Annotated in this window: 45 protein-coding genes, 1 tRNA gene and 1 pseudogene (1 of these 47 running past the window's edge); 13 read left to right on the forward strand and 34 right to left on the reverse strand. The window is 73.0% G+C overall.

The features are described from left to right. The 3 genes from HG542_RS25900 to HG542_RS25910 form a co-directional block, all read right to left on the reverse strand. Window positions 1-702, reverse strand: a 702-nt coding sequence (locus HG542_RS25900; RefSeq protein WP_171085482.1) for a tetratricopeptide repeat protein, incomplete at its 3' end; no start/stop codon positions are given. 271 nt (window positions 703-973) lie between these two features. After that, window positions 974-1,047, reverse strand: a tRNA-Met gene (locus HG542_RS25905). Window positions 1,048-1,087: 40 nt separating this feature from the next. Then, entirely contained in the window at window positions 1,088-3,979 is a 2,892-nt protein-coding gene (locus HG542_RS25910; protein ID WP_171085561.1) for a UPF0182 family membrane protein, read from the reverse strand. A gap of 144 nt (window positions 3,980-4,123) precedes the next feature. Here HG542_RS25910 and HG542_RS25915 point away from each other — a divergent pair, with 144 nt between their 5' ends. Next, complete coding sequence (locus HG542_RS25915) at window positions 4,124-4,702, forward strand: PPA1309 family protein (RefSeq protein ID WP_227726769.1); 579 nt, start codon at window positions 4,124-4,126, stop codon at window positions 4,700-4,702. An 84-nt stretch (window positions 4,703-4,786) separates the two neighbouring features. Here HG542_RS25915 and HG542_RS25920 read toward each other — a convergent pair whose 3' ends face one another. The 4 genes from HG542_RS25920 to HG542_RS25935 form a co-directional block, all read right to left on the reverse strand. Next, window positions 4,787-5,878 carry a YlbL family protein gene (locus tag HG542_RS25920; RefSeq protein WP_171085484.1) on the reverse strand — a complete coding sequence of 364 codons (1,092 nt, stop codon included), beginning with the start codon at window positions 5,876-5,878 and terminating at the stop codon, window positions 4,787-4,789. A gap of 88 nt (window positions 5,879-5,966) precedes the next feature. Further along, window positions 5,967-6,140: a hypothetical protein gene (locus HG542_RS25925; protein WP_171085486.1), complete on the reverse strand. Its 174-nt coding sequence runs from the start codon at window positions 6,138-6,140 to the stop codon at window positions 5,967-5,969. 189 nt (window positions 6,141-6,329) lie between these two features. After that, on the reverse strand, window positions 6,330-6,791 hold the full coding sequence (locus HG542_RS25930) for a molybdenum cofactor biosynthesis protein MoaE (protein WP_171085488.1): 462 nt from the start codon (window positions 6,789-6,791) through the stop codon (window positions 6,330-6,332). 108 nt (window positions 6,792-6,899) lie between these two features. Next, window positions 6,900-8,027: an SDR family oxidoreductase gene (locus HG542_RS25935; RefSeq protein WP_171085490.1), complete on the reverse strand. Its 1,128-nt coding sequence runs from the start codon at window positions 8,025-8,027 to the stop codon at window positions 6,900-6,902. A gap of 204 nt (window positions 8,028-8,231) precedes the next feature. Between HG542_RS25935 and HG542_RS25940 the strand changes: the two genes are divergently transcribed. Both HG542_RS25940 and HG542_RS25945 read left to right on the forward strand, forming a co-directional pair. Next, window positions 8,232-9,677 carry a zinc-dependent metalloprotease gene (locus HG542_RS25940; RefSeq protein ID WP_171085491.1) on the forward strand — a complete coding sequence of 482 codons (1,446 nt, stop codon included), beginning with the start codon at window positions 8,232-8,234 and terminating at the stop codon, window positions 9,675-9,677. Then, window positions 9,674-10,195 carry an NUDIX hydrolase gene (locus tag HG542_RS25945; protein ID WP_171085493.1) on the forward strand — a complete coding sequence of 174 codons (522 nt, stop codon included), beginning with the start codon at window positions 9,674-9,676 and terminating at the stop codon, window positions 10,193-10,195. Before HG542_RS25940 ends, HG542_RS25945 begins: the two co-directional genes overlap by 4 nt. Before the next feature lie 70 nt (window positions 10,196-10,265). Here HG542_RS25945 and HG542_RS25950 read toward each other — a convergent pair. Beyond that, a pseudogene (locus HG542_RS25950) lies at window positions 10,266-11,066 on the reverse strand (TerD family protein); the annotation flags it as partial. A gap of 22 nt (window positions 11,067-11,088) precedes the next feature. Then, on the reverse strand, window positions 11,089-11,685 hold the full coding sequence (locus HG542_RS25955; RefSeq protein ID WP_171085494.1) for a M48 metallopeptidase family protein: 597 nt from the start codon (window positions 11,683-11,685) through the stop codon (window positions 11,089-11,091). Window positions 11,686-11,881: 196 nt separating this feature from the next. Here HG542_RS25955 and HG542_RS25960 point away from each other — a divergent pair, with 196 nt between their 5' ends. Continuing rightward, complete coding sequence (locus HG542_RS25960) at window positions 11,882-13,030, forward strand: ThiF family adenylyltransferase (RefSeq protein ID WP_227726760.1); 1,149 nt, start codon at window positions 11,882-11,884, stop codon at window positions 13,028-13,030. Window positions 13,031-13,080: 50 nt separating this feature from the next. Next, window positions 13,081-14,445 carry an ABC1 kinase family protein gene (locus HG542_RS25965; protein WP_171085496.1) on the forward strand — a complete coding sequence of 455 codons (1,365 nt, stop codon included), beginning with the start codon at window positions 13,081-13,083 and terminating at the stop codon, window positions 14,443-14,445. A gap of 80 nt (window positions 14,446-14,525) precedes the next feature. Here HG542_RS25965 and HG542_RS25970 read toward each other — a convergent pair whose 3' ends face one another. The 5 genes from HG542_RS25970 to HG542_RS25990 all read right to left on the reverse strand — a co-directional run bounded on the left by HG542_RS25970 (window position 14,526) and on the right by HG542_RS25990 (window position 18,266). Beyond that, a complete protein-coding gene (locus HG542_RS25970) occupies window positions 14,526-14,741 on the reverse strand; it encodes a hypothetical protein (protein ID WP_227726758.1) in 216 nt (71 codons plus the stop codon). A 78-nt stretch (window positions 14,742-14,819) separates the two neighbouring features. Further along, entirely contained in the window at window positions 14,820-15,146 is a 327-nt protein-coding gene (locus HG542_RS25975; RefSeq protein WP_171085498.1) for a putative WhiB-interacting protein, read from the reverse strand. Then, entirely contained in the window at window positions 15,143-15,502 is a 360-nt protein-coding gene (locus HG542_RS25980) for a WhiB family transcriptional regulator (RefSeq protein ID WP_171085500.1), read from the reverse strand. The genes HG542_RS25975 and HG542_RS25980 overlap by 4 nt, the downstream gene beginning before the upstream one ends. Window positions 15,503-15,635: 133 nt before the next feature. Then, a complete protein-coding gene (locus HG542_RS25985) occupies window positions 15,636-15,926 on the reverse strand; it encodes a hypothetical protein (protein WP_171085502.1) in 291 nt (96 codons plus the stop codon). 156 nt (window positions 15,927-16,082) lie between these two features. Next, the gene (locus tag HG542_RS25990) at window positions 16,083-18,266 is read right to left on the reverse strand and encodes an ATP-dependent DNA helicase UvrD2 (RefSeq protein WP_308111199.1); all 2,184 of its coding nucleotides are present in this window, start codon (window positions 18,264-18,266) and stop codon (window positions 16,083-16,085) included. Window positions 18,267-18,434: 168 nt separating this feature from the next. Between HG542_RS25990 and HG542_RS25995 the strand changes: the two genes are divergently transcribed. Continuing rightward, a complete protein-coding gene (locus tag HG542_RS25995) occupies window positions 18,435-18,674 on the forward strand; it encodes a mycoredoxin (protein ID WP_171085504.1) in 240 nt (79 codons plus the stop codon). Window positions 18,675-18,709: 35 nt separating this feature from the next. Here the strand turns inward: HG542_RS25995 and HG542_RS26000 are convergent, their stop codons facing one another. From HG542_RS26000 to HG542_RS26060, 13 genes are all read right to left on the reverse strand, one after another. Further along, window positions 18,710-19,918 carry a TldD/PmbA family protein gene (locus HG542_RS26000; RefSeq protein WP_171085506.1) on the reverse strand — a complete coding sequence of 403 codons (1,209 nt, stop codon included), beginning with the start codon at window positions 19,916-19,918 and terminating at the stop codon, window positions 18,710-18,712. Then, on the reverse strand, window positions 19,915-21,213 hold the full coding sequence (locus tag HG542_RS26005; RefSeq protein WP_171085508.1) for an MFS transporter: 1,299 nt from the start codon (window positions 21,211-21,213) through the stop codon (window positions 19,915-19,917). The genes HG542_RS26000 and HG542_RS26005 overlap by 4 nt, the downstream gene beginning before the upstream one ends. Beyond that, complete coding sequence (locus HG542_RS26010) at window positions 21,210-23,243, reverse strand: JmjC domain-containing protein (RefSeq protein ID WP_171085510.1); 2,034 nt, start codon at window positions 23,241-23,243, stop codon at window positions 21,210-21,212. The genes HG542_RS26005 and HG542_RS26010 overlap by 4 nt, the downstream gene beginning before the upstream one ends. Next, a complete protein-coding gene (locus HG542_RS26015; RefSeq protein ID WP_171085511.1) occupies window positions 23,236-24,516 on the reverse strand; it encodes a tetratricopeptide repeat protein in 1,281 nt (426 codons plus the stop codon). The genes HG542_RS26010 and HG542_RS26015 overlap by 8 nt, the downstream gene beginning before the upstream one ends. Beyond that, window positions 24,513-25,367: a hypothetical protein gene (locus HG542_RS26020; RefSeq protein ID WP_171085512.1), complete on the reverse strand. Its 855-nt coding sequence runs from the start codon at window positions 25,365-25,367 to the stop codon at window positions 24,513-24,515. Before HG542_RS26020 ends, HG542_RS26015 begins: the two co-directional genes overlap by 4 nt. Continuing rightward, window positions 25,364-26,332 carry a multinuclear nonheme iron-dependent oxidase gene (locus HG542_RS26025; RefSeq protein WP_171085513.1) on the reverse strand — a complete coding sequence of 323 codons (969 nt, stop codon included), beginning with the start codon at window positions 26,330-26,332 and terminating at the stop codon, window positions 25,364-25,366. Before HG542_RS26025 ends, HG542_RS26020 begins: the two co-directional genes overlap by 4 nt. A gap of 28 nt (window positions 26,333-26,360) precedes the next feature. After that, the gene (locus HG542_RS26030) at window positions 26,361-28,487 is read right to left on the reverse strand and encodes a B12-binding domain-containing radical SAM protein (protein ID WP_171085514.1); all 2,127 of its coding nucleotides are present in this window, start codon (window positions 28,485-28,487) and stop codon (window positions 26,361-26,363) included. A 157-nt stretch (window positions 28,488-28,644) separates the two neighbouring features. Then, window positions 28,645-28,782: a hypothetical protein gene (locus HG542_RS26035; protein ID WP_171085515.1), complete on the reverse strand. Its 138-nt coding sequence runs from the start codon at window positions 28,780-28,782 to the stop codon at window positions 28,645-28,647. Window positions 28,783-29,002: 220 nt separating this feature from the next. Beyond that, window positions 29,003-29,938: an NAD(+) diphosphatase gene (gene nudC / locus HG542_RS26040; protein WP_171085516.1), complete on the reverse strand. Its 936-nt coding sequence runs from the start codon at window positions 29,936-29,938 to the stop codon at window positions 29,003-29,005. A 69-nt stretch (window positions 29,939-30,007) separates the two neighbouring features. Next, a complete protein-coding gene (locus tag HG542_RS26045) occupies window positions 30,008-31,414 on the reverse strand; it encodes a dipeptidase (protein ID WP_171085518.1) in 1,407 nt (468 codons plus the stop codon). Between the two features lie 47 nt (window positions 31,415-31,461). Continuing rightward, window positions 31,462-34,851: an ATP-dependent helicase gene (locus tag HG542_RS26050; protein WP_171085519.1), complete on the reverse strand. Its 3,390-nt coding sequence runs from the start codon at window positions 34,849-34,851 to the stop codon at window positions 31,462-31,464. Between the two features lie 55 nt (window positions 34,852-34,906). After that, entirely contained in the window at window positions 34,907-38,197 is a 3,291-nt protein-coding gene (locus HG542_RS26055) for an ATP-dependent helicase (RefSeq protein ID WP_171085521.1), read from the reverse strand. Between the two features lie 189 nt (window positions 38,198-38,386). After that, on the reverse strand, window positions 38,387-38,737 hold the full coding sequence (locus HG542_RS26060; RefSeq protein WP_308438038.1) for an MGMT family protein: 351 nt from the start codon (window positions 38,735-38,737) through the stop codon (window positions 38,387-38,389). A 290-nt stretch (window positions 38,738-39,027) separates the two neighbouring features. Between HG542_RS26060 and HG542_RS26065 the strand changes: the two genes are divergently transcribed. The 7 genes from HG542_RS26065 to HG542_RS26095 all read left to right on the forward strand — a co-directional run bounded on the left by HG542_RS26065 (window position 39,028) and on the right by HG542_RS26095 (window position 49,565). Continuing rightward, window positions 39,028-41,604 (forward strand): flippase-like domain-containing protein, encoded by a 2,577-nt coding sequence (locus HG542_RS26065; RefSeq protein WP_373313115.1) that lies wholly within the window; start codon window positions 39,028-39,030, stop codon window positions 41,602-41,604. A 152-nt stretch (window positions 41,605-41,756) separates the two neighbouring features. Then, on the forward strand, window positions 41,757-42,152 hold the full coding sequence (locus HG542_RS26070; protein WP_171085526.1) for a TOBE domain-containing protein: 396 nt from the start codon (window positions 41,757-41,759) through the stop codon (window positions 42,150-42,152). Window positions 42,153-42,165: 13 nt separating this feature from the next. Next, window positions 42,166-42,915 carry a molybdate ABC transporter substrate-binding protein gene (modA, locus tag HG542_RS26075; RefSeq protein WP_171085527.1) on the forward strand — a complete coding sequence of 250 codons (750 nt, stop codon included), beginning with the start codon at window positions 42,166-42,168 and terminating at the stop codon, window positions 42,913-42,915. Further along, window positions 42,912-44,903, forward strand: a complete 1,992-nt coding sequence (locus HG542_RS26080; RefSeq protein ID WP_308699111.1) for an ABC transporter permease — start codon at window positions 42,912-42,914, stop codon at window positions 44,901-44,903. Before modA ends, HG542_RS26080 begins: the two co-directional genes overlap by 4 nt. A 132-nt stretch (window positions 44,904-45,035) precedes the next feature. After that, window positions 45,036-46,649: an alpha/beta hydrolase gene (locus HG542_RS26085; RefSeq protein WP_373313116.1), complete on the forward strand. Its 1,614-nt coding sequence runs from the start codon at window positions 45,036-45,038 to the stop codon at window positions 46,647-46,649. Window positions 46,650-46,853: 204 nt separating this feature from the next. Further along, window positions 46,854-47,936 (forward strand): hypothetical protein, encoded by a 1,083-nt coding sequence (locus HG542_RS26090; RefSeq protein ID WP_171085528.1) that lies wholly within the window; start codon window positions 46,854-46,856, stop codon window positions 47,934-47,936. Between the two features lie 90 nt (window positions 47,937-48,026). Continuing rightward, window positions 48,027-49,565, forward strand: coding sequence for an alpha/beta hydrolase (locus HG542_RS26095; protein ID WP_171085529.1), 1,539 nt, complete (start codon window positions 48,027-48,029; stop codon window positions 49,563-49,565). 53 nt (window positions 49,566-49,618) lie between these two features. Here HG542_RS26095 and moeZ read toward each other — a convergent pair whose 3' ends face one another. The 7 genes from moeZ to HG542_RS26130 all read right to left on the reverse strand — a co-directional run. After that, window positions 49,619-50,797 carry an adenylyltransferase/sulfurtransferase MoeZ gene (moeZ, locus tag HG542_RS26100; RefSeq protein ID WP_171085530.1) on the reverse strand — a complete coding sequence of 393 codons (1,179 nt, stop codon included), beginning with the start codon at window positions 50,795-50,797 and terminating at the stop codon, window positions 49,619-49,621. Window positions 50,798-50,881: 84 nt separating this feature from the next. Beyond that, complete coding sequence (locus HG542_RS26105; protein WP_171085533.1) at window positions 50,882-51,697, reverse strand: spherulation-specific family 4 protein; 816 nt, start codon at window positions 51,695-51,697, stop codon at window positions 50,882-50,884. Further along, entirely contained in the window at window positions 51,685-52,599 is a 915-nt protein-coding gene (locus HG542_RS26110) for an NAD-dependent epimerase/dehydratase family protein (protein ID WP_171085535.1), read from the reverse strand. Before HG542_RS26110 ends, HG542_RS26105 begins: the two co-directional genes overlap by 13 nt. Before the next feature lie 43 nt (window positions 52,600-52,642). Then, window positions 52,643-53,659, reverse strand: a complete 1,017-nt coding sequence (locus HG542_RS26115) for a hypothetical protein (RefSeq protein WP_171085537.1) — start codon at window positions 53,657-53,659, stop codon at window positions 52,643-52,645. Further along, entirely contained in the window at window positions 53,656-55,185 is a 1,530-nt protein-coding gene (locus HG542_RS26120) for a DUF3492 domain-containing protein (RefSeq protein WP_171085539.1), read from the reverse strand. The genes HG542_RS26115 and HG542_RS26120 overlap by 4 nt, the downstream gene beginning before the upstream one ends. A gap of 165 nt (window positions 55,186-55,350) precedes the next feature. Then, on the reverse strand, window positions 55,351-56,991 hold the full coding sequence (locus HG542_RS26125) for an ABC transporter ATP-binding protein (RefSeq protein WP_171085541.1): 1,641 nt from the start codon (window positions 56,989-56,991) through the stop codon (window positions 55,351-55,353). Then, window positions 56,988-57,671: the 3' portion of an ABC transporter permease gene (locus tag HG542_RS26130; protein ID WP_171085543.1), read on the reverse strand. Its footprint extends 315 nt past the window's final position; the window shows 684 of its 999 coding nt (coding positions 316-999); its start codon lies off the right edge, out of view — the gene reads right to left on this strand; the stop codon is at window positions 56,988-56,990. Before HG542_RS26130 ends, HG542_RS26125 begins: the two co-directional genes overlap by 4 nt.

A 57,671-nucleotide genomic window follows, 5' to 3' on the forward strand; every position in this document is an offset into this window, starting at 1 on the left:
GCCGCCGGCGAGCCCGCCGGGCCCGCCGGGGGCCTGTGCCGCCGCGCCCGGCGCCCGGCCGTCGAGTATCCGCGCCAGGCGGTACGCGGCCTCGCGGTGGCCGCGCTCGGCGGCGGAGCGGAACCAGCGCTCGGCGCCCACGTCGCTGCGGTGCTCCAGGAGGTCGGCCAGGGCGTACGCGCCCAGGGCGTGGCCGGACTCGGCGGACTGGCGCAGCCAGTACTCGGCGGCCGGCTCGTCGCCGCGCTCGCGGTGGTAGCGGCCGAGGGCGTGCGCGGCGGCGGCGGAGCCGGCGACGGCGGCGACGCGCCACCAGCCGGCGGCCTCGTCGGCGTAGCCGCGCTGGTGCAGCAGGACGCCCAGGTTGTTGGCGGCGGAGCGGTCGCCCTCGGCGGTGGCGGCGCGCAGATGGCGCTCGGCCCCGTCGAGGTCTCCGCGGCGCAGCAGCAGGGCGCCGAGCATGCTCAGGGACGCGGGGTCGCCGGACTCGGCGGCGCGGCGGCGGGCGGTCTCCAGCTCGAGGTCGCCGCCGTCGCCCGCGGACGACGGGGCGAAGGCCGAGGCGCGGGCGCCGCCTGCGGAGCCGTCCGGCCCCGGGCCGTACGCGGATGCGTCACGGTCGTCCTGGTCGCTCCCGTCTCCGGGAGCTGTCACAAGCCGACGGGTCTCCAACAGCCTCGCCCTGTCCCCCATAAGTCCCATCGTCGCACTCCCGCAACCTGCGTACACCTGGAATACCGCAGCCAGTGAGGTCACTTCAGCGTTTTGTCGACTTCCCGACTTCCCGACACGGCGGTGCTCCAAACTCTAATCAAAACCCCCGCACACAACCCGCACAGACCGCCTCGCGCCGGGCCTGGACTGCTGTCCGGTCCGACCCCCGCACGAGCGCACGGCAGTCCAACGGTCGTACAGACGGCCCGCGCATGCGACAAGGCCCGGAGTCCGAGAACTCCGGGCCTTGTCCTGTGAGTAGCGGGGACAGGATTTGAACCTGCGACCTCTGGGTTATGAGCCCAGCGAGCTACCGAGCTGCTCCACCCCGCGCCGTTGTGGCTCAACCGTACCACGGCGCGGGGCGGCCCTCTTACTGGCTGCCCGGCTTGCCCCCGTTGCCGGCCGCCGCGGCCTCGGCCTTGGCGGCGCGGTCGAGCGCGTCCTTCAGAGCCTGCTGGGCCTTGCCGTACGCCGCCCAGTCCTTGGCGTCGAGCGCCTTCTGGCCGGCGTCGAAGGCATCCTGAGCATCCTTCAGGGCCTGCTGCACGTCGGCGTTCTGGGAGGCGGGCGGCTTGGTGGTGCCCTCGGCCGGCGGCTTGGTGGTGCCCGGCTCCGGGCCCTTCACGCCGAACACCACGTCGAGCGCCTGCGTGAGGTTGTCCTCGAAGGCCGTCTTGTCGCCGTAGGTGACCAGAACCTTCTTCAGCAGCGGGTAGTTGGTGCCGGCACCGCGGACGTACACCGGCTCGACGTAGAGCAGACCGCCGTCGAGCGGGACCGTCAGCAGATTGCCGTACTCGATCTCGGAATCGCCCCGCTTCAGGATATTGATCTTATTGGCGATCTCCGGGTCGCCGTTGAACTTGCTCTGCACCTGCTGCGGACCGGACACCGTGGTCTCCGAGGGCAGCTTGAGGAGCCTGATCTTCCCGTAGTCCGGACTCGTGGCGTTCGCGTCCACCGCCATGAACGCACCGAGGTTCTCCCGGCTCTTGGGCGTGAACGTCGTGGTGAGCGAGAAGGTCTGCGCGTTCTGGTCCGGCATCTTCATGCTCAGGTAGTAGGGCGGAACCGCATTGCCCGACTTGTTGGTCGGGTCGTCCGGCACCTGCCAGCGCTCGCTGCCGGTGTAGAACGTGCCCGGGTTGGTGACGTGGTAGCGGGTGAGCAGCTCGCGCTGCACCTTGAACAGGTCCTGCGGGTAACGGAGATGGTCCATCAGTCCGGAGGAGATCTGGCTCTTCGGCTTCACCGTGCCCGGGAACGCCTTCATCCAGGTCTTGAGCACCGGGTCCTGGGTGTCCCACTGGTACAGCTTCACCGTGCCGTCGTAGGCGTCGACCGTGGCCTTGACGGAATTGCGGATGTAGTTGACCTGGTTCTGCTGGGCGACCACCGCGCGCTGCCCGTTGGTGAGCGAGTCCGCGGTCGTGTCGCCGAGCGTCGTACGGGACGCGTACGGATAGCCGTTGGTCGTCGTGTAGGCGTCGACGATCCACTGGATCCGGCCGTCGACCACGGCCGGATAGGCGTCGCCGTCGATGGTCAGCCAGGGGGCGACGGCCTCCACGCGCTCCTTGGGCGTGCGGTTGTACAGAATGCGCGAGCCGTCGCCGATGGCACCGGAGTAGAGGATCTGCGGCTCGCCGAACGCCACCGCATACGCGGCCCGGTTGACCGGGTTCGAGAGGCTCACACCGCTCTTGCCCTCGTAGCTGTAGCTCTTCTCGCCCTGGTCGCCGGAGTAGTCCAGCTCCTTCTGCGGGCCGCCGACGATCGAGTACTGCGTCGTCTTCTCGCCGTAGTAGACGCGCTGCTCGTACGTGCCGAGCTTGCCGTCCGTCGGCAGGTTCTTCTCGGTGAAGTCCGGGGCGCCGCCGTCGGCGGTGCTGGTGCCCTTGGCGGTGATGGCACCGTATCCGTGGGTGTACTTGAAGTGGTCGTTGATCCAGTTGCGCTCGGGAATCCCGTTGATGTTCAGCTCGCGCAGACCGATGACCGTGTCCTGCTCCTTGCCGTCGACCTTGTAGCGGTCGACGTCCAGGGTGGACGGGAACTGGTAGTACCCGCGCACCTGCTGGAGCTGCTGGAAGGTGGGCGAGACGATATTGGGGTCGAGCAGCCGCAGGCTGGCCGTGGAATCCGCGTCCGCGCGCAGCTTCTGCTTGTCCTTGCCGTTCAGATCGCTGCTGCCCGGATAGTCCTTCACCTGCGCGTCGTCGATGCCGTAGGCCTCACGCGTCGCGGTGATGTTCTTCTTGATGTACGGGGCTTCCTTGGCCTGTTCGTTCGGCTGCACCTGGAACTTCTGCACGATCGCCGGGTAGAGCCCGCCGATCAGCACGGCCGAGAGCACCATCAGGCCGAAGCCGATCACCGGCAGCTGCCAGGTGCGCCGCCAGAGCGTCGCGAAGAACAGCGCCGCACAGATCAGCGCGATGATGAACAGGATCGTCTTGGCGGGCAGATAGGCGTTGGCGTCCACATAGCGCAGGCCCGTCCACCCCTCGGTCGACTTCAGCCCGCTGGACTTCACCGCCAGCCCGTACCGGTCCAGCCAGTACGCGACGGCCTTGAGCATCACGAAGAAGCCGAGCAGCACGGACAGATGACCCGTGGCGGCCGCCGTGGCCCGCCCGCCGGGGCTGGTCAGCCGCAGCCCTCCGTAGAGGTAGTGCACCAGCGCGGCGGCGATCAGCGAGAGCACCGTGGCGGCGAAGCCGAAGCTCAGCAGGAAGCGGTACCAGGGCAGGTCGAAGGTGTAGAACGCGATGTCCTTGTGGAACTGCGGATCCTTCTGGCCGAACGGCACCGCGTTCACCCACTGCAGCCACGTACGCCACTGCCCGGCGGCGGACGCCCCGGCCATCAGGCCGATCAGCGCGGAAACCGCCAGCAGGGCCCACCGCTTGTACGGGGCGATGCTCATCCGGTACCGGTCGAGACTCTGCTGCTCCATCGACATCGCGCTCAGCGGCGGCCGAAGCCGGTGCGCCAGCCAGATGTTGGTCCCCACCGCGAGGGCCATCAGCACACCGAAGACCGCGAACAGGCCGATCTTGGTGCCGAGGGTGGTGGTGAAGACAGAGGAGTAGTCCACGGACCGGTACCACAGCCAGTCGGTCCAGAACCCCGCGAACATGACGAAGAGCATGGCCAGCACCGCCAGCACACCCAGGGTCGTCAGCAGGGTCCGCAGCCGCCGCGACGGCCGTCCCACTCTGATCCGTGGCCCCGTGGGGCCTCCGCCGCGGTCCGGCATCTGGAAAGCCAAGGTGCGCACCTCGAAGTTCGCTGTCGATGGAGCTGTCGATCAGGCCCAGGCGATAGTAGGACCCAGTGTGGCAACTTACCGAGGCTTTACTCGGTTCCCGATTTCGGCCCTTCTCGGTGCACGATATTGAGCATGTCCAGCAACACCGGCTCCTCGAGCCTCCCCGACCCCAGCGCTCCGATGGCCGCGAGCCCGCTGACCCGCGCCGTCCTCGAGATCGACGAGTACGCCGCCACGCTCGGCTGGGACCAGCCCGCCCGGCTCTTCGCCCTCGTCGACACCGCGAAGCTGCGCACGCAGGAGCCCGCCCTGGCCGCCCAGCTCGGCCTCGACGAACCTGCGGGCGACAGCGCCTCCTACACCCCCATCGAGCAGGACGAGCTGCCCCCGGGCACCCCGCTCGACAAGTTCCTCGGCACGATCGCCTGGCCGGACGCGGTGGCCGGCTGCGCCCTGACCGTGGAGCGGCAGATGCTCCCGCCGTCGGCCGAGGGCTCCGTGCCGCACGGGATGAGCGAGAAGCAGCTCGCCGCCTGGGTGGCGAAGCACCCGGAACGCCAGGAGGTCCGGATGACCGTGGCGGTACTGCGCGACGGCGCCCGGGAGACGGCCCTGCGGCTGCGCGAGAAGGACTCCCCGAAGGAGGTCCTCACCGGCTCCGACCTGGTCCCGGGCCTGGCGGAGGCACTGTCGGCGACGTTCGCGGAGTAGGGGCGCTTCCCGACGCGGCAACCGCGCCCCGTCAGGGGCGCGGGGAACTGCGCGACAAGCCGCGGACGGCCCGCAGCGAACCGACTACCCGACCTTGCAGAGCGGCAGGCCGGCCGAGTCCCCCTTCTTGATCTTGTCCAGGGACTTCAGGGCATCACCGATGGTGTCGACCTTGACCAGCGTGAGCCCCGAGGGAGCGTCCTTGGCGGCGGCCGCGCAGTTGTCGGCGGGCGTCAGGAAGTAGCGGGCGCCCTTGGAGCGCGCCCCGACCGTCTTCATCTCGACGCCGCCGATCGGCCCGACCTTGCCGTTGTCGTCGATCGTGCCCGTCCCCGCGACGAACTTCCCGCCGGTCAGGTCGTCGGGGGTGAGCTTGTCGACTATGCCGAGCGCGAACATCAGGCCGGCGCTCGGCCCGCCGACGTCCGCCAGCTTGATGTTGATGGTGAACGGGAAGGTGTGGTCCGTCCCGGCCTGGATGCCCACGATGGCGCGCTTGGCGTCGTCGGGCGCCTTGGCGGTGGCGAGGGAGACGGTGTCCTCCACCTTCGGCTGGCGCTTCTCCTTCTCCGCCGCGGCCGCCTCCTTGGCGGGGACGACGAGGAACGTCACCTTCTGACCGGGCTGGTGCTTGGTGACGAGCGCGGCGACATCGCCCGGCTGCTTGACCTCCTGGCCGTCGACGGCCTTGATCACGTCTCCCGCGTGCAACTGCCCTTCGGCGGGGCTGCCCTTGACCACGGACGAGACGATCACGCGGGTGCCGACCGGGATGCCCAGCTGCTTGAGCGCGGCCACCTTGGCGCTCTCCTGCGACTGGCTGAACTCCTCGGCCGTCTCCTGGTTGAGCTCGTCCGGGGACTTGTCGTCCGGGTAGAGCGTGCTGTGCGGGACGACCAGGTTGTCGTGGGTGAGCCAGCCGTAGAGGGCCTCGGCCAGGTTCATCCGGTACTGCGAGCCCGTCACCCGGACCGTGGTCATGTTGAGGTGGCCGCTGGTCGGATATGTCTTGCGCCCGGAGATCTGCAGCACCGGCTCGCCGCCGTGCTCGCCCAGCGTGTTCACCGTGGGCCCCGGGGACATCTCCGCGTAGGGCACGGGGATCAGGACGCCCACGCAGAGCAGCGCGATCAGCGTCAGGAGGGAGGCGAGCATCGTCGCAGTGCGGCGGGGCATGGAACGACAGTACGGGACGGGTCCGACAGTCCACTCCCGGGGCGGTCCGTCCGGGGGTGAGCAGCGCGTGACCCCGCTCCCCCGCCCCTCAGGCCGACGGTCCGGATCCGGACTCCGACCGCTCCATCGCCTCACGGAATCGCGCATACCCCGCCAGTTCCGAGACATCGCCGGTCTTGCGGTTCCGGGCCGCCCAGCTTCCCCACAGGGCGGCGACGACAGCCGCGGCAACGGGAATCAGCAACCACGCGAGCGCCGCCATGCCGGCCTCCGACTCCTTACACACATGACTCGATGACGAACACCGTCGAGCAAGGACGAGCTGAACCGATGAGCAGATTAGTCGTCTTCGGTCTCAACGCTTACTTCAGGGGGCCGGTTACGCAACCGGGAGCGGCCCGTATGTGAGCAGATCCGGACACCGTGCAGGACACGGCCGGCCACCGCATCTCTACGACGCGCCGACCCACTCCTCGGTTCCGTCCGCGAACGTCTGGTGCTTCCAGATCGGCACCTCGCGCTTGAGGTCGTCGATGAGCCGCCGGCAGGCCGCGAAGGCCTCCGCCCGGTGCGGGCAGGAGACCGCCACCACCACGGCCAGGTCGCCCACGGACAGCTCCCCCACGCGGTGCACGGCCGCCAGGGCCCGGACCGGGAAGTCGGCCGCGATCTTCTCGGCGACCCGGCGCAGCTCGTCCTCGGCCGAGGGGTGGGCGGAGTAGCCGAGCCCGGTGACGTCCGCGCCGCCGTCGTGGTCGCGCACGGTGCCCACGAACAGCGCGGTGCCGCCCGCGGCGTCGTCACCGACCGCCGCGAAGACCTCGTCCAGGGACAACGGGGTGTCCCGCACCGCCAGCAGGCGGACGGGACCGTCGGCGGCGAGCTCGCCGGGGTGATCGTGGGTCGGGGCCATGCAGTCCATCGTGCCGCACGCGGGCGTACGGCCACCAATGGCCGTTCGACCGTGCGTGCAGTCGCTCGTCCGTACGATCCGCCGGGCCGGCGGCCCGGCGGGCAGCGGCTACAGCCGGCGGCGTGCCTTGCGGGCCCGCCGGACCAGGGCCGCGGTGCCCAGCAGGGCGACCGTGGCGCCCGCGGCGCCCGCGGCCGTGGCGTCCTTGCGGCCCAGCCGGCGGCCGACGACCGTGTGCCTGCCGGCGGCCTCCTCCAGCAGCTCCGCGAGGACCTCCTCGTTGGTCCACCGCGGCCGCCAGCCCGCATCGTGCAGCCGGTGCCCGCTGACCACCCACGGGTGCATCGTGTACTCGAGGTCGCCGGCCGGGGACGGGGTCAGGCCCAGCCGGTGCAGCCGGGAGGCGGCGCCCAGGGCGACGGCCGAGGGCAGTTCCATGCGCCGGATGCCGGTGAGCTCCTCGACCTCCTCCTGCTCCAGCCAGCCGTCGCAGCCGACCGCCAGCTCCCCCTCGGCCTTCTCCAGGGCCGCGAACTCCAGGGCGCTCACCAGGTCGTCCACATGGCAGAACTGCCAGGTCGGCCGGGATCCGGCGACCACCAGGAGGCGGGGCGACTCGAAGTAGCGGGTGAGGGCGGTGTCGGTGCCGCCGCCGACCAGGACGGCCGGCCGCAGCACGGTGACGTTCAGGCCCGGGTGCGCCCGGGGGGCGCGTTTCGCGAGCCGCTCTATCTCCAGCAGGTCGCCCACCCCGGTGGCCTCGGCGGTGGCCCGCAGCTCCGCGTCCTCGGCGAGCGGAACGTCGTTGTCCGGGTGCGCCCCGTAGACCATGGCCGACGTGCACAGCACCACACGGTGCACACCTGCGGCGGCGGCCGCCGTGAGCACCGTCTGGGTACCGCGCACGTTGTAGGCGGTCCGGGCCGCGGCGTCGGACTCCAGGTCCAGGTCGAGCGCGAGGTGGACCACGACGTCGGCGCCGCGCAGCTTCTCGGCGATCGCCGGGTCGCGGACGTCCAGCACGTGCCACTGCGCCTCGGTGACGTCACCGCGCCGCTCGTCGATGGCCACCACGTGCTTGACGTGCTCGGACGCGGCCAGCCGGCGCGTCAGCAGCGCGCCGACACCGCGTGCGGCACCGGTGACCGCGACCACGGGTCGGCGGCCGGGCGGGGTCGTACTGTCGCGCGCGGAACCGTTTCGCGCTGCGCGAACTTCTCGGTCGGGGGAACTCACCGGGCGTCTCCAGCGGTTGTCTTCGGTACGTAAGCGCCATCACGAGTGTCATGACGCGTACGGACCAGGTGACGTCCATCCTGCCGCAGGCCCCGGGTCGGCGGAGCACCAAGCCCCGATACCGGCAGGGTGTCTACGCTGGGTGGTGTTGAAGGGCATTCGCCGCCGGTACGGAGCCGGCGGCCCTACGAGCCGAGGAAACCCGTGAGTGACACCCCATTCGGATTCGGTCTTCCGCCGGAGGAGCCGGAGGACGGCGACAACGGCAAGAAGAAGGGCGGTGGCCAGGGTGGCGGACAGGGCCCTGCGAATCCCTTCGGCTTCGGCGGGCCGGCGGGCGGCGGGGACAACCCGTTCGCCGCGATGTTCGGTTCGATGAACCCGAACGACCTGGGCGCCGCCTTCCAGCAGCTCGGCCAGATGCTCTCCTACGAGGGCGGCCCGGTGAACTGGGACATGGCCAAGGACATCGCGCGCCGCACCGTCGCCCAGGGCACCGCCGACGGCAGCAAGGACGCCAGCGTCTCGGCCGGCGAGCGGGCCGGGGTCGAGGAGGCCGTGCGGCTGGCCGACCTGTGGCTCGACGGCGTGACGTCGCTGCCCTCGGGCTCCGGCACCGCCGTGGCGTGGAGCCGCGCCGAGTGGGTCGAGGCGACCCTCCCGGTGTGGAAGGACCTGGTCGACCCGGTCGCCGAGCGGGTCGGCGCGGCCATGGGCGATGTGCTGCCCGAGGAGATGCAGGCCATGGCGGGCCCGCTGCTCGGCATGATGCGCAGCATGGGCGGGGCCATGTTCGGCACCCAGATCGGCCAGGCCGTGGGCGTCCTGGCGGGCGAGGTGGTCGGTTCCACCGACATCGGCCTGCCGCTCGGTCCGGCCGGCAAGGCCGCGCTGCTGCCGGTGAACATCGCCGCGCTCGGCTCCGGGCTCGGCGTCCCGCAGGACCAGGTGCGCCTGTACCTGGCCCTGCGCGAGGCCGCCCACCAGCGGCTCTTCGCCCATGTGCCGTGGCTGCGCTCGCACCTGTTCGGCGCCGTCGAGGGCTACGCCCGGGGCATCAAGGTCGACACCTCGAAGCTGGAGGACGTGGTCGGCCAGCTCGACCCCACGCACCCCGAGCAGCTCCAGGAGGCGCTGCAGCAGGGCATGTTCCAGCCGGAGGACAGCCCGGAGCAGAAGGCGGCCCTGGCCCGCCTGGAGACCGCTCTGGCGCTCGTCGAGGGCTGGGTCGACGCCGTCGTCCACGCCGCGGCCGCACCGCACCTGCCGTCCGCCGACGCGCTGCGCGAGACGCTGCGCAGGCGCCGCGCCACCGGCGGTCCCGCCGAGCAGACCTTCGCCACGCTGATCGGCCTGGAGCTGCGCCCCCGCCGGCTGCGGGACGCCTCCCGGCTGTGGGCCTCCCTGACGGACGCCCGCGGCGCGGACGGCCGCGACGCCCTCTGGGCGCACCCGGACATGCTGCCGACGGCGGCCGACCTGGACGACCCGGACGGCTTCGTCCACCGCGAGCACCTGGACTTCTCCGAGCTCGACAAGATGCTCGGCGAGGCGGCGGGCGGCGGCAAGGGCGACGCCGGCGACGGCTCCGGCAAGGAGCAGGAGAACGGCGAGGACGGCGAGGACGGCAAGGACGGCAGCGACAAGTGAGCCTGCAGGAGAACGCGGTCCGCGTGCTGAAGGAGTACGCGGACCAGCCGGAGCTGCGCGGGCTCTACCTGGACCACCTGGCGGCCCATGCGGACGGCATGTGGAAGCCCTGCCAGGCGGGACACGTCACCGCCAGCGCGCTCGTGATCGACCCGGAACAGGGCCGGGTGCTGCTCACCCTGCACCGCAAGCTGCAGATGTGGCTGCAGATGGGCGGCCACTGCGAGCCGGGTGACACCACGCTGGAGGCGGCCGCCCTGCGGGAGGCCACCGAGGAGTCGGGCATCGCGAGCCTGACGCTGCTGCCGGGCGGCCCGGTGCGCCTGGACCGTCACCCCATCCCCGCGCCGTGCAACTGGCACCTGGACGTCCAGTACGCGGCGATCGCACCGCGGGGCGCGGCGGCGACGATCAGCGAAGAGTCGCTGGACCTGCGCTGGTTCGCCTACGACGAGGTGGCCGGGGTCGCGGACACATCCGTGGTCCGGCTGCTGGAGCGGACCCTCGCACGCCTGTAGCGGAACAGCCGATGGGTAAATGCGTAAGGGGCGTCCACCAAGGGTGGGCACCCCTTACACATGGTCAGCGGCCGAACTGAGCGCGTCGGCCCGGCACTCCGGGCGGCGGGGGCGGACCGGGCGGCGGCACGATGCCCCCGTACGACCCTCCACCGTGGGACCCTCCGCCGTACGGGCCGGACGGCGCGGGGCCGGTGGCGTCACCGGAGAAGTAGCCGGGCGGGGCGATGGGCGCGGCGAGAGTGGGCGCGTAGTGCAGCCCGGGGCCCTGCTCCGGGACGGGCTCGGGCAGCGGCTCGGGGACCGGCTGCTGCCCCTGTCCCTGCCCCTGTTCTTCGAGTTCTTCGAGGACCTCACCGCCGAAGTTCTTCAGCAGCGCCTCCAGTCCGCCGTCGAAGCCCTGGCCGACGGCGGCGAACCGCCACCCGTCCTTGCGGTAGACGTCGGCGAGCATCACGGCCCGCTCGGTGCTGAACTCCGCACCGGTGAAGGAGTACCGGGCGATCTCCACCCCTCCCGCGACGAGACGGATGCAGCCGGGCCCGGTCTGGGACATCAGCCCCTCGCCGTCGACCGTCGCGGTGAAGGCGAGCTTGTGGATGTGTGCGGGGATCCGGTCGAGGGAGACCTGGAACGACTCCGTGTCACCGGCCTGCGGCCCGAGTTGGCGGATGGCCCCCTCGGGCGAGGCCGGCTGGTTGTAGAAGACGAAGTACCGGTCGTCGGAGAGCCGTTCACCGGCGTCCAGACCGAAGCAGCTGATGTCGAAGGCCACTCCGGGACCGCCCGCCTGCACCCCCACGTACAGTTCGGTCCCCGCCGTCAGGTCGCTGATCCTGGCCCTGTGGCCGCGCTGGAATTCCCGGGACATGTGCGCCAGGCTACCTGCAGCCTCACTCGCTGCGGGCGGCCGGGAGATGCGGCAACCGCTCGGCGGCGACCACCCCTTCGAGATATCCGCGGGCCCGCTCGGTGCGCGGATACGACTCCAGCAACTGCCAGAAGGCCGGCCCGTGCCCGGGGACGAGCAGATGCGCCAGCTCGTGCAGGAGCACATAGTCCACCACGTACTCGGGCATCCCCTGGAGCCGGTGCGAAAGCCGGATGCTGCCCTCGGCGGGGGTGCAGGAACCCCAGCGGGTGTTCTGGTTGGTGACCCAGCGGACCGAGTCGGGGCGCGCCCGGCCGTCCAGGTACTGCTCGGACAGCCGCCCGGCCCGCTCGGCGAGCTCGGCGTCGCCGAGCATCCTCCTGCTCTCCTGCGCCGCGAGCTTGTCGAGCATCACGGTGACCCAGCGCTGTTCCTCCGCGTCCGACATCCGCGCCGGGATCAGCACCACCGTCCGGTCGCCCTCGCGGTACGCGGAGACCGTTCTGCGGCGACGCGTGCTCCGCCGGACCTCGACCGCGTGGCTCTCGGGCCCTCTGGAGTACGGGCTCGGGGCGCTGCGCGGTGGTCTTGCGGCACTGTGCAGGGGGTCGACGGGCACGCCCCGACGTTACCCGTTGACGGCGCGCGAAGTCCTGCCCGCGGCCCGGTTGTCGGCGAAACACACCCACAGCGCACGGCTTGTATGACAATCACTCCTCCCCTGTGGACAACTCCGCACACCCCCGCCCCCGGACGGGCATGCTGATCCCGTCGCCGACCGGATCGGCCCGGCCCGGCGAGACCGAGGGGGAACCATGTCCGCACACCCGACGCCCACCGTCCGGGCCCGTCCCGGCTCCGCCCACCCGATGATCAAGCCCGCGCTGCGGCGGGCCTGGCGCGACCGCGCCCATGTGCAGTTCGGCGTGGGCCCGGCCCATGCCGTCCTCCTCGGCCCGGTCGACACCGCGACCAGCTGCTTCCTCGGCCTGCTCGACGGCACCCGCGGCCTGCCCCTGCTCCGCGAGGAGGCCCGGGGCATGGGACTGCCGGAGGGCAAGGCCGACGGCCTGGTGGAGCGGCTCGGCTCGGCCGGCCTGCTCGACGATCCGCGCGGCGGCGGCGAGGGCGCAGCCGCCCTGCGAGAACGGAGCGACGGCGACGCCCTCCAGCGGCTCCGGCCCGACCTGGCCTCGCTGTCGGTCCTCCACACCGAACCCGGCGCCGCGATGCGGCTGATGGCCGCGCGGCAGACCATGCGGGTACAGGTGCGTGGGGCCGGCCGGGTCGGCGCAGCCGTCGCGGCCCTGTTCTCGGCCTCGGGGATCGGCCGGGTGGATGTGATGGACGGTGGCTGCGTCGAGCCCTGGGACGTGGCGCCCGGCGGGGTGGACCCCGAGCGGACGGGTGAGCGCAGGGACGCCGCGGCCCGCCGGGCGGTCCGCCGGGCCGCGCCCCTGCCGGGCGTGCGCTCCCGCCCCGGGGGCAACGGGGATCCGGCCGCCGAGCCGCCCCTCGCCCTGGTGGTGTTCGCCCCGCGCGACGGGCTCGCGGCCTATGCACCCGACCCGGCGGCCTCCGAGGAGTTCCTTTCATCCGGTACTCCCCATATGTACACCGGAGTTCTGGAGGCGACGGGAGTTGTGGGCCCGCTGGTGCTGCCGGGCGCGACGGCCTGCGCCGCCTGCATCGAGCTCGGGCGGGCCGAGCGGGACCCGGCGTGGCCGCGGATGCTCGCCCAGTGGAGGTCGGGCCGGGGGCCGGGGGTACCGTCTTGCGACATGGCACTGGCCACGGTCGTGGCGGGGCTGACCGTGGTGCGGGCGCTGGCCTTTCTCGACGGTGGGTCCGCCGCGGGTGCGGGGGTGCGGCTGGATCTGGCACTGCCGGGTCCCGCCTGGTCCCCGCGGCCCGTGGAACCGCATCCGCGGTGTCCGTGCGGCGCAGCGGGCACGGGACAATGACCCGGCAACCGCCGTCCGCGGCGTGGCTGTTCAGCGAGTTGGAGGGGCGCATGTCTGATCTACCCCGCAAGGCGGTCACGCGGACCGCCAAGTTGGCCGCGCTGCCCTTGGGGTTCGCGGGGCGCACTGCGCTCGGGCTCGGCAAACGCATCGGCGGGCGGCCCGCGGAGATGATCGCCGCGGAGCTCCAGCAGCGAACCGCCGAGCAGCTCTTCGCGACGCTGGGGCAGCTCAAGGGCGGGGCCATGAAGCTCGGTCAGGCGCTGTCCGTCTTCGAGTCGGCGCTGCCGGAACAGATCGCCGGCCCTTACCGGGCCGCGCTGACCAAGCTCCAGGAGGCCGCGCCGCCGCTGCCCACGGCGTCGGTGCATGCGGCTCTGGCGGAGCGGCTCGGGGAGGACTGGCGGGATCTCTTCGAGGAGTTCGAGGACCGGCCCGCGGCAGCGGCGTCGATCGGGCAGGTGCACCGCGCGGTCTGGCACGACGGCCGCGAGGTCGCGGTCAAGGTGCAGTATCCGGGTGCGGGTGATGCGCTCCTGTCGGACTTGACGCAACTGGGCCGTTTCGCCCGGCTGCTGGGGCCGCTGATCCCCGGCATGGACATCAAGCCACTGATCACGGAGCTGCGCGACCGGGTCGCGGAGGAACTGGACTACGAGTTGGAAGCGCGGGCCCAGAGAGCGCATGCGCGTGAGTTCTCCGGCGACGGCGATGTGGTGGTGCCCGATGTGGTCCATCACGCCGACCAAGTGCTGGTGACGGAATGGCTGGACGGGGTGCCGCTGTCCGAGGTCATAGCGGAGGGCACCCAGGAGCAGCGTGACCGTGCGGGGCAGTTGCTGGCCCGGTTCCTCTTCTCCGGTGCGGCCCGCACGGGCCTGCTGCACGCCGATCCGCATCCGGGGAACTTCCGGCTGCTGACGGGGGACGCCCCGGACGGCCCGCCGGAGAAGTGGCAGCTGGGCGTGCTGGACTTCGGCACCGTCGACCGGCTCCCGCAGGGGCTCCCGGTCGAGATCGGCACCGCCTTGCGGCTGGCCCTGGAGGGCGATGCGGAAGCGGTCCACGAACTGCTGCAGGACGAGGGCTTCGTCAAGCCGGAGATCGAACTGGATCCAGGAGCGATCCTCGACTACCTGATCCCGATCATCGAGCCTGCACAGGTGGATGCGTTCACCTTCACCCGCGACTGGCTGCGCTCCCAGGCAACCCGCATCGCCGACCCGCGCTCCCCCGCGTACCAGCTGGCCCGGCAGCTCAACCTGCCGCCGGCCTACCTGCTGATACACCGGGTGACGATGAGCACCATCGGAGTCCTGTGCCAACTGGGCGCCACAGTACGCCTGCGCGACGAAATGGAGGCGTGGGTCCCCGGCTTCGCCGAGGACGCCCGCAGCGAGGAAGCACCGGCCTGACGGTTTTCAGGGGGGGGAGGGGGTGGGGGCGGGGGGGGGAGGCCCCCCCGGGGGGAGAGAATCAAAACCACCCCCTCCCCTCACCACCAGGACGAGTCCAAGCGCCCTTCGATGGATCTGATGTTGGCGCGGGAACAGGCGTCGCAGAAGTATCGGCGGGTGCCGTTCTCGACGGAGCAGGTCCAGGTCGGCGGCGTACCGTCGGCGGTGGTGCCACAGCGCGCGCAGGTGAGGGGCGCGACGTTCTCGGTGGCCTCAGGTTCCAACTGCACTGGTTTATGCGTCTTCTGGTCCACCTCCCAGACGATATCCCTGCGCATGGTCCGGGAGCGCACAACGGGGCCGGTCCCGATGGACCGGCCCCGTGAGTCGTTTCAGTTCATCACGGCCATGGCCAGAGCTCGGCGGGCCCGCAGCGAGGCGCGTTCGGCGCGGCGCTGCATCCGCCGGGCGGCGACCAGCCGGACGGCCCTGCGTTCGGACTCGGCCTCCTGCAGGCGGTCCTGCATATGGGCCCGGGCCAGGGCTTCTGGGATGAGTTGCATTTCGAGGTTCCTGTTCTGGCGCGGCTTGAGCGCACCGGAGGTGTCACGGACGGGGGCTTCGGAGCCGAATGGCTCGGGGGACGGGCGCTGCATCGTCGGATCCTGCTTCTTGGGGTCGTGCGTCGTGGGGCGGTCGATGGTGCCGGCGGCGTTCATGCGGCGACCGGGTTCTTGCGCGGGCGGCCACGGGGCCGCTTGCGGGCGACGACCACTCCCTGGACGAACAGCTCGCCGCCCCAGACGCCCCAGGGCTCCCGGCGGTCCATGGCGCCGGCCAGGCAGGCCTCGCGGAGCGGGCAGGTCTGGCAGAGCGACTTGGCGTACTCCACGTCGGCCGGGGACTCGGCGAAGAAGACCTCGGGGTCGTAGCTGCGGCAGGGAACCGAGCCGCCGAGGTTCTCGATGGCGTCGTCGAGCTCGGTCAGGGTGGTGAGGGGGGTCAAGGTGTCCTCCGTGGGCACAGGCGGGGGGATCAAGTCGGTGGCTGACGGGGTGTGCGTCGTGATCTGCACGGTGTCGTGTGTCCTCGTCTGTTGTTCCGGCTGGTGGCCGGGCTGGTTCCCCAGGCTTGGGGGGCAAGCAAAAGGGCCGCGGATCCCGGTGTGGGTTCCGCGGCCCTGGAAGGTGCCGACCTGATCGCGCCGATCAGGCTGGATCTCTCCAGGGTTCGAGCCCACGGAAGGCCCACATCGAGTCGTTCTGGTGCTGCAGGTGCAGGGATCCGGCGCCATTGGCCGCCGCCGCGAGGGCATAGGGCTTCGCCTGTGCCACCGCTGCTGCCGCTACCGCAGACGCCTTGGTCGGTCGCTCTTCGAAGAGGACCGGGACGTCGACGGACACACCGGTGCCCCGGAAGGAACCGGCGGTGAAGCCGAGCATGCTGGCGGAGCCGATCTGGCAATCGGTCATTTTGTTGCCTGCGATAAAGCTGATCATTGTCTCCGCCTCCTCTCGGCGTCTCGGGGGACCGATGGTGCTCCGGTCCGGATCTTCGGTTTCGGTTCTGCAAGTACAGCATGGACACAACAGCTCTCGGAAGAACCGCTGTTTCCCTGCTCGGAAGGCTATGGGTATGCCCTCCGCGCGCGCAAACTATTTTTCCGGGGAGTTCTGCGACGTCGGTTCCGCCCCCGCGCACAGGGCCAGGACCTCGGCGCCGAACCTGTCCAGCTTGCGCCCTCCGACACCTGAGATGCACACCAGCTCCGCCTCGGTTCCCGGGACGGCCTCGGCGATCGCGAGCAGGGTCTTGTCGGTGAAGATGCAGAAGGCGGGCTGGCCCAGCTGGCGGGCCTGCTCGGCCCGCCAGTCGCGCAGCCGCTCGTAGAGCGCCTCGTCCAGCTCCGAGGGGCAGTCCTCGCAGCGCATCAGTTTGATCTCGCCCGCGTCCGTCAGCGTGCGGCCGCAGACCCTGCAGCGCGCGGGCCCGCGGCGTCTGCGCCGGTCGCCGCGCTCGATGCCGCCCTGGGCCGCGGCCGCTGCCGCCGAGCCCGGGCGGGGTGCGGCGGAGCCCGGCCGCAGCCCGTTGAGGAAGCGGCTGGGGCGGCGCGAGGGGCGGCCGCCGGGAGTCCGGGAGAGTGCCCACGACAGGGTGAGGTGCAGCCGGGCGCGGGTGACGCCGACGTACAGGAGGCGGCGCTCCTCCTCGATCTGCTCGTCGGTCTTGGCGTAGGTGATCGGGAGCATGCCCTCGGTGAGGCCCACCAGGAAGACGGCGTCCCATTCGAGGCCCTTGGCTGCGTGGAGTGAGGCGAGTGTCACACCTTCGACCGTGGGGGCGTGCTGGGCGCTCGCCCGCTCGTCCAGTTCGGCGACGAGGTCGGCGAGGCCGGCCTGCGGCCGGGCGCGGGCGAAGTCCTCGGCGAGCCGGACCAGGGCGGCCAGGGATTCCCAGCGGTCGCGCACGGCGCCGGATCCGGCGGGCGGCTCGGGCGTCCAGCCGCGGGTGCCCAGGACGGCGCGCACCTGGGAGGGGAGGTCGTCGGCGTCGGCGAGCTGGGGGTCGGTGTGGCTGCCGGCGCGGGCGGCGCCGCGCAGCAGCAGTCCGGCCTCGCGGACCTCGGGGCGCTCGAAGAACCGCTCGGCGCCGCGGAGCTGGTAGGGCACTCCGGCGTCGGCGAGGGCCTGCTCGTAGACCTCGGACTGGGCGTTGATCCGGTAGAGGACGGCGATCTCGCTGGCGGGCACGCCGGAGTCGAGGAGCTCGCGGATGCGGCGGGCGGTGCCCTCGGCCTCGGCGGGCTCGTCGGCGAACTCGGCGTAGCGCGGCTCGGGGCCGGGCGGGCGCTGGGAGATCAGCTCCAGCCGGTGTTCGGCGGCCCTGCCGCGGGCCTGGGTGAGGAGGCCGTTGGCGAGGTGGACCACCTGGGGGGTGGAGCGGTAGTCGCGGACGAGTCTGATGACCGTGGCCCGGGGGTGGCGGGTGCGGAAGTTGAGCAGGTGGTCGGGGGTGGCGCCGGTGAAGGAGTAGATGGTCTGGCTCGCGTCGCCGACGACGCAGAGGCTGTCGCGGTCGCCGAGCCACAGTTCCAGCAGCCGCTGCTGGAGGGGGCTGACGTCCTGGTACTCGTCGACGACGAAGTGCTGGTACTGGCGGCGGACGGTTTCGGCGATGTCGTGGCGGTCCTGGAGGACGCCGACGGTGAGGAGGAGGACGTCCTCGAAGTCGATCACTCCGCGGTCGCGCTTGAGCTGTTCGTACATCCCGTAGACGCGGGCGGTCTCGGCCGGGTCGCGCGGGACCTCGCGGCCGGCCTTGGCGGCGGCGGCCGGGTAGTCCTCGGGGACGGTCTGGGTGACCTTCGCCCATTCGATCTCGGCCGTCACGTCGCGCAGCTCGTTGCGGTCGAGGCGGATGCGGCAGCGGGCTGCGGCCTCGGCGACGACCTGGATCTTGCGCTCGACGAGGCGCGGCAGTTCGCCGCCGACGGCCTTCGGCCAGAAGTACTGGAGCTGGCGCAGGGCCGCGGAGTGGAAGGTGCGGGCCTGGACGCCGCCCGCGCCGAGCTGGCGCAGCCGGCCGCGCATCTCCCCGGCGGCGCGGTTGGTGAAGGTGACGGCGAGCACACTGGCGGGCTGGAGGACTCCGGAGCGGACGCCGTAGGCGATGCGGTGGGTGATCGCCCGGGTCTTGCCCGTGCCGGCTCCGGCCAGGACGCACACCGGTCCGCTCAGGGCCGTGGCCACCTCGCGCTGCTCGGGGTCGAGCCCGTCGAGCACCGCGTCGGCGGAGGCCGGCACCTGGGGGAAGAGGGAGGAGTGCGTTGCTGCTGTCACCCCGCCATGCTGCCAGGTTCCCGGAGGCGGCCGGGAATGTTGTCCACAGGCGGGGCCGTGCGGTCGTACTAATGCGGGAGTCGACGGAAGTGGCCCGGGCGGGAATGCCCCGGGGCGGACGCACGTTCTATCCCGCGGAGCATCACCCACCCCCTTTAAGGAGCACCGATGTCCGCCGTGACGATGTACAGCACCACCTGGTGCGGCTACTGCCGCCGTCTGAAGAGCCAGATGGACCGCGAGGGAATCGCGTACACCGAGGTGAACATCGAGCTCGACCCGGAGGCGGCCGCCTTCGTGGAGAAGGCCAACGGGGGCAACCAGACCGTCCCGACCGTGCTCTTCCCGAACGGTACGACGCTCACCAACCCGTCCCTGGCCCAGGTGAAGCAGACCCTGGGCGTCTGATCCGAGAGGATCGCGTCTGATCCGGGCGGATCGGGTCAGAGTGGCCGGCCGGGTGCCGGGTCGTCCCGCCGTGGGCGGGGGCCCGGCACGGGCACTGCGGTGAGGTCTTCGCAGGCGAGGGACGGGGCGGCGACGCCGACCGGCAGTTCCTGGCCGTTCTTGCCGCAGCCGGTGACGGGGTTGAAGCAGGCGACGTCGTCGCCCACCTGCCGCAGGGCGCGCAGGGCGGCCGTCTTGTTCCCCTTGATGTCGAGCCGGCGGACGAGGACCCCGGTGAGTGCGCCGTCCTCGATCCACTCGGCGTAGCCCGGCCGGATGACGAAGAGGTCCTCGACCGAGCCGCCGCCCCAGGCGCCGCGGCAGTACAGGCCGCGGCGGACGGAGCGGATCATGTCGGCGGCCGGGGTGCTGCCGGCGGCCACGGACAGGGCGGACATCCTGGGCTGTGCCGGTCCGGTGCCGAGGGAGCGGCGGCCGTTGCCGGTGCGGGGCAGCCGTTGCAGGGTTGCGTGGGCGGCGTCCGTCATCACTCCGGTCACGACGCCGTCGGTCACGAGACGGGTGAGGGTCGCGGGGTGGCCTTCGTCGTCGGTCCGGTAGGTGCTTTCGAGTTGTTCCGGTTCGCCGGGGCGGGGGCCGTCCGTGACGGTGAGGGCCTCGGTGGCGATGCGCAGACCGAGCCGCAGTCCTGAACGGGCCGCGTAGTCGTGGTAGTTGTCGGCTTCCAGGCTGTGGCCGAGGGTTTCGTGGGCGAAGTGCACCGCCGTCTCGGGGGCCAGGACGATGTCCCCGGTGAATGTGCCGGACAGCGGGAGGGCGGTGGCCGCCGCCCGGATCTCGCCCGTCAGCTGTGCGGTCGCGGACCGCAGGGCGGCGAGGGGGTCGGGGCCGGCCCATTGCCACACCACGGGCGCGGTCCTGCCGTCGCGCGGCACGCGGATCTCGGTCACTGCTTCCAGCCGGGTCCGTTGCACCGGGTCGCTGCCGGGCGGTCTGCGGCACTCCCACCGGCTCGTCATCCGCACGGTCACCGACACGTCCGACGCATCCGGCACGTCTGCCCGGCCGGTCAACCACTCGATGTCTTCGCGGAGTTCGCGTGCGAGTTCGTTCAACCGTGCAGTGGTGAGGAGCGGGACGTCGTCATGACGTCCTGCGGTCCGTTCGGTGACGCTGTCGGCGGTCACGGTGACCGTGCGGTGTGCTGTTTCGTCCGTTCGTCCGTCGCAGTGTGCTGCCGTCATGCCGTCTCGGGCTCACTGCTGCGCGCCGCCGGCGTGGTGCGGTCCGGTCCGCTGTGTCCGCCGAACTCCCGTACACCGGTGATGAGGAGCGGGGCGACGGTGCTCAGGGTGAAGAGCACTGCCGCGGTCAGGGTGACGGACCAGACGGGTACATGGGCGAGTGAGAGTCCGACGAGCGCGTAGCCGACGGGGGCGGCGGCGGTGGAGGCCAGCCAGTCCAACGACATGATGCGGCCGAGCAGTTCATCGGGGATGTGCCGTTGCAGGGCGCTCATCCACAGCACCTGGAACGCCGCCAGGCCCGCCCCGGCGGGGATCGCGGCGAGCGCGAGCAGCGGCACCGACCGTGTCGCTCCCAGCAGTCCGACCGCCAGTCCGAACGGCAGCTGGGCGAGCAGGGCCACGGTGCCGGGGTGTCCGGTGACGCCCTTGCGGACGAGGATGCCGCCGGTCAGGGCTCCGGCGGAGAAGGCCGCCATCACCACGCCGTAGGCCCAGGTGTCCGCGTCCGATCTGAGCAACCGTTCCGGCAGCAGGACGAACCAGGCCGGGACCGTCGTCACCATGTGGAACACCGACATCAGCAGCACCGCCCACACCCAGGGCCGGGACCGGGCGGCACGTACGCCGTCGGCGATCTCGCCGAGCAGGGAGCCGATGCGGAGTCCCGGCCGCTCCCCCGGTTTTCCCGGCGCGGTCTCCTTCACGCCGACGAGGAGGGCCGCGCTGACCGCGAAGGTGGCCGCGTCGAAGAGCAGGGCGCTGCGGGCCCCGATCACCGCCACCGCGGCGCCCGCGAGGGTGGGGCCGAGGATGCCCACCGTCCGCTGGGTCGCGGTGGCGAGGGAGTTGGCGGCTTCGAGCTGCTGCGCGGGGACGAGCCGGGGCAGCAGGGACTCGTAGGCCGGGTCGAAGAAGGCCTCCCCCGCGCCGACCAGCAGCACCAGCAGTGCCAGGGCCCAGGGCGGTGCACCCACGGCGGCCAGGGCGGCCCCGGCGACGACCACGGTGCGCAGGACGTCGACCCCCGCCATGATCCTGGTGCGCCGGAAGCGGTCGGCCACCACGCCGCCGATGAGGACGCAGACGGCCATGCCGAGGGCGCGGGCGGCGAGCACGGTGCCGAAGCCGGTGACGCTGCCGTCGTCGACGAGCACCGAGGTGGCGATGGCGAAGGGGAAGACCTGGTCGCCGAGCGAGCTCGTCAGCTGGCTGATCCACACGCGGGCGAAGGCGGGTTCGCGGAGGACTCTGCGCCAGGATCCGGCGTCGGCGGGGGTTGCGGGGGACTTCATCGGGACGGCGTGCTCCCTGTCGGTGTGTGGTCCGTGTCCTGCAGGACGGCGTCGGCGAGGGCGAGGTCCGCGGGGGCCGCCGCGCGGACGGCCGCCGTGGCGCGGGCCACGTCGGCCAGGACCGCGTCCGTCCACGGCGCCGCCCCGGGCAGTCTCCGGCAGAACTCGCCCTGGAGGCGGGCGGCGTGGAGCTGCCCGTACACCCAGGGCGCCGAGTGTGCGGAGCCGTCCCAGGGGGACGGCAGCGGCGGGAGGCCGTCGGGCGGCGGGCGGAGGTCGGTGAGGAGCCGCCACTGGGCGCGTGCCAGGACGGTGACGAGGCCTGCTGCCGCGGCTTCCGGTGCTGGCGGTGAGCAGGCCGTCAGGGCGAGCCGTTCGGCCGGTGCGGGTCCGGTGAAGAGCAGCAGGTGGGCTTCGGCGGCGGCCAGGGCGGCGGGCCAGTGGGCGGCGAGCAGGGCGACGGCGTCCGCTGCCGTGTCCGTCTCATGGTCCGGCAGTCGGCCGCAGTGCCAGGAGATGCCGAGCTGTTCGGCGGTTTGCCACCACGTGTGATGGGTCAGCAGGCGCAGGTCCGACCGGCCGGTGGTGGTGAGCGGTGTGCGCGTGGCCTGCTGCCATGTGCCGTCGGCCGTGCGCAGTTCGGGGGTGCCGTCCTGCGGGTCGAACCGTACGGCGGTGGTGTCGCCGAGGGTGCCGGGGACGGTCCAGCGTTCGCCGGGGAGGAGCACGGCGATGCCGTGGGGTTCCGAGGGGGCCGCGGTCAGTGGCCGGCCGGCGGCCGTTCCGGGGTGGCGGGCGGCGATGCCGAGGACGGCGGAGGCGACGTGCGGGACGAAGGTGTCGGCGGGCTCCCAGTAGTCGGCGGCGGCCTCGCGTTCGGCGCGGCGGACGGCGCCGAGGAGGACGGGGTGGCGGCCCAGGGCGAGGAGTTCGGTCTCCTCGGCGGCCGCCAGCAGGTCGACGACCGTCTGCGCGGTGCGCAGGATGCCGGGCTGTCCGTCCCAGTGGCCGCTGCGGTGGCGGAGCAGGCGCAGGACGCGGAGGAGGACGTGCCGGGCGTGTTCCCGGCGGGCGTCCGCCCACAGGGTGCCGGAGAGGGGTGCGGCCAGCAGGGCGTGCGCGTCGGGCAGGTCGGGGGTGCGGCGGAGCAGGTCGCGCAGCGGGCCGCGGAGGGTGATGGCGAGCGGCTGCGGCCTGGTGTCGTCGTCCTGTTCCGGTTCCGTGGCCGGCCGGGTGCGGGGGGCGTGCAGCCCGTGGCGTACGCCGACTCGGTGGCGTACGCGCAGGGTCTCGCCGATGCGGTGCCGGAGGGCGGGGTCGTCGAGGGCCTGCCAGAGGGCGTCGAGGTCGGGTTCGCCGGGGGCCAGGGGCTGCCACCATGCGCGGTGTGCCGCCAGTTCCTCCCCGAGCAGGGGCAGTACGGTCTGCAGCGCGCTGGCGGAGTTGAGGGCGACGCTGATGCTGAGGGAGGGGCCGTCGCTGACGCCCCAGTGGCTCCAGAACACCGGGAGATAGAGCACGTCCCCGGGTTCGAGGACGAATTCGAGGGCATCGTCGGGCATGTAGGCCGTGCCGACGGTGTGGTCGCCGGTCATGCGGCGGCGCAGGGAGTCCTCGGGCAGGCCGGAGGGCGGGGCGAGCTGCCAGCGTTTGGTGCCTTCCTGTTGCAGCACCAGGTTGTCGCTGTCGTCGAAGTGGCAGCCGATGCCGGAGGGGGCGAGGGTGCGTACCGCGTCGCACCACACGTTCGGCCAGTCCAGGGCGTGCCGGACGGTGTCGCTGACCGCGGCCAGGCGGGGCGAGGCGAGGTCCGTCACGCGTACGAACCGGGCCTCGCCGGGGCGTTCGACGACCTGTACGGGGTGCTCGCGCGCCATGCGGGCCCGGATCTCCTCGAACTCGGCAACGCTCAGGGGCGGTTCGAGGAGTGTACGGGCGGCGCCGCGCAGGACGAAGGGGGTGCGGCGGAAGTATGCGGCGAAGAACGTTTCCCGGCTCATGCCGGGGAGGAAGGGGTGTCCGTCAGTCATGCCAGAGCTCCGCGAGGACGTCGGCGTGCCGCTGGGCGTCGCGTTCGGCGCCGCCGTCCCCGCTGCGGCGGCCTGCCAGGGCCAGCAGGCCGGGCAGGTCGCGGTGCAGCGGGGTGGTCTGCAGGGCGCGTCGGGCCCGCTGCACGCCCTCGGTGGTGCGGCCCAGGCGCAGGGCGCAGATGACGCCCAGGATGCCGGCGTGGGCGTCGAGGGTGTCGGAGACGGTTTCGGTGCACAGGTCGAACAGGCCGAGTGCGGTGGCGTGTTGGCGTGCGCGCATGGCCGCGAGTCCGGTGACGTAGGCGGCCCAGGTGGCGCGGCCGCCGTGCCGGCGGGCGCGGTGGACGGCGGTGAGGGCTTCGTCGGTGCGTCCCGACTGGGCGTCCAGGACGGCGCGCAGGGTGAGGCCTTCGGCGCCCAGGGGGGCCAGTTCCTCGTCCCACAGCCGCTCCGTCTCCGCCGGGCCGAGGGGGGTGCCGCGTGCGGCGGCGGCCAGTGAGCGTTCCGGGGCGGGGCTTCCCGACGTGCCGGTGAACACTTCGGCGGCGGGGGTCCGCAGGGGCATGCCGAGTTCCCGTGCCAGCCGGGTGGCGAGTGCGGTGCCGCAGGCGGCGGGGACGAAGCCGCTGGACACGCTCAGCGATCCGCTCCAGCTGCGCATCTTCCCGGCCCACGGCCCGAGTTGGTTCATCACTTCGGCGACGGTGTGGTCGGCGCGCCCGTCGCTGTCGACGAAGTAGTCGAGGTCGACGTCCACGGCGGTGATGTTGTCCAGCACGTCGGGGCCGAGTGCGTGCAGGCCGGTGCAGGCGAGGGTGCCGACGGGCAGTTCGGTGCGGACGCCCCACGGTTCGCGGGTGAAGGTCTCGATCACGCGGTGGCCGACGTGGGGCACCAGGCTGAGTGCGCCCAGCAGGGCCGCTGCGGGGTTCCGGCCGGCCTCGCCGGGGACGACCCAGCACACGGAGGCGAGCCAGCCGCCGGCGAGTGCGGGGTAGAGGAAGTCGTCGAGCCCGTAGCGGCCGCTGCCCGGTTCGCGGAACGGCAGGCGGCGGCAGGCGGCGGCGAGTTCGCGGGAGCGGCCGCGCAGCGCGGCGAGGGCCCGGCAGTCCTCCGCGGGCACGTGTTTGAGGTCCAGGTGCCGGTCGAGGAACAGCAGGTGCTCGTCGCTGAACCCCCGGACGTCCCAGACGGGGAGGACGTGGCCGTGTTCCGGTACGGCGGTCAGTCCGTCGCGGGTGTCGTCGAGTGTCGTCGTGCCGGGCGTCGTCACCAGATTCCTCGCCTCCGCAATGCCTGCCTGACTCGTTCGGCTTCGGGTTCGCCGGGCCGGAGCAGGGCGTCGGCGACCCGCCGGGAGACGGGTCCGAAGGCCATGGCCCGGGGTGTGCACACGTACAGGCAGGTCACGTCCGTACTGCCCGGATCGGCGGCGGCCGATGCGCCCCAGCGGGCGGGCAGCCGGGCCGGGCAGGTCCGTACGGTGGCGTGTCCGTGGTCGGTGGGCAGGATGCCGGGCACGTCCGTCCGGAAGGAGACCGGCCGTTCGTGGACGAGCGCGGTGAGGAGGGCCAGGAGCATCTCGTGCCGGAGCGTGTACCAGAGGTCCTGGGCCGCGGGGTCCGCGCCGTCCGGTGCCGCGCAGGGCAGGTCCATGGCGTAGCCGGCGAAGGCCTCTTCCAGTGAGATGCCTTCGCCGGTGTAGGGCAGTGCGCGGAATCTGCCGAACCAGGGCGAGGCGAGGAACTCGCGGACGAGGCGTGCCCGGGGCCGGCCGCGGGCGGCGAGGAGGGCGAGGGAGCGGGGGAAGGCGTCGGCGATGCCGCCCGCGCCGTCGCCGTGCCACAGGTCGGTGCGGAAGCGGCGTGCGGTGAAGGCGAGTTCGCCGTGGTCGACGGTGGCGAGGCAGGCGTGTTCGGCGGGGTTGCCGGTGACTGCGGCGGGGCCGTGGGCGGCGAGGCGTTCACGGTAGTCGTCGTCGGTGAGCAGGCGCGCGAGCAGGGCGGTGAGTTCGGGGCCGGTCAGCTCGGGAGCGGTGGGTTCGGGGCCGGCCTGCTCAGGTCCGGTCGGCTCGGGTCCGGTCGGCTCCGGTCCGGTGGGCCCGGCGGCGGCAGGCGGTGTCATGGGGTGTCCCGGCCGGCCCACGCGGTCACGAGGTCGCGCAGGCGTGCGTAGTTGCGGCGGGACTTCTCGACGAGTTCGCCGTCGTCGCCGTAGACGGGGTCCTCGTAGGTGACGCCGAGAAGGTTGGGGCAGCGGGGCAGCAGGTGGCGGGTGAGCTCGATCTGTTCGTCGAGGAGGATGCCGTGGTGGAGGTCGCGGAACTTTCCGTCGACGATCTGGCAGCCGGAGAGGTGCAGTTCGCGGCAGCGGTCGAGGGGCAGCCGTTCCAGTTCGTCGAACATGGCCCGCCCGGTACGGCCTTTGAGCCACTGGTAGCTGAGGACGTGGCCCACGTCGAGGGTGACGTGGACGTCGGCGTCCTCGGCGAGGCGGCGGAAGTAGTCGAAGCCGTCGAGGCCGCCCAGGACGAACGAGCCGCCCTCGGTGAAGCCCGGGAACTCGACATGCAGGGGCGGTTCGAGCAGTTCGCGGGCCTGCCGGGCGTTGGCCGTGGCCAGGCGGAGGCCTTCCTCGGTGAGGACGGGCGGCAGGGGGTAGGGCAGCGGCCGCCCCTGCAGGCTCCAGATGCCGAGGTCCTCGACGACCCAGGAGAAGCCGTAGCGGGCGTGCAGGGCGTTGGCGAACTCCGCGGCCGGGCGCCGGTCGTAGGCCTCGGGGGTGCCCATGTTGAGCAGGGTGTGGTGGAAGGCGCGGGTGTGCAGGCCGGGCATGGCCGCATAGAGCCGGTCGTAGGCGGTGACGTAGTCGGCGGTGCGCAGGCGGGCGCGGTGGCGGGGCTGGAAGGCGAAGAAGGAGTAGGCGAAGTCGCCGGCGTGGCGCTCCAGGAAGGTGCGGACGCGGGGGGTGATGTCGCCGCCGTCGTCCGTCTCGCGGAAGCCGGTCCGGGCGCCCCAGGGCAGGTCCATGCCGACGCCCAGACCGAGCCGGGTGCGGGGGCGGGGGCGGGTCGGTGCGGCGGTGGTCATGCGGGGCTCCTAGGGCGTGTCCGGTGGGTCAGTGCAGGCCCCGCGGCGTCTGGTGCTGGGGGCACCTCCCAGCGGTAGCTGGGGGAGCATCGCAAGGCGGAGCATCACTCGCGTACTGGGCGTACTCGGGTGATGCGACAACGCGGCGAGGTGCCGTGTCAGGCGGCGCGGGGCCTGTGCCGACCCGTCGGACACGCCCTGCGTCCAGGCGGTCGGGGAGGGGGATGCTTTCGGCGGCGTCGGCCGCGACCAGGCGTCCCAGCAGCCGTGCTCCGCGGTCGGAGCGGGCGGTGAGTGTGTACGCGTCCTCCTCGACCGCGACGTGCTCCCGGGGAAGGGCGAAGATCTGCTGCCAGACGAGGTCGGAGAGCAGGAGGGAGCCTGCGCCGGTGCCCTCCGCCGCGGCGGAGGGCACCGGGCGTACCCAGGGGCGCAGTCGGGCGTGCCGGACGGGGCCGTGGGTGCGGCTGTGCCGCTGGTGCGGGGGCAGTGCGTCGTTCCCCTGCGGGCGGACGGCCCGGAAGGTGTCCGTCAGGCGGTGCAGGGAGGTGGCGCGGCCGGGGCCGTCCGGAGCGGTGAGCGGGTAACCGTGCCTGCCGCCCAGGTAGTTGAGCTCGGGGTTGGCACCGAGCGCCCCGGAGCGGTCGAGGGTAATGCCGTAGCGTGCGGCGTCGGCCGCGAGGAGCGTCCCGGGTTCGGCGACCATGAGCTGCAGGACGTCGATGCCGATCTTCGTCTCGTTGGCACGGAGGAATTCCCGTGACGCCTTCGCCTCGTCGTCGGTCTCGTCGAAGAGGCCGCCCATGACGGAGAACCGGAGATTGATGCCCGCGCCGGTGATGTTGTCGATGATGCGCTGATAGTCGGCGGAGACGACGCCTTTGTCCATGAGGTCGAGCAGGCGCTGCGCATTCGTCTCGTATCCGACGCTCATGAGAACGCATCCGAGTGCGGACAGTTCCCGGCAGAACTCCTCGTCGAGGAGGACGGATTCCAGCCGGTTGCGGGTGCTGAAGGTGACCCGGATGCCGCGGCGGCGGACTTCGCGCATGGCCTGCACGATCAGCCGCAGATTGGTGTTCTCGTCGACGACGGCCACGAAGTCCACGCCGTGCCGGCGGACGACGGATTCCACGGAGTCGGCGATCTGCGCGGGAGTGCCCTGCTGATACGCCCCTTTGGGCAGGGACCTGTTCCCGTACGAGCAGAAGACGCAGCGTCCCCAATAGCAGCCGACGCAGGAGACGATGGCCAGTTGGAAGTCCTCGGCCACGTAGGAATGCACCGGGAGGCCGTCGAAGTCCGGTGGCCCGGTGTCGCGGAATGTCATCCGCAGGGGCAGGGCGGCGCCGGTCTCCCGGCCGGGCGCGGTCCACAGGACGCCGGGGACGTCGCTCGCGGCCGTCGTGCCGTCGAGGGCGTCGAGCCCTGCCGCGAGCGGTTCCTCACCGGCGGCGGTGCACAGGGCGTCGGCGCCGTGCCGGACGGAGCGCAGGCCGAGGAGTTCGCCGCTGCGCAGCATCACCTGCTGGCCGCCCAGCCACACTTGGGCCTCCGGCTGCAGGGCGCGCACCCAGGCGGCGATCAGCAGGGCGGGCGCGAGCTGGCTGAAGAAGGCGACGGACAGGCCGACCAGGCGCGGCCGGGTGGCGGCGAGGGTGCGTTCCAGGAGGCGCCGGAGCGTGGCGGTGGGCGGGTCGAGCGCCGCGGCGTCCTGTGCCGCGAGCCGTGCGACCTCCGCGTCCAGTGCGTCCAGGCCCGGCCAGGGGCGGGTGAGGAAGGAGTCCTCCAGGACGGTCTCGACGGCCTGGTTGGCCAGGCGCACCGCGCGGGCGGGGCCGAGAGCGCCCGCGCCGTGTTTGGTGAGGACGTGGCTGCGCAGTTCCGGCAGGTGCGCGCAGGCCGTTTCGGCCATCGCGGCGCGGTACCAGTGGCGCATTCCGGAGCGGCCCCGGTGGCGCTCGTACGCGCCCATCAGGGGCCCGTACTGCAGGAGTTCGTGGAAGAGGCCGAGATTGAGGTCTTCCTGGTGGACGGTCCGGCCCTGCGCGCGCAGATGGCCGGTGAGACAAGGAAGGCTCAGATAGGGGAAGAGCCGTGCTTCGGTCTGCGGCGGGAAAAGAAGGACCGCGTCCGCGGGAGCGGTGTCTCCCATGGGTGTGCACGCTCCCAGGACTTCGTGGAGTTCCGGTATTCCGTGCGGGTTTCCCTGCGATATGCAGTGCAGTATGCAGTGCGATACGCAGTGCGGTTTTCCATGATGCGGCCGGCATCACGTGGAGCCGGTTTCCCGGCCCCACGCACCGTGCGCGCTAGTCCTCGGGAGTGGCCTCGACAAGGGACTTGAAGCGGAAGGCGTGGAATGCGCCGCCCACCTTCAGTTCGGAGGATTCGATGACCTGGAGGTCGTCCAGCTCGTCGAACTCTTCGGCGGTGTAGTTCTCAGACATGCGAAACTCCCTGTTCCGGGGCAGCTGAGCAGTCGAACTGCGCACAGTAAACAGGAATGGAAAGCATGCGAGCAAGGTAAAAATCCGGCCAGTGGACGGTCAGTTGACGCCCTGTTCGCCGGGTGTGCACCGGTTTGATCGATGGCTTGTCGGCCGGATAATGCCCCTCCCCGCACCGGTATCCGATATCCGGTGCGGGAATTGCGCTGGAACGTGATATTCAGCTTGCGGGCAGGGGTTCGCCGAACCAGAGCTCGATCAGCCGGGCCGCGATGGAAATCCCCGTGGGCGGCAGCACCTCGCCCGAGGCGAAGGCGGCCCGCAGTTCGTCCCGCGAGAACCAGCGCGCCTCGTGGATCTCCTCGCCGTCCACCTGGATGTCCGAGGACGTGGCGCGGGCCATGAAGCCCAGCATCAGGCTGGACGGGAACGGCCAGGGCTGGCTGGCGACATACTCCACGTCGCCCACCACGACACCGGCCTCCTCGGCGACCTCGCGGCGCACGGCCTGCTCGATGGACTCGCCCGGCTCGACGAAGCCCGCGAGCGTCGAGAAGCGGCCCTCCGGCCAGTGCATCTGCCGGCCCAGCAGGGCCCGGTCCTTCTCGTCCGTCACCAGCATGATCACGGCCGGGTCGGTGCGCGGGTAGTGCTCGGCGCCGCAGGCCGGGCAGCGGCGGATGTGACCGGCGGCCGCGATCACCGTGCGCTCGCCGCAGCGCGAGCAGAAGCGGTGCAGCCGCTGCCAGTTCTCCAGGGCCACCGCGTGCACCATCAGGCCCGCGTCGCGCGGCGAGAGCAGCAGCCCCGCCTCGCGCAGCCCGGCGGGCCGCGCCGACTGGTCCATCCGGCCCGGCAGCGCGTCCTTCTGGAGCGCGAAGTAGGCGACGCCGTCGGCGTCCTGGCCCAGGAAGTAGCGGTGCGTCTCGGTGACGGGCGCCTCGAAGGCGGGGGTCATCACCAGCTCGGTGCGGCCGTCGGGGGTGTCGTCGATCAGCGCCTGCCCGCCGGAGACCACGAAGACGCGCGTCGACGGGTGGCTCCACGCCGCGGACAGCCACGCCTCGTCCAGGCGGTGGTGCGCGGCGCGGTCGATGCCGCTCGTGTCGCTGAGCGTGATCGGCCGGGTTGCTGCGAGATCGGTCCAGGTGGTCACGGCTGCTTCCAACTCCCCCTGCAAATGGTGATGATGGTGCGTCATGGGCGCGGTTCCGGGATCCGCCGGTCAGTCCCGGCCGGTGCGTCCGGTCTCGGCGAGCTCGCCCCACAGGTGGGCGGCGGTCTCGACGCCCTTCATGAGGAGATCCAGCTCGACCTTCTCGTTCGGCGCGTGCCAGCCGTCCGACGGCACCGAGATGCCGAGGAACAGCACGGGCGCGCCGAGCACGTCCTGCAGATCTGCGGCGGGGCCCGAGCCGCCCTCCCGCGTGAAACGGATCTTCTGTCCGAAGGCCTTGCCCATGGCCCGGACGACGGCCTGCAGCGCCGGGTGGTCCAGCGGGGTCAGGCAGGGGCGGGTCGCGCCCCAAAACGTCACCTCGTGCCGGATGCCCTCGGGCAGCCGGTCCGCCACCCAGGCGCTCAGGGACCGCTCGATGACCTCCGCGTCCTGCCCGGCGACGAGCCGGAACGAAAGCTTCAGCTGGGCGGAGGAGGGGACGATCGTCTTGCCGCCGGGGCCCTGGTAGCCGCCGCCGATGCCGTTGACCTCGGCGGTGGGCCGGGCCCAGATGCGCTCCAGGGTGCTGTAGCCGGCCTCGCCGAGGGTGCCGTGCGAGTGGGCCGTGCGCAGCCACTGCTGCTCGTCGAAGGGCAGTTCCGCGAAGAGTTCCCGCTCGGCGTCGGTCAGTTCGGCGATGCCGTCGTAGAAGCCGGGGATCGTCACGCGGTGCTGCTCGTCGTGGAGCGCGGCGGCCAGGCGGGCGGCCTCCATGGCCGGGTTGGGCACGGCGCCGCCGAACGAGCCCGAGTGGATGTCCTGGTCGGGGCCGTACAGGTCGATCTGGCAGTCGGTGAGCCCGCGCATGCCCGTGCACACGGTCGGGGTGTCCGCGGACCACATGCCGGTGTCGGAGACGATCACCGCGTCGCAGGCGAGGCGGTCGGCGTGGGCGCGCACGAGGGCGGGGAAGTTCGGGGAGCCGGACTCCTCCTCGCCCTCGACGAGCAGCTTGAGGTTGACCGCCGGGGCGGTGCGGCCGGTGGCCGCGAGGTGGGCCCGGACGCCCAGGGTGTGGAAGAAGACCTGGCCCTTGTCGTCGGCCGCGCCGCGCGCGTACAGCCGGCCGTCCTTCACGACCGGCTCGAACGGCTCGGTGTGCCAGCCGTCCTCGCGGGCGGCGGGCTGGACGTCGTGGTGGCCGTAGACCAGGACGGTCGGTGCGTCCGGCTCGCCGGAGGGCCACTCGGCGAAGACGGCCGGGGCGCCCGCCGTCTCCCAGATCTCCACGGCCGGGAAGCCGGTCTCCTTGAGCTTCGCCTGCAGCCACTCGGCGCTGCGGCGCACGTCGGACGCGCGGCCGGGGTCCGCCGAGACGGACGGGATGCGCAGCCACTCGACGAGGTCGTCGAGGAACGCGGCGCGGTGGCCTTCGATCCAGGTGCGGACGGCGCTGTCCGGGGTGTTGCTCATGACGTCGAGCCTAGCCGGATACGGGGTGTGACCGGGACCGGGTTCCGTCATGATCCCTCCCCCGGTTCCGCTTCCGGTTCCGCGCCGGGTTCTCCGCCGAGGAGGATCCGCTCCAGTGCCGCCCGGTCCGGCAGATCGGCGGGGCGGACGGTCTCGCCGTCGCGGACGTGGACGAAGGCCGCGGTGACGGCGGACAGGGGCAGGCCGCAGCGTTCCGCCCAGGCCAGGCGGTAGATCGCGAGCTGGAGCGGGTCCGCCGTGCTGCGGTCGCGGGCGGTCTTCCAGTCGACGATCTCGTAGCCCTCGCCGTCGGGGGTGCGGTAGACGGCGTCGATCCGGCCGCGGATCAGCCGGCCGGCGAGGGTGAGCTGGAAGGGCACCTCGACGCGGTGCGGGACGCGGCGGGCGTAGGGGGTGCGCTCGAAGGCCTCCTTGAGCGCGGCCAGGTCGCGCTCGTCGGCGATCTCCGTGCCGTCCTCCTCGCCCGGCAGGTCGTCGAGGTCGTGGAGGGGCAGGGGGGTGGCGTCGAAGCGGGACTCCACCCAGGCGTGGAAGCGGGTGCCGCGGCGGGCGGCGGGCTGCGGGGCGCGCGGCATGGGGCGTGCCAGGTCGCGGGCGAAGGCGTCCGGGTCCGCGGCGAGCTGCATCAGCTGGGTGGCGGTGAGGCTCGCGGGCAGGACGACGTCGCGGACCGTGGCGCGGGCGCGGCGGAGCTCGCCCGCGAGCGCGTCGAGGTCGCGGTCCCAGGAGGCGACGGTGCGGGCCTCCTCGGGGAGGAGCGGGTGCGGTTCGGGGGCGTGCCGGGGCGCCGGCACCCGGGGGCGGGTGGTGGGCAGGGAGTCCCAGTCGTCGCCGAGGGGGGCACCGTCCGCGGGCTCGCCGTCGTCCTCAGGGGGCGGCGGCCAGTCGGGGTCGTACGCAGGCCGGGCCGCGGGCGCCTGCGGTTCTGCCTCCAGGCGGGCCAGGTGGGCCGTGACCGCGTCCGCCGCGGCCCGGCGGCGGGTCAGGGAGGCGGGGTCGAGCGGGAGCGGCCAGAGCTGGTCGGCCGCGGCGGCCTGCAGGGCCGGGTTCTCCTCGCCCTCCCCGGGGGCTTCGGCCCAGGCCTCGATCTCGCCGTGGCCCTCCTCGCAGTGGGCGCGCAGGGCCTCCAGGAACGCCGACGGGCCCCGCGGGCGCTTCTGGTCCGGGCCCCACCAGTGGCCCGAGGCGAGCAGCAGAAGGCGGGGACGGGTGAACGTGACGTAGCCGAGGCGGAGTTCCTCGATGCGCTGGTGCTCCTTCATGGCGGCCTTGAAGGAGGCGAGGCCCTTGCTGTCCCAGCCGTCCACGCCGGGGAGGGTGTCCGCGTCGCCGCGCAGGGCGTGCGGCAGGACCCTGGGCTGGGCGGTCCAGGACTCGCGGGGCTGTTCGCTGGGGAACTGCTTGGCGACGAGGCCGGGGACGGCCACCACGTCCCACTCCAGGCCCTTGGACTTGTGCGCGGTGAGGATCTTGACGGTGTTCTCGCCGCCGGGGAGCGAGCTGTCCAGGCCCTTCTCGTACTGCATGGCAGTGCGCAGGAAGCCGAGGAAGGCGAGGAGGGTCGTCTCACCGTCCAGCGCGGCGAAGTCGGCGGCAATGTCCAGGAATTGGGCGAGCGTCTCGCGGCGGCGGGCGGCCAGGGCGTGCGGGGAGGCGGAGAGCTCGACCTCCAGGCCCGTGGTGGCCAGGATGCGGTGGAGGACGTCCATCAGCGGGTCGGCCGACGAGCGCCGCAGGTCGCGCAGTTCGGCGGCGAGGCGGGCGAAGCGGATGCGGGCCTCGGACGAGAAGGGCAGGCCGTCGTCGGGGGCGTCGGTGGTGAGGAAGGTGTCGAGGGCGTCGGCCAGGGAGATCGTCTCGGCCGGGTCCACGCCCTCCACCGCCTCGGCGAGGCGCCGCCCGGGGTCGGCCCCGGCGGACCCGTAGGGCACCAGGGTGCGGGCGCGGCGGCCGAGGAGGGCCAGGTCGCGGGGGCCGATGCGCCAGCGCGGGCCGGTGAGCAGGCGGACGAGGGAGGCGTTGGCCGTGGGGTCCTGGAGGACCTCGCAGACGGCGACGAGGTCGGCGATCTCCGGCAGGTGCAGCAGGCCGGAGAGGCCGACGACCTCGACGGGCACGTCCCGTTCGACGAGCGCGCCCTGGATGCGGGCGAAGTCCGAGGCGGTGCGGCAGAGGACGGCGATCTCGCCGGGCGGGGTGCCGGTGCGCACGAGGTGGGCGAGGGAGTCGGCGAGCCAGTCCAGCTCCTCGGCGTGGGTGGGCAGCAGGGCGCAGCGGACGATGCCGTCGTGCTCGGCGCCGGGGGCGGGGCGCAGGGCCTCGACGCCCTCGTGCCGGGAGCGGAGTTCGGCGGCGAGGTGGTTGGCGAGGCGGAGCAGGCGGCCGCCGCTGCGGCGGTTCTCGCCGAGCGCGTGGCGCCGGGCGGGGGTGCCGTCGGCGTGCGGGAAGTGGCGGGGGAAGTCGTCGAGGTTGGCGACGGAGGCGCCGCGCCAGCCGTAGATGGCCTGGCAGGGGTCGCCGACGGCGGTGACGGGGTGTCCGGTGCCGCCGCCGAACAGCCCGGCGAGCAGCTTCCGTTGGGCGACGGAGGTGTCCTGGTACTCGTCGAGGAGGACGACGGCGAACTCCTCGCGCAGGATGCGGCCCACTTCGGGCCTGTCGAGGGCGAGTTCGGCGGAGAGGGCGATCTGGTCGCCGAAGTCGAGCAGATCGCGGCGGCGCTTCTCCTCTCTGTACGCCCGGACGAGGCCGAGGAGTTCGCGGCGGGCGCGGGCGGCCTCGGGGACCTTGCGCAGGTCGGCGTTGGTGAGCCGGGCGCCTTCCAGGGCGGCGAGCAGCTCCGTGTCATGGGCGTGCAGGCGGGCGGGCGGCACGAGGTGTTCGCTGAGCTCGGCATCGAGGGCCAGCAGGTCGGAGACGAGGTCGCCGAAGGAGCGGGTGAGCGCGGGGTGGGGGCCCGGGGAGGAGCGCAGGACGCGGGCGGCGAGCTGGTAGCGGGTGGCGTCGGCGAGGAGGCGGGCGGAGGGCTCCAGGCCGATGCGCAGGCCGTGTTCCTTCAGGAGCCGGCCGGCGAAGGCGTGATAGGTGGAGATCTGCGGCTCGCCCGCGGCCCGGTCGGGGTCGTCGTCGTACGCGTCGGTGATACCGGCCTGCGCGAGGGCCTTGCGGACACGCTCGGCGAGCTCGCCGGCCGCCTTGTTGGTGAAGGTCAGCCCGAGGACCCGCTCGGGGGCGACCTGGCCCGTGCCGACGAGCCAGACCACGCGCGCGGCCATCACCGTGGTCTTGCCGGATCCGGCTCCGGCCACGATGACCTGCGGGGCGGGCGGCGCGGTGATGCAGGCCGTCTGCTCCGGGGTGAAGGGGATGCCGAGGAGCTCCTTGAGCTGCTCGGGGTCGGTCAGGCGCGGGGTCACACCCGAAACGCTAAGGGCGGCCACTGACAACGGGCGCTGACCAGCCGCTTTCTGCTCACTCCACGACATGGCGGCCCTCCGGGCGGGCCGTGCACGAGGCACGGAAGGTGCAGTGGGTGCAGTGCTGGCCGGGGCGCGGGGAGAACCGTTCCTCGAGGACGCGGCGGGCCGCGGCGGCCAGCAGGTCGCCGATCCACGCGCCCTCCCCCAGCGGCTCCTGGGCCTGCACCTTGGGCAGGGCGTCGCCGCCCTCCTTCTTCGCCGCGCCCTGGCGCAGCTGGACGAGCTCGGCACCGCCCGGTTCCGGCCGCGCGCCGTCGAACAGCTCGTCCACGGCGCCTTGTTCGACGGCCAGCTGGTAGACGGCGAGCTGCGGGTGGCGTTCGACGTCGGCCGCAGAGACCGTGCCCTTGCCGGTCTTGAAGTCGACGACGTACGCGCGGCCCTGGTCGTCGCGTTCGACGCGGTCCATGGAGCCGCGGATGCGGACGAGGTGGCCGTCGGCCTTGAGCGTGACGTCGAAGGGGTGCTCGGTGGCGACGGCGGTGCGGCCGCCGCGTTGCAGGACGTGCCAGCGGAGGAAGCGTTCGAGGGCGGCGCGGGCGTTCTCCTTCTCCTGGAGCGACTTCCAGGGGGCGTCGAAGGCGAGCGCGTCCCAGACGGATTCCAGGCGTTCCATCAGGACGGCGAGGTCGGCGGGGGTGCGGCCGGAGGCGACCTCGTCGGCGAGGACGTGCACGACGTTGCCGAAGCCCTGGGCGGCGGTGGCGGGGGCGTCCGCCTTGACCTCGCGGCCCAGGAACCACTGGAGCGAGCAGGTGTTCTCCAGCTGTCCGAGTGCGGAGCCGGAGAGGGCGACGGGGCGTTCGGGGTCGCGCAGCGGCACCTCGCTGTGGGTGGCCTCGGCGAGGCCCCACCAGCGGTAGGGGTGGGCAGCGGGGACGAGCGGCCGGCCCTCCTCGTCGCGCAGGGCGGCGAGCCGGGCGAGCCGTTCGGCTGCGGCGGCGCGCAGGGCGTCGGAGGCGGCGGGGTCGACGGTGGTGGCGCGCAGTTCGGCGACGAGGGCGGCGACGGCGAGGGGGCGGCGGGGCCGCTGGGTGACGTCGACGGGGGTGATGCCGAGTTCGGCGAGGAAGCGGGAGGGCTGGTCGCCGTCCTCTGCCGCGGCCTTGACGGCGGTGACGACCAGGCGGTCGCGGGCGCGGGTGGCGGCCACGTAGAAGAGCCGGCGCTCCTCGGCCAGCAGGGCGCCGGGGGTGAGCGGTTCGGCGAGGCCGTCGCGGCCGATGCGGTCGGCCTCCAGGAGCGAGCCGCGGCGGCGCAGGTCGGGCCAGAGGCCTTCCTGGACTCCGGCGACGACGACGAGGCGCCACTCCAGGCCCTTGGAGCGGTGGGCGGTCATCAGGCGCACGGCGTCGGGGCGGGCGGGGCGGCGGGTGAGGGTGTCGGCGGCGATGTCCTGGGCGTCGAGCTCGTCGAGGAGGTTGAGGGCGCCGCGGCCGCCGGTGCGGGCCTCGGCGCGGGCGGCGGTCTCGAACAGGGCGCAGACGGCGTCGAGATCGCGGTCCGCGTTGCGGCCGGCGGCGCCGCCGCGGTGGGCGGCGCGTTCGAGGCGCTGCGGCCAGGGCGTGCCGTTCCACAGGGCCCACAGGGCGTCCTCGGCGGTGGCGCCGCCGGCGAGCAGTTCGCGGGCGGTCTGCAGGAGGGCGGCCAGGCGCTGGGCGCCGCGGGCGTAGGAGGGGTCGTGGGCGGCGAGGCGTTCCGGTGCGGCGAGGGCTTCGGCGACGAGCTCGTCGGAGGGGCGGGGGACGGCCCGGCCCGCGGCCCGTTCCTCGTCGCGCAGGGCGCGGCCGAGCCGGCGCAGGTCGGTGGCGTCCATGCCGCCGAGGGGGGAGGCGAGGAGGGCGAGGGCGGTCTCGGCGTCGAGCCAGGGGGTGTCCTCCTCCGTGGGGAGGACGGATTCGGCGACGGTGCGCAGGGCGGTCAGCAGGGGGGCGACGGCCGGTTCGTGCCGCAGGGGCAGGTCGTCGCCGTCGACCTCGACCGGTACGCCCGCGGAGGTGAGGGCGCGGCGCAGGGACGGCAGGGAGCGGGAGCCGGCCCGGACCAGGACGGCCATGTCCTGCCAGGGGACGCCGTCCTCGAGGTGGGCGCGCCGCAGGATGTCGGCGATGTTGTCGGTCTCGGCGCCCTGGGTCGGATAGGTGCAGGCCTCCACGCGGCCGCCGGCGCGGACGGCGGTGAGCTCGCGGTGGGCGCGGACGGCGTCGGCGGGCAGGCGGGTGAGCGGCATGCGCCGGGTGAGCTGCCGGGTGGCCGCGAGCAGGTTCGCGCCGGAGCGGCGGGAGACGGTCAGGACCTCGACGGGGGCGGGGGTGCCGTCGGGGCGGGCGAAGGTGCGGGGGAAGTCGAGGATGCCGCCGACGTCGGCGCCGCGGAAGGCGTAGATCGACTGGTCGGGGTCGCCGAACGCCATGAGTGTCCGTCCGCCGCCGGCGAGGGCGCGCAGCAGCCGCACCTGGGAGGCGTCGGTGTCCTGGTACTCGTCGACGAAGACCGCGTCGTAGCGGCCGGCGAGGTCCGCGGCCGTCTCCGGGCGCTCGGCGAGCAGCACGGCGCGGTGGACGAGTTCGGCGTAGTCGAGCACCCCGTAGGTGTCGAGGACGTCCAGGTACTCGGCCATGAAGGAGGCGGCGGCCCGCCAGTCGGGACGGCCGGTGCGGGCGGCGAAGGTGCCGAGCGTGCCGGGCCCCAGACCGAGTTCGCGGCTGCGGGCGAGGACGGCGCGCACCTCGTCGGCGAAGCCGCGGGTGGTCAGGCAGGCGCGCAGTTCGTCGGGCCAGCGCACGGCGGCGCGGCCCGCGCGCTCCAGTTCGGCCTGGCCTGCGAGCAGTTCGCGGACGACGACGTCCTGTTCGGGGCCGGACAGCAGGCGCAGCGGGTCGGCGAAGAGGTCGGCGTCCTGGTGGGCGCGGACGAGGGCATAGCAGTACGCGTGGAAGGTGGTGGCCTGCGGGGCGGCGGCGCCGCCCATGCGGGCGGCCATCCGGTCGCGGAGTTCGACGGCCGCCTTGCGGCTGAAGGTGAGGACGAGCACCCGCTCCGGGTCCGTGCCGCGCCGCACCCGCTCGGCCACGGCCTCGACGAGCGTGGTGGTCTTCCCCGTGCCGGGCCCGGCGAGCACCAGCAGCGGCCCGTCCCGGTGGTCAACCACGGCGCGCTGCCGTGCGTCCAGCTCAGGAGGAACCACGGGTCCCGGCCGGGTGCGCACCAGACGGTAGGCGCCCTGGGCGGGCTGCCGTGTCCGGTGAGCATGCGGTGAGCGGGAAGGCGGGGAGAGACTCACGTGGGGTGCCGGTCCTGGTGGTGTTGCGGGGGTGGGTGCGACGCGGTCCTCGACGCTACGCCAGGAGGCCGCCGGGGCGCAGGGCGCCGGGGGAGCCCCCGCACGCCCGTCGTGGCCTCATCCGTTCGGGTGCTGCCCCGGGACCACGGGCCCGCGGGCGGTGCGGGCGGCCCCGCCGCACGGCCCGGCTCACGTGTGCGGAGTCACATCGCCGTCCCAGCGGGCCCGGGTCATCGCGAGGCGCGGCACATGCCCTTCGGCCTGCCGGCCGGCCTCGCGCAGCGGGGTGCCCTCGGCGCGGTAGTGGGCCAGGGCGCGCAGCTCGTGGCCGGGCAGCAGCACCCCGTCGGCGCGGACGACCCGCCACCACGGCACGGCGCCGCCGTACAGCGCCATGACCCGGCCCACCTGGCGCGGCCCGCCCTCACCGAGCCACTCGGCGACGTCCCCGTACGTCATCACCCGGCCGGGCGGAATCAGCTCGGCCACGGCCAGCACCCGCTCGGCATACTCGGGCAGGGTCTCCGGAAGCTCGCTCACGCGGCCCATCCTGCCGCACCCCTCCGACAACGCCCCGGGCGGATGATCACTCAGAGTGCGGCACCGCATCACAGGGCGTACGATCCGGAGTCCGCGCCCGCGAAATGCACCCTGATGCCCCGTTGCCCGGCCGGGCCATGCCACCATCTTCCGGGCGGTGACTGGTGATACGAGACCAAGAAGAAGACAAGGACGAGCAACAGGGCGCGCAGCCTCGCGACGAGGCCCGCGTCCCCGGCGCGCTGCCCCCTTCCGGGGACCGCGGCTCGTACAAGTGCGAAGGCGGCGAGATCCACATCGACAAGGTCTCCGGCGACGAGCCCCTGCTCCCCGCCCGTGTCCACCGCCCCGCCGACCTGGTCCGGCTCTTCCTGGGCATCCTCGGCATCGCCCTCGTGCTCGCCCTGGCCGCCTTCGCCCACTTCACCACCGCCGGGCTGGAGAGGGACATCGGCGAGAGCACCGGCCGGGCGCCCCAGCTGCTGGCGAACTTCGCGGGGCTCGCGGCCAACATCGCCATCTTCATCGTGCCGGTCGCGTTCGCCATCGAGCGGCTGATCAAACGGGACGGGCTGCGCATCGCCGACGGTGTGCTGGCCGCGGTCCTCGCGCACGGCGTCTCGCTCGGCACCGACCTGTGGGTCGCCCAAGGGGCGCCCGCCTCGATCCGTTCGGCGCTCATCCAGACGTCGCCGACCGGCAGCGCCACCGACCCGGTGCACGGCTATCTGGCGCCCGTGATCGCCTACATGACGGCGGTCGGCATGTCCCGCCGCCCGCGCTGGCGGGTGGCCATGTGGGCGGTGCTGCTGCTGGACGCCTTCGCGGTGCTGGTGAACGGCTACACCACACCGTTCTCCATCGTCATCACCGTGCTGATCGGCTGGACCGTGGCCTACGGCACGCTCTACGCGGTCGGCTCGCCGAACGTCAGACCGACCGGCCAGCATCTCCTCGCCGGCCTGCGGCGCGTGGGTTTCAACCCTGTGACCGCCCTGCGCACCGAGGACCCGGAGGACACCGAGCATCACGACCGGGGGCGCCGCTACATCGTCACCCTGGAGGACGGCCCGCCGCTCGACGTCACGGTCGTCGACCGTGAACAGCAGGCGCAGGGCTTCTTCTACCGGGTCTGGCAGCGCCTCGCCCTGCGCGGCATCACGCAGCGCCGCAGCCTGCAGTCGCTGCGGCAGGCCCTGGAGCAGGAGGCCCTGCTGGCCTACGCGGCCATCGCCGCGGGCGCCAACGCGCCGCGGCTGATCGCCACCTCCGAGCTCGGCCCGGACGCCGTGATGCTCGTCTACGAGCACATCGGCGGCCGCACCCTGGACGCCATCCCGGACGAGGAGATCACCGACGAGCTGGCGGCCGGTGCCTGGCGGCAGGTGCAGGCGCTGCAGTCGCGGCGGATCGCCCACCGGCGCCTCGACGGCGACGCCCTTCTGGTGGATCGTTCCGGCAACGTCGTCCTGACCGACCTGCGCGGCGGCGAGATCGCCGCGGGCGACCTGGTCCTGCGGATGGACATCGCCCAGCTGCTCACCACGCTCGGCCTGCGGGTGGGTGCCGAACGTGCCGTGGCCTCGGCCGTGTCCGTGCTGGGCCCCGACGCCGTCGCCGACAGCCTGCCCCTGCTCCAGCCGATCGCCCTCACCCGCTCCAGCCGGGCCACCCTCCGCCAGCTCGCCCGCGAGCGCGCGGAGCGCGAACGGAACGCGGTGCTGGAGTCCTCGCGCATCGAGAAGGAGCGCAGGGCGCGGGAACGCGCGGAGAAGGGTGCGGACGTCAGCGAGCGCAAGGCGCTCAAGGCCGAGAAGAAGGCGGAGAAGCAGGCGCTCGGTGTGGCGGCCGAGGAGGCGCGCGAGGAGGACCTGCTCGCGCAGATCCGCCGGCAGGTCCTGCTGATCCGCCCGCAGGCGCCGATAGAGCCGGTGCGCCTGGAGCGCATCAAGCCGCGCACCCTCATCAGCTCCATCGCGGGCGCCTTCGCCGCGTACTTCCTGCTCTCACAGCTCGCACACGTCAAATTTGGCGACCTGGTCGCACACGCCAACTGGTACTGGGTGCTGGCCGCCGCGGCCTTCTCCGCCCTGAGCTACCTGGCGGCCGCGATGAGCCTGCTGGGCTTCGTACCGGAGAAGGTGCCCTTCGGCCGCACGGTGCTCGCCCAGGTCGCCGGCTCGTTCGTCAAACTGGTCGCCCCCGCCGCGGTGGGCGGAGTCGCCCTGAACACACGCTTCCTGCAACGCCAGGGTCTGCGGCCGGGGCTCGCCGTGGCGAGCGTGGGAGCGTCGCAGCTGTTCGGTCTGGCGAGCCACATCATCCTGCTGCTGACGTTCGGCTACATCACCGGAACCGAGAACACGTCGTCGCCTCTCCCGCCGTCCCGCACGGTCATCGGCGGCCTGCTCACGGCAGCGGTCCTGGTGCTCGTGGTGACGGCGATCCCGTTCCTGCGGAAGTTCGTCTCCACGCGCGTGCGCTCGCTCTTCGCGGGCGTGGTGCCGCGCATGCTGGACCTGCTGCAGCGGCCGCGGAAGCTGCTGAACGGCATCGGCGGCATGCTGCTGCTGACGGCCACGTTCGTGCTGTGCCTGGACACGTCGATCCGGGCGTTCGGCGGGGACCTGAGCTACGCGAGCGTGGCCGTGGTCTTCCTCGCGGGCAACGCGCTGGGGTCGGCCGCGCCGACGCCGGGCGGTGTGGGCGCGGTGGAAGGTGTGCTCATCGGCGCCCTGACCCTGGCCGGACTGCCGGCGGAGACGGCGGCGCCGGCCGTGCTGCTGTTCCGGCTGCTGACGTTCTGGCTGCCGGTGCTGCCGGGGTGGCTGTGCTTCAACCAGCTGACGCGGAAGGGTGCCATTTAGCCGTCCGGCTCGGGTCGGGTGCCCATCGGGTGCGGGTCGGCTGTGGCTGGTCGCGCCCACGCGGCGGAGCCGCACATCGATACGGCCCCGCGCCCCTTCGGGGCGCTGATCCACCTTGCATATGCGAGCCTAATCGCCATAGCGTGCCGCACATGCGCACGTACACCATCGGCCAGGCGGCCCGACTGCTCGGCGTCAGCCCGGACACGGTGCGGCGCTGGGCCGATGCCGGACGGATACCGACACAACGCGACGAATCCGGCAAACGACTCATCGACGGCGAGCAGTTGGCGGCCTTCTCCGTCTCCCTCGCCGCCGAGGCGAACGGCGAGGACGAGGCGCCGTACACCACCGCGCGCAACGCCTTCCCCGGCATCATCACCGCCGTCAAGCTCGGCGACGTCGCCGCCCAGGTGGAGATCCAGGCCGGCCCGCACCGCCTGGTCTCCCTCCTCACCCGCGAGGCCGTGGAGGAACTGGGCCTGGCCGTCGGCATGGAGGCCGTCGCCCGCATCAAGGCCACCAACGTGCACATCGACCGCGCCTGACCGGGGGGACACCATGAACCGCACGCTCACCCGCACCGCCCTCGCAGCAGCCCTCGCCCTCCCCCTGGCAGCCTGCAGCAGCACCGGCGGCAAAAGCACGAGCACCATCACCGTCCTCGCAGCGGCCTCCCTCACCGACGTCTTCAAGCAGGCAGGGGCCGCGTACGAGAAGGAGCACCCGGGCACCGAGGTGAAGTTCTCCTTCGCCGGGTCCCAGGAACTGGCGGCCCAGGTCCGCCAGGGCGCACCGGCCGACGCGCTGGTGACCGCCGACACCAAGACGATGGACGACCTCAAGGCGCAGACCGGAACCCCCGCGGTCATCGCGAAGAACCGCCTCACCATCGCCACGGCCCCGCACAACCCCCGGCACGTCCAAGGCCTCACGGACCTCTCGCAAAGCGGCCTCAAGGTCGTCCTGGCGGCACCCGAGGTCCCCGCGGGCCGCTACAGCAAGAAGATCCTGGACCAGCAGCACCTCTCCGTGAAGCCGGTCTCCCAGGAGCCCAGCGTCCGGGCCGTGCTCAGCAAGGTCTCCCTCGGCGAGGCGGACGCCGGCATCGTGTACGTCACCGACGCGACCGCGGCCAAGGGCAAGGTGGACACCGTCACGATCCCCGACGCCCAGAATGCGGTGGCCAGTTACCCGGCGGCAACGCTCAAGAACTCCAAGAACACCAAAGCGGCAGAAGACTTCGTGAAGTGGCTGAGCTCCGCCGAGGCCCGGAAACTGCTCGCATCCGCGGGCTTCCAGAAGCCGTGAAGAAAAGAATCCCCCTCCCTCTCGGCATACCGGCCGCACTCGCGGTGACGTTTCTCCTCCTCCCCCTGGCGGGCGTCCTCGCCCACGCCCCCTGGAGCTCGCTCCCCTCCCGTCTCGCCTCTCACGAAGTGACCCAGGCCCTCACCCTCTCCCTTCTCGTCTCGGGCTGGGCCCTGCTGATCGCCCTGCTCCTGGGCGTCCCGCTGGCCTGGCTGCTGGCCCGCACGGAGTTCCCGGGCAAGTCACTGGTGCGCTGCCTGGTCATGCTCCCGATGGTGCTGCCACCAACCGTCGCCGGGGTGGCCCTGCTCCAGGCATACGGCCGCCACGGCATCCTGGGCCCGGCACTGGCGAGTTACGACATCACCCTCCCCTTCTCCACCGCAGGCGCGGTCATGGCCTCGGCATTCGTGGCCATGCCCTTCCTCGTCATCAGCCTCGAAGGTTCCCTCGCCGGCCTGCACCCCCGCTACGAGGAGACGGCAACGTCCCTGGGAGCGGCGCCGCTTCGCGTCTTCCGCACGATCACGCTCCCCATGGTCCTCCCGGGCCTGATCGCAGGAGCGGCCCTCTCCTGGGCCCGCGCCCTGGGCGAGTTCGGCGCCACGATCACCTTCGCGGGCAACCTCCCGGGAACCACGCAAACCCTGCCCCTCCAGGTCTACCTGCTCCTCCAGGACGACCCGGAGGGCGCAACAGCCGTATCCCTCCTCCTCCTTGCGATAGCAACGGCAATCCTCATCAGCCTCCGCGGCAGCTGGCTGAACCCGCAGACGCCGACGAAGACCGGGCGGGGCCGGGGGGCCGGGGAGGGCCCGGCAAGGGGCGTAAAGCCGTATGTGCGGCCAAGTGCGGGGCACACAACACGCGGACCGGCAACGGCCGCACATACAGCAGCCCCGGAGGGCCCTCCCCGGCCCCCCGGCCCCGCCCCCACCCCGCACCCGCTGCGCACCACGGTGACCGGCGCGGTAGAAGCAACGCTCAACGCCCCCGCGGGCACAACGATCGCGGTAGTAGGTCCCAACGGCGCCGGTAAAACAACACTCCTCCGCACCCTCCTGGGCCTGACCACCCGCGCAACGGCCACCACCCTCACCCTCGGTACCGAAGACGCATCCCACGCACCCCCACACCACCGCCGCATCGCCTGGGTCCCCCAGGACGGCGCCCTCTTCCCCCACCTGACCGCCCTCGCCAACACGGCATACGGCCTCCGCGCTCAGGGCACCCCCCGCGCCGAGGCCCACCGCGAGGCCCGGCAGTGGCTGGACCGCCTCGGCGTCGGCGCCCTGGCCCACCACCGCCCCGGCAGGCTCAGCGGCGGCCAGGCCCAGCGGGTGGCCCTGGCCCGCGCCCTGGCCGCACGCCCCCGCCTGCTCCTCCTGGACGAACCCCTCGCCGCCCTCGACCAGTCGACCCGCACTCACGTGCGCCACACCCTGCGCACCCACCTCGCAGACTTCCCGGGCGTGTGCCTCCTCGTCACCCACGACCCGGTGGAAGCCGTGTCGCTCGCGAGCCACGTCCTCGTCCTGGAGAACGGCCGCACCGTCCAGTACGCCACCCCCACCGACCTCACCCGCCGCCCCCGCTCCCCCTGGGTGGCCCGCATGCTGGGCCGCAACGCCTGGCCCGGCCGGACCACCGCCGACGGCGACGGCACCGTGCTCCTCGACGACGGCGCCCGCCTCACCACGGCGGAGCCGCCCCCCGCCGCAACGACGGGCCTCGCGGTCGTACCGCCCGAAGCGGTGTCCCTGCACACCACCCGCCCCACCGGCAGCCCCCGCAACATCTGGCAGGGCAAGGTCCGCGAGATCACCGCCCAGGGCGGCCGTCTCCGCGTCCTGGTCGAGGGCACGGACGGAGCCCCGGAGACCGTCGCCGAGATCACCCCGTCGGCCGCGGCGGACCTCGCCCTGGCCGAGGGCACCCCGGTCTGGGCGAGCATCAAGGCCACGGAAGCGGCGTTCATCCCCCTGTAACCCGTACGCCCCGCACCACGCGCGCCCCGGCGGCACCCCACGGACGATGGCAGTCAGCCAACGTCAGCCCCGGGAGGCACCGCCGTGCCGAGAGCAACGAGAGCCGCGCGAGCAACGAGATCCACACGATCCATACGAACCGGCAGCCTGCTCTCGGCCGTCCTGCTGACGCTCACGGCAGCAGCCGCAACAGGCTGCTCGAACGGCGGTGCCGCAGGCCGCCCCCAGGCAGCCGGCACCGCCGCCACAGCCCCCGGCAGGGGCCCCGGCGCCCCGGACCCCAAACTGGACTGGAAGTCGTGCCCGCCCCCGAGCGCCGGCGAGGACAACGGCGGGGCCGCCAAGGCCCCGGGCCGCGACTGGGAGTGCGCGACCCTGCACGCGCCCCTGGACTACGCGCACCCCGACGGCGAGAAGATCGGCATCGCCATGATCCGGGCGAAGGCCACCGATCCCGCGCACCGCATCGGTTCGCTGGTCTTCAACTTCGGCGGCCCGGGCGGCTCGGGCGTCACCACCCTGCCGGCGTTCGCCGAGGACTACCGGAATCTGCGCACCCGTTACGACCTGGTCAGCTTCGACCCGCGTGGGGTGGGCCGCAGCAGCGGCGTCCGCTGCCTGGACGACAAGGAGCTGGACGCGTACTACGCGGCGGACTCCACACCGGCGACCAAGCCCGAACAGACGGCCCTCGTCGGCCGCGTGGAGGCATACGCGGCCGCCTGCCGCCAGCACTCGGGAAAGGTCCTCCCGTACGTCGGGACGACGAACGCCGCGCGCGACATGGACCTGATGCGGCAGGCGCTCGGCGACGGCAAACTGCACTATTTCGGCGTGTCCTACGGCACCGAACTGGGCGGCGTCTACGCGCACTTGTACCCGAAGAACGTCGGGCGGGCGCTGCTCGACGCCGTGGTCGACCCGTCGAGCGACCCGGTGCAGAGCGCCCTCGCCCAGGCCCGCGGCTTCCAGCTGGCCCTCGGCAACTACATGTCGGCGTGCACGCAGACGTCCGACAACTGCCCGACGGAGCGCTCGATCACCGACCTCCTCGACCGCCTCGGCAAGCAGCCGATCCCGGCAACGGGCGGCGGCACCGGCTCCCCCACCCCCGGAACCGGCGGAACCGGCGGATCCGGGGGAACAGGCGGCGGCCGCGAGCTGACGCGGTCGCTGGCGACGAGCGGCATCGCCCAGGCCCTGTACTCCAAGGACTTCTGGGACTACCTCACCGAGGGCGTCGAGGACGCCGAGAACGGTGACGGAAGGATCCTGCTGTCCCTCGCGGATGCCATGAACGGCCGTAACCAGGACGGGCATTACAGCTCGCTCCAGGCCTCCCTCAACGCGGTCACCTGCGCGGACTTCGCCCAGCGCTACACGGCGGAGGACATCGAGCCGAAGGTGGCGGATTTCCGCAAGGCGTCGCCGGTCTTCGGGGACTTCATGGCGTGGAGCCTCCTGCAGTGCACCGGCTGGCCCGTCAAGGGCGAGTGGCAGACGCCCGACGTGAGCGCGAAGGGTGCCGCACCCATGCTCGTGGTCGGCAACACCGGTGACCCGGCGACCCCTTATGAGGGAGCGCGCACGATGGCGCGGGAGCTGGGCGAGGGCGTCGGAATCGAGATGACGTACCGGGGCCAGGGCCACGGCGCATACGACAGCGGCAACCCCTGCGTCAAAGGTGCGGCAGACGCGTATCTCCTGGACGGTAAGGTCCCGGAGCCCAACAAGGTGTGTTCATAGCACCCATAGCAGATCACACCGGTAATACGAACTGCACCGGCTCGAATGTCAGTGGCCCGCACTACGATCGCACGCACACAAGTTCCGCACGTGGACGGCGCGTTGCGGACCGGGCAACGGGGCGGGGGGATCGAAGTGTCGAACAGCAGCAGCACGTTACGGACCGGCGCCGGGCGGCCAGGCGATCCCGGCCACAGGGCCCGGGTGCTCACCGGAGCCCTGGCCATCGCGGCGCTGCTCGCCGCCCTGGCGGCCTTCTGCCAGGCGGAGTTCGGGCCGCTGGCGAAGCCCTCGTACTGCTGGGGCGCCTGGCCGGAGGACGGAGGCCCGTTCCGCAGTGGCGACCACCACCGCTCGGCACAGGAGACCGCCCCCGCGCCCGGGCGCCCGTACGGGGCGTGCACGTTGAGCTGGCGCGGCGGGCGGGGCGCCGGGGCGTACCGGCAGCGGCTCGACGTGCGGTACGGGACGGGCCCGCGGGAGGCGGAGGCCCGCCGCGCCTGGCTCTCGGGGCTGCTGGTGGGCGGTGACAGTGCGCTCCCGGACGGCCTGCCCGGCTTCGTGGCCGCCGGTTCCGGCACACTGGTGCTGCCCCCGTCGTGCGACGTGGACGGCCGCCCGTCGGTCGTGACGGTGACGAGCTCGTTCCGCGACGCGGACAAAACAAGCGCGGCGGACGGAACGGACCTGGCGAAGCCCGGCGGCGAGCGCCCCGGCTTCCCGGACGACTCCTCCCCCGCCCGCACGGGCCGCCTCCTGGTGGACGCGGCCAACAGGGCGGTGCGGGCGTCGCGTTGCGCCCCGTCGCCGGTCGTGCAGCCGCAGCACGCGCCGCCCAGCTGGGTGCGGGTGTCGGCCGGCGGCCCGGCGGAGCAGTGCGCGATACCGGGGCTGACGGTGGCGGCCGCGGATTCGGTCCGGCTGACGGACACGGTGGGCAGCGTCGGGGACGATTTCCAGACGTGTGCGGTCGCCGCCGACGGGCGGTGGGCGGCGCGGTTCGCGATGATCGCCCGGCCGCGGGTCGTCGCCCTCTTCGACGGCGCCGCGGGGGACGACGCACCGGCGCCGGGGTGGCGGGCGCACGGCCGCATCGACGCGTCCGGCGCCCTGATACAGGCGGACTGCGCGGGCCGTCCGACGGTCTTCACCATGCGCACCGGCCCCGGCCGTTCGCGCACCCGGCTCGACGACGCGCGCACGGTGTTCCCGGACTTCGTCGACGCGGTGGGCCGGCGCATCGGGTGCGCGCCGCTGCATCCGAGCCGCAACGACCCTGCGGAGTGACGGCTGGAGCGGACCGCGCCCCGCCGCGCTCCCCCGTGCGCGCCTGTACCCCGAGTCCGGTGCGGGCGTTTCCTCCGTAGAGTCGGTGAAATGAGTACCGTACGGCCCCGGGCCACCGCCCTCGCCTCCGCCGCCCTCGCGCTCGCCCTGACCGCCACCGCCACCGCGTGCGGCGGGAGCAGCGGCGGTACGGGATCCGGCGCCGACGCCAAACAGCCGTCCGCGGGCGGCGCCGCGCTGCACTGGACGGCCTGCGACGCCCCCACGGCCGCCCAGGGCGGCGGCAAGGCGCCCGGCAGGGGCTGGGAGTGCGCAAAGCTGCCCGTACCGCTGGACTACGGGAAACCGGACGGGGAGCGGATCGAGCTCGCCCTGATCCGGGCCAGGGCACTGGACGCCGGGCACCGTATCGGGTCGCTGGTGTTCAACTTCGGCGGGCCGGGCGGCTCGGGGGTCGCGACGCTGCCGGGTCTCGCCGACAGCTACGCACGACTCCGGCAGCGCTACGACCTGGTGAGCTTCGACCCGCGCGGGGTCGGCGAGAGCGCGGGCGTGCGGTGCCAGAGCGACAAGGAGACGGACGCGGCCAACGAGGTCGACGCGACGCCGGAGGACGACGCCGCGGTCCGCACGTATCTGGCGGCGAACAAGGCCTACATCGACGCGTGCGCCAAGAACTCGGCCAAGGTCCTGCCGTACGTGGACACCGTCAGCGCCGCCCGCGACATGGACCGGATCCGGGCCGCCGTGGGCGACGCGAAGCTGCACTATTTCGGCATCTCCTACGGCACCGAACTGGGCGGCGTCTACGCCCACTTGTACCCGCAGAACGTGGGCCGCGCCGTGCTGGACGCGGTCGTCGACCCCACACAGGACCCCCTGCAGGGCAATCTGGCGCAGTCCAAGGGGTTCCAACTCGCCCTGGACGACTACGAGAAGGACTGTTCCTCCCGGTCGTCGTCCTGTCCCGGCACGGACGACATCACCGCACTGCTCAAGCGGCTCCGCGCGCAGCCGCTGCCGACGGCGCAGGGGCGCAGGCTCACGCAGGACGAGGCGGTCAACGGCATCGCCGCCGCGCTCTACACCAAGGACACCTGGAAGTTCCTCACGGACGGCCTGGACGAGGCCCTGCAGAAGGGCACCGGCACCAAGCTGCTGCTGCTCTTCGACTCGATCAGCGGCCGCTCGCCCGACGGCCACTACTCCAACCTGCAGCCGGCCAACCGGGCCATCTCCTGCGTGGACGAGGAACAGCGCTACACGGTCGACGACGTGAAGGCGCACCTGGCCGAATTCCGGTCCGCCTCACCGGTGTTCGGGGAGTCCGCGGCATGGTCGCTGATCTCGTGCACCGGCTGGCCGGTGAAGGGGAAGACGAAGACGCCGGAGGTCGGCGCGAAGGGTGCGGCGCCGATCGTGGTGATCGGCAACACCGGGGATCCGGCGACGCCGTACGCCGGTGCGGGGCGGATGGCGTCGGCGCTCGGCTCCGGGGTGGGCGTCGAGGTGACGTACCGGGGCGAGGGTCACGGCGCGTACAACACGGGGAACCCGTGCATGACGCGGGTGGTTGACGCGTATCTGCTGGAGGGGACGGTGCCGAAGGCCGGGGTGACGTGCGGGTAGTCGGTGGCTTGTCGCGAAGTTCCCCGCGCCCCTTGCGGGGCGCGGGAAATCGCCTAATACACCGGCTTCTCCGGTTCGATCTGGTTGACCCAGCCGATGACGCCGCCGCCCACGTGGACCGCGTCGGCGAACCCGGCGGACTTCAGGACCGCCAGGACTTCCGCGGAGCGGACACCCGTCTTGCAGTGCAGGACGATCCGCTTGTTCTGCGGCAGGTCCTGGAGGGCGTTGCCCATGAGGAACTCGTTCTTCGGGATCAGCCGTGCGCCGGGGATGGAGACGATCTCGTACTCGTTCGGCTCGCGGACGTCGATGATGTCGATGTCCTCGCCGTCGTCGATCCACTCCTTGAGCTGCTTCGGCGTGATCGTCGAACCCGCCGCGGCCTCCTGGGCCTCCTCGGAGACGACGCCGCAGAAGGCCTCGTAGTCGATCAGTTCGGTGACCGTCGCATTGGGGCCGCAGACCGCACAGTCGGGGTCCTTGCGGACCTTGACCTGCCGGTAGGTCATCTCCAGTGCGTCATAGATCATCAGTCGGCCGACCAGCGGCTCCCCGATCCCGGCGAGCAGCTTGATGGCCTCGTTGACCTGGATCGAGCCGATCGAGGCGCACAGCACGCCGAGCACGCCGCCCTCGGCGCAGGAGGGCACCATGCCGGGCGGCGGGGGCTCGGGGTAGAGGCAGCGGTAGCAGGGGCCGTGCTCGGACCAGAACACCGAGGCCTGGCCGTCGAAGCGGTAGATCGAGCCCCACACGTACGGCTTGCCGAGCAGCACGCACGCGTCGTTGACCAGGTAGCGGGTGGCGAAGTTGTCCGTCCCGTCCACGATCAGGTCGTACTGGGAGAAGATGTCCATGACGTTGTCCGCCTCCAGGCGGCCCTCATGGAGCACCACGTTCACATACGGGTTGATGCCCAGCACGCTCTCGCGCGCGGAGACGGCCTTGGGGCGGCCGATGTCGGACTGGGAGTGGATGATCTGGCGCTGCAGGTTCGACTCGTCGACCTCGTCGAACTCCACGATGCCCAGCGTGCCCACGCCCGCCGCCGCCAGGTACATCAGCGCGGGCGAGCCGAGGCCGCCCGCCCCCACGCACAGCACCTTGGCATTCTTCAACCGCTTCTGCCCCGCCATCCCCACATCCGGGATGATCAGGTGACGCGAATACCTGCGAACCTCGTCAACGCTGAGCTCGGCAGCCGGCTCAACCAAAGGTGGCAGCGACACGGGAACTCCGTAGGTCGGTCGGACATGCGGCGACGTCCCCGCGGCTGCGGGGCGTACGTTCCCGTAACACTGCCACGGCCGGTCTCATTCCGAGACACCAGGTCCGATGCGCGAGACGAAATCGTCCCAGTAGCCGGGCAGGGACTCCCAAGGGTCCACGCGCACGAAGGTCAGCGGGGCCGCCCGGCCCGTGCGGCTCACCCGGCGGGCCCGGCCGGTCCGGCTCGCGTGGTTGGTGCGGTCGGTGAAGAAGACCGTGCCCGCGCCCTGCCAGCGGGCTATCCGCATCGCCTCGTCCAGGTGCGGCCGGGGCACCGCGTACACGAGGTGGCAGAAGCGCTCGGGCGGATGGTCGGCGGTCCACTCGGCGACCTGTGACCAGCGGTAGGCGGACCAGGGGCCCGCGAAGGTCACCAACTGGTCGGCGAGGGAGGCGTATCCGGGGCAGGGGTGGGTGCCGTGGAGCAGCACGAGGTGGGTGCCGTCGCGCAAGGTGCGCAGGGCGCCGGCGGCGCGGCGGGTCTCCCTCAGGCCCGCCGCGTCGGCCGGGCAGCGGCCCAGCGCGAATCCGTCGACCTTGTACCAGTTGAGGAAGCGCTGGGCGTCCGAGAGGAGTTCACCGAGCGGGCGCGTGCCGGCGGCCAGGTCCAGGTGGCCGAGGAGCCGCACGCCCGCCTCCCGCAGCGGGGCGGCGGCCGCGCGCCAGTACGGGTCCGGGCGGCTGCCGGGGCCGCCGCCCGCGCCACCGAGCACCACCCAGTCCAGCGGCAGGCCGGCACGCTGCAGGCGGCCCCACTCGGCGGGCGCGACCAGCGGGTGCGCGAAGCCGGGGACGCCCAGCCGCAGCGGGGCCTTGCCGGTGGCCAGGAAACGGCGGTGCCCGGAGGTCAGATGCGACACGCGGCCTCCATCCAGATGTCGGCCAGCGACTCCTCCAGGCCGATCCGGGGGCGCCAGCCCAGCCGGTCGCGGGCGGTGCGCACGTCGGCCTGCTGCCAGGCGCCGCAGCCGTCCGGGTAGGGGTAGGCGGGCGGGGTGCCCAGGTGCGGGTCGTCCAGTTCGTGCAGGGCGCCGCCGAAGCCGGCCACCCGGGCCAGCAGGGTGGCCGCGTCCCGCAGCCGCACCGCGCGCCCGGTACCGATGTTGACGGCGCCCTGGGCCGCGGAGAGGGACGCGGCGTGCACGGCGCGGGCGACGTCGCGCACGTCGACGAAGTCCCGCTGCACACCGAGGCCGGTGAGCTTGAGCTCGTTGTCCCCGTTCTGCATGGCGCGCCGCATGGCCTCGGCGAGCCGGCCCAGCGGGGAGCCGGCCGGGGTGCCGGGGCCGACGGGCGAGAAGACCCGCAGCACGATGGCGTCCAGGCCGGAGCCCAGCACGAGTTCGGTGGCGGCGAGCTTGCTGACGCCGTACGGGCCGCCCGGGCGCGGCACCGCGTCCTCCGCGGTGGACGAACCGGACTGGGAGGGCCCGTATTCGGAGGAGCAGCCCAGTTGGACCAGACGGGCGCCGCAGCCGCTGCGGCGCAGCGACTCGCAGACGGTGGCGACGGCGACGGTGTTGTGGCGGGCCAGTTCGCGGGCGCCGCCGCGGGTGGCGCCCGCGCAGTTGATGACGACGCCGGGATGGACGGCGTTGAGGAAGCGGGTGAGCGCTCCGGGGCTGCCGGTGGCCAGGTCGAAGCGGACGTCCGCGTCGTCGCCGCGGCCGAGCGCGGTGAGCTGGACGGCGGGGTCGGCGAGCAGGCGGTCGGCCACGAAGCGGCCGAGGTAGCCGTTGGCACCGAGCAACAGGACCCTCATCGGTGTTGCCCTCGCTCTCGCGCGCTGCGGTGGGGGTGGACGGTCATGTTCCTTGCTCCTCTGAGTGGACGGAGGCCCGGGACAGGGCGGGGACGGCGTGGACCAGCAGGGCGAGGGCCGGCAGGACGCACGCGGCGAGCGGTATGGCGGCGGGCGTGCAGGCGCCGGCCGCCCAGCGCACCGGCCATCCGAGGGCGTCACAGCCCGGCAGGCGCGCGGCGAGGAGTGCGCACAGCGGGACGGCCTGGGCCGCACCGGCTGCGAGGGTGGCGTGGACGGCCGCCCGGGTCCGCCCGTACGAGGCGAGCAGCCGGGCGAGGAAGAGCAGTCCGCCGAGGGCGGCGACGAGAACGTAGGCGGGGACGGGTGCGGTGCCGGCCGGCGCCGCGGTCCCGTCGGCGGGCAGGGCCGAGCGGGCGGACCACAGGAAGAGCAGCAGCGCGCCGAGGTACAGCACGACGGCCGTCAGCAGTGCGGGCCGTACGCGGGCACCGAATTCCTTCAGGCCGCGGCTGGTCCGCAGGGCCCGGCGGGCGCGGCCCGCGAACCAGTGGGCGCAGCAGGCCGCGGGCACGACGGCGCACGCGAGGGCGAGCCCGGCGGGTGCGGCGGCGGCCAGCAGGGCGTGCACGCCGGTGCCGCGGGCGCCGTGCAGCAGCACGGTGAGCGTGCGGTCCCCGGTGAGCCCGGAGGCGAGCAGCCACAGCCAGGCCAGGGTGCCGCCGGCGCCCCAGCCGCAGCGCAGGGCCGCGCACCGGCCGCGCGGGTGCCCGGGTGCGGCCGGGGATTCGGCGTCCGGGGCGCCCGTGCCCGGCTGTTGGCCGTGCTCCACGCGCGCGTGGAGCTCCTCGGCCAGGGAGAACACGTCGCGGTGCCGGTACTCGGCGGCTTCGCGGTCGCCGATGCCGCGCACCTCCAGACCCGCTGCGATCTCCCAGGGGTCGACGGCACCGGCGCACAGGGCGTGGTGCTGCTGGAGGAGCGTCTTCACCGGGTCGGCCGGTGCGTCGGCTATGCCGACGGGGGCGGGAGCGCTCCCGTCGCGGAGGGATGTGGTCATGGGCGGCCCGCCCAGGTGGGCGAGGCGGAGCGGGGGGAGCGGGTGAGCGGCGGCCGGTCGCCGACGGCGTGGGCGAAGGGCACGGAAGGATCGGGGGCGGGGTGCTGGACGGGGGCGCGGGAGAGGACTTCGAGGTAGAGGGCGCCGAAGGCGGCGACGTTCTGTTCGTCGGTGAAGAGTTCCAGGGCCCGGGCGCGGGCGGCGGCGCCCAGCCGGGCCCGGCGGGCGGGGTCGTGCAGCAGGGCGAGGCAGGCCTCGGCGAGGGCGCCGGGGTCGCGCGGGGGGACGACCAGGCCGGTGCCGCCGATGACTTCGCGGACGGCGCCGGTGTCCGGGGAGACGGTGGCGCGGCCGCAGAACATGGCCTCGACGAGGGCCGTGGGGAAACCGTCGGCCGTGCCGGCGAACAGGACCACGGCGGCCGTGGCGAAGACGTCGGGTCCGCCGTTCCTGCCGTGGGTGACCCCGTCGGCGGCCGGTGCGTCCTCCGCCGGGTCTCCGACGATGTGCAGCCGGACGCCCGGTTCGGCCTCGCGCAGGGCGGCGAAGGCCTCCCACAGAGGGGGTTCGGGCGGGCCTCCGACCCAGACCAGCGTGCGCCCGTCACCGCCGGGGGCGCCCTCGCCGACCTCCTCGTAGAGGCTCGCGTCCATGCCGGGGTGGACGGTGCGCAGCCGGGCCCGGTCGGCGCCGCAGCGCTCCTGCCAGCGGCGGGCCTGTCCGTCGCCGGAGGTGACGACTGCGGCCCGGCCGTAGACGTGGGCGGCGAGCAGCCGGTGGAAGGAGGCGAGCAGGGTGCGGACGGCCGGGGAGGGACCGGCGGGGCCGTCGAGGTAGTACTCGCGCAGGCCGACCTCGTACTCGGTGACGAGCAGGGGGGTACCGAAGAAGCGTTTGGCCAGCAGGCCCGGGAGGGCGGCGGGACCGGCGGAGGTGGCGTGGCAGAGGTCGACGCCGGAGAGGCCGCGGTCGCCGTCGGCGGTGCCGTACCAGTCGAGCGAGAGCGGTCTGAGGGCGCGCTCCAGGAGACCGGAGACGACGAGCAGGTCGGTGACGCGGGCCCCGTAGGCGGCGGGTTGTGCGCCGGGCGCGCGGCAGGCGTTCTCCAGGGCCCGCAGGGCTTGTTCGGAGCGGAGGGCGGCGGCGAGCCCGCCCTCGTCGCGGGCGAGGTCGGCGAGGCCGTCCAGCGCGTCGGCGAAACGGTACGCCTGGTCGCCCGGCAGGGTGATCGCCGCCGCCAGGTCGCCGAAGTGGGCGCCGAAGCGCCGGCGCTGTTCGCGGCCGTACGCCCCGTGGGCGCGCCCGGCGCACCCCGGCGCGGGGCCGCCCCAGAGGGGTGCCGCTCTGACCCGCCGGACGTTGCCCGGCAGCGCGTGCCAACCGCTGTCCTCCTGACGGGCGCTGCGGCTCAGTGCGTAGAGCTCGAAGTCGTGCTGGCCGAGCCCCCGGACCAGCCGGTCGCACCACTCCCCGCCGTCGCCCGCGGCATACGGATACCCGCCCTCGGAAAGCAGTCCCACACGCACGTGCGTACCCCCGCCTCTCCTTCGTGGCCCTGTCGGAAGCCACCGCCGAACGGCAGCGGGAGCACGCTATGCGGGCTGCACGGTGGCGCGATGGACGGTTGTCCGTCGCGCCACCGGAAGGGGTGAACAGAAGTGACTTTCGGGCAGGCGGGACGTTGCCGCGCGCTATGCGGAGGCGCCCTGCAGCGCGGTGCCGTCCTCGGTGCCCTCCTCGGTTCCGAGCCGGGGCACGGCGGCCAGCAGGCCCCGTGTGTAGGCGTGCTCCGGCCGCTCGTAGACGGCGTCGGCCGGGCCCTGCTCGACGATCCGGCCGCCCTGCATCACGACCAGCCGGTCGCTCACCTGACGGACGACGGCGAGGTCGTGCGCAATGAAGACCAGCGCCAGCCCGAGGTCGCGCTGCAACTCGCCCAGCAGGCGCACGACCTGAGCCTGTGTCGTGACGTCGAGCGCGGAGACGGGCTCGTCGCAGACGATCAGCTTCGGCTCGGGGGCCAGGGCCCGGGCGATGCCCACGCGCTGCCGCTGTCCGCCGCTGAACTCGTGCGGGTAGCGGTGGTAGGCGTCCGGGTCGAGTCCGACGCGCTCCAGGAGTTCGCGGACGCGTGCCACGATCGCCGCGTCGTCCAGCGTGCCTGCGGCGCGCAGCGGGTCGGCGATGGATTCGCCGATGCTGCGGCGGGGGTTGAGCGAGGAGACCGGGTCCTGGAAGACCATCTGCAGTTCGCTGCGGAAGGGGCGCAATTCGCGCTCCTTCAGGCCGCGGATGTCGCGGCCGCGGTAGCGCAGTTCGCCTCCGGTGGGTTCCAGCAGGCGCACCAGCATCCGCCCGAGCGTGGTCTTGCCGCTGCCGGACTCGCCGACCACGCCGACCGTCTCGCCGGCCCGCACGGTCAGTGTGACGTCGTCGACGGCGGTCACCGTGTGCCGGCCGCGCCCGAACTCGCGGCGCAGTCCGGTGGCTTCGAGGAGGACGGAGTCGTCGGTGGCCGGAACCGGTTCCACCGATCGGCGGACGTTTACGCGCGGGACGGCCGCCAACAGGGCGCGCGTATAAGGCTCGCGCGGTGTCTCCAGCACGTCGCGCACCGGCCCGTGCTCGACGGCCCGCCCGTCCTTCATCACGAGCAGGTCGTCGACGCTGCCGGCGGCCACGCCCAGGTCGTGGGTGACCAGGATCAGGCCCATGCCGGTCTCGGCCCGCAACTCGCCCAGCAGGCCCAGGATCTGGGCCTGGACGGTGACGTCCAGGGCGGTGGTGGGCTCGTCGGCGACGAGCAGCCGGGGCTCGCAGGCGAGGGCCATGGCGATGAGGGCGCGCTGCCGCATGCCGCCGCTGAACTCGTGCGGGCGGGAGCGGGCGCGGCGGGCCGCGTCCGGGATGCCGACCCGGTCGAGCACCTCGGCGGCGCGCTCGCGGGCGGCGCGCCGGGAGACGCCGGGCCGGTGGACCCGGTACACCTCGGCGATCTGGTCGCCGACGGCCTGGTAGGGGTCGAGCGAGGACAGCGGGTCCTGGAAGACCATGGCCGCGACGCCGCCGCGGATGCGGCGCAGCGCGGCCTCGTCGGCGGCCTGCACGTCGTGGCCGGCGACCTGTACGGAGCCGCCGACCTGTGCTCCGGTGCCGCGGTGCAGACCCAGCAGGGCGTAGGCGGCGGTGCTCTTGCCGGAGCCGGACTCGCCGACGATGCCGAGGGCGCCGCCGGGTGCGAGCGCGAAGGAGAGCCCGTCCACGGCGCGGACGGTCCTGTCCCCGGTGGGGAAGGCGACGGAGAGGTCCGTCACGGAGACCAGTGGCGTCATCGCAGGGCCACCCTTCGGTCGGCGACGGCGTAGAGCACGTCGGCCACGATGTTGGCGAGCACCACGGCGGTGCCGGTGACCATCACCACGGCGACGACGACGGGGATGTCGATGGTCTGCGTGGCATGGACGAGGAGCTGTCCGAGCCCGGGGAGGCCGAAGAGCGTCTCCGTGAGCACCGCGTTGCCGAACATCGAGCCGAGGTCGACGGCGGTCAGCGCGATCACGGGCGGCAGGGCGCCGCGCAGGGCGTGCCGTCCGACGACCGCCCGCTCGGTCAGACCGTACGCGCGGAAGGTGCGGATGTGGTCCTCGGCGAGGGTCTCCAGCATGGAACTGCGGGTGAGCCGGGCGTACTTGGCGGATTCCAGCAGGGCGAGCGCGGCCCAGGGCAGGGCCAGGTTCCAGGCCCACTGTTCCGGGTCGTCGGCGAGCGGGACGTAGGTGGGGAACGGCAGCCACTCGAGGTAGACGCAGAAGAGCATCAGCAGCCCGAGTCCCGTGATGAACACGGGTGTTGCCGTGCCGGCGAGCGTCAGCCAGGTCAGCACGCGTTCGGTCGCGCCGCCGCGGCGCAGCGCGGACAGCAGGCCGGTGCCGATGCCGAGCAGCAGCCACAGCACCATCGCGCCGAGGGCGAGGGAGGCGGTGACGGGCAGCCGTTCGGCGAGCAGGTCGGT

The sequence above is a fragment of the Streptomyces morookaense genome (assembly GCF_013030945.1).
Lineage (GTDB): Bacteria > Actinomycetota > Actinomycetes > Streptomycetales > Streptomycetaceae > Streptomyces > Streptomyces morookaensis.

Coding starts and splice junctions, on each gene's coding strand:
- HG542_RS25910 (WP_171085561.1), bottom strand. CDS start 3,979: ATGCCGGACCGCGGCGGAGGCCCCACGGGGCCACGGATCAGAGTGGGA.
- HG542_RS25915 (WP_227726769.1), top strand. CDS start 4,124: ATGTCCAGCAACACCGGCTCCTCGAGCCTCCCCGACCCCAGCGCTCCG.
- HG542_RS25920 (WP_171085484.1), bottom strand. CDS start 5,878: ATGCCCCGCCGCACTGCGACGATGCTCGCCTCCCTCCTGACGCTGATC.
- HG542_RS25925 (WP_171085486.1), bottom strand. CDS start 6,140: ATGGCGGCGCTCGCGTGGTTGCTGATTCCCGTTGCCGCGGCTGTCGTC.
- HG542_RS25930 (WP_171085488.1), bottom strand. CDS start 6,791: ATGGCCCCGACCCACGATCACCCCGGCGAGCTCGCCGCCGACGGTCCC.
- HG542_RS25960 (WP_227726760.1), top strand. CDS start 11,882: ATGTCCGCACACCCGACGCCCACCGTCCGGGCCCGTCCCGGCTCCGCC.
- HG542_RS25965 (WP_171085496.1), top strand. CDS start 13,081: ATGTCTGATCTACCCCGCAAGGCGGTCACGCGGACCGCCAAGTTGGCC.
- HG542_RS25975 (WP_171085498.1), bottom strand. CDS start 15,146: ATGAACGCCGCCGGCACCATCGACCGCCCCACGACGCACGACCCCAAG.
- HG542_RS25985 (WP_171085502.1), bottom strand. CDS start 15,926: ATGATCAGCTTTATCGCAGGCAACAAAATGACCGATTGCCAGATCGGC.
- HG542_RS25995 (WP_171085504.1), top strand. CDS start 18,435: ATGTCCGCCGTGACGATGTACAGCACCACCTGGTGCGGCTACTGCCGC.
- HG542_RS26000 (WP_171085506.1), bottom strand. CDS start 19,918: ATGACGGCAGCACACTGCGACGGACGAACGGACGAAACAGCACACCGC.
- HG542_RS26005 (WP_171085508.1), bottom strand. CDS start 21,213: ATGAAGTCCCCCGCAACCCCCGCCGACGCCGGATCCTGGCGCAGAGTC.
- HG542_RS26010 (WP_171085510.1), bottom strand. CDS start 23,243: ATGACTGACGGACACCCCTTCCTCCCCGGCATGAGCCGGGAAACGTTC.
- HG542_RS26020 (WP_171085512.1), bottom strand. CDS start 25,367: ATGACACCGCCTGCCGCCGCCGGGCCCACCGGACCGGAGCCGACCGGA.
- HG542_RS26025 (WP_171085513.1), bottom strand. CDS start 26,332: ATGACCACCGCCGCACCGACCCGCCCCCGCCCCCGCACCCGGCTCGGT.
- HG542_RS26030 (WP_171085514.1), bottom strand. CDS start 28,487: ATGGGAGACACCGCTCCCGCGGACGCGGTCCTTCTTTTCCCGCCGCAG.
- HG542_RS26035 (WP_171085515.1), bottom strand. CDS start 28,782: ATGTCTGAGAACTACACCGCCGAAGAGTTCGACGAGCTGGACGACCTC.
- HG542_RS26045 (WP_171085518.1), bottom strand. CDS start 31,414: ATGAGCAACACCCCGGACAGCGCCGTCCGCACCTGGATCGAAGGCCAC.
- HG542_RS26070 (WP_171085526.1), top strand. CDS start 41,757: ATGCGCACGTACACCATCGGCCAGGCGGCCCGACTGCTCGGCGTCAGC.
- modA (WP_171085527.1), top strand. CDS start 42,166: ATGAACCGCACGCTCACCCGCACCGCCCTCGCAGCAGCCCTCGCCCTC.
- HG542_RS26095 (WP_171085529.1), top strand. CDS start 48,027: ATGAGTACCGTACGGCCCCGGGCCACCGCCCTCGCCTCCGCCGCCCTC.
- HG542_RS26110 (WP_171085535.1), bottom strand. CDS start 52,599: ATGAGGGTCCTGTTGCTCGGTGCCAACGGCTACCTCGGCCGCTTCGTG.
- HG542_RS26115 (WP_171085537.1), bottom strand. CDS start 53,659: ATGACCACATCCCTCCGCGACGGGAGCGCTCCCGCCCCCGTCGGCATA.
- HG542_RS26125 (WP_171085541.1), bottom strand. CDS start 56,991: ATGACGCCACTGGTCTCCGTGACGGACCTCTCCGTCGCCTTCCCCACC.